The organism is Dyella sp. A6, assembly GCF_036320485.1.
GTDB lineage: Bacteria > Pseudomonadota > Gammaproteobacteria > Xanthomonadales > Rhodanobacteraceae > Rhodanobacter_A > Rhodanobacter_A aluminiiresistens.
Window position 1 is genome coordinate 3261531 of record NZ_CP132911.1, and the last position, 57671, is coordinate 3319201.

41 protein-coding genes (1 of these 41 only partly in view) are annotated in these 57671 nt (G+C 60.2%); 15 read left to right on the plus strand and 26 right to left on the minus strand.

Translation table 11 applies throughout. The features are described 5' to 3' along the window. The 4 genes from RA164_RS14605 to RA164_RS14620 form a co-directional block, all read right to left on the minus strand. Positions 1–470: the 5' portion of an alpha-ketoglutarate-dependent dioxygenase AlkB family protein gene (locus RA164_RS14605; protein ID WP_329741565.1), read on the minus strand. Its footprint begins 154 nt before the window's first position; 470 of the gene's 624 nt are visible here — the first part of the coding sequence; its start codon is at positions 468–470; its stop codon lies off the left edge, out of view. Between the two features lie 183 nt (positions 471–653). Then, a complete protein-coding gene (gene cysN, locus RA164_RS14610; RefSeq protein ID WP_329741566.1) occupies positions 654–2543 on the minus strand; it encodes a sulfate adenylyltransferase subunit CysN in 1890 nt (629 codons plus the stop codon). Then, on the minus strand, positions 2543–3460 hold the full coding sequence (gene cysD / locus RA164_RS14615; RefSeq protein WP_329741567.1) for a sulfate adenylyltransferase subunit CysD: 918 nt from the start codon (positions 3458–3460) through the stop codon (positions 2543–2545). The genes cysN and cysD overlap by 1 nt, the downstream gene beginning before the upstream one ends. A 163-nt stretch (positions 3461–3623) precedes the next feature. Then, entirely contained in the window at positions 3624–5021 is a 1398-nt protein-coding gene (locus RA164_RS14620) for an amidase (protein WP_329741568.1), read from the minus strand. Between the two features lie 173 nt (positions 5022–5194). Between RA164_RS14620 and RA164_RS14625 the strand changes: the two genes are divergently transcribed. From RA164_RS14625 to RA164_RS14650, 6 genes are all read left to right on the plus strand, one after another. Further along, positions 5195–6796: an electron transfer flavoprotein-ubiquinone oxidoreductase gene (locus RA164_RS14625; RefSeq protein ID WP_329741569.1), complete on the plus strand. Its 1602-nt coding sequence runs from the start codon at positions 5195–5197 to the stop codon at positions 6794–6796. Positions 6797–6961: 165 nt separating this feature from the next. Beyond that, complete coding sequence (locus tag RA164_RS14630; RefSeq protein ID WP_329741570.1) at positions 6962–8086, plus strand: glycosyltransferase; 1125 nt, start codon at positions 6962–6964, stop codon at positions 8084–8086. Positions 8087–8306: 220 nt separating this feature from the next. Continuing rightward, positions 8307–11330 (plus strand): glycosyltransferase family 4 protein, encoded by a 3024-nt coding sequence (locus RA164_RS14635; RefSeq protein ID WP_329741571.1) that lies wholly within the window; start codon positions 8307–8309, stop codon positions 11328–11330. A gap of 74 nt (positions 11331–11404) precedes the next feature. After that, positions 11405–12151: an electron transfer flavoprotein subunit beta/FixA family protein gene (locus RA164_RS14640; RefSeq protein ID WP_329741572.1), complete on the plus strand. Its 747-nt coding sequence runs from the start codon at positions 11405–11407 to the stop codon at positions 12149–12151. 106 nt (positions 12152–12257) lie between these two features. After that, on the plus strand, positions 12258–13199 hold the full coding sequence (locus RA164_RS14645; RefSeq protein ID WP_329741573.1) for an electron transfer flavoprotein subunit alpha/FixB family protein: 942 nt from the start codon (positions 12258–12260) through the stop codon (positions 13197–13199). A gap of 128 nt (positions 13200–13327) precedes the next feature. Then, positions 13328–14436 (plus strand): IS3 family transposase gene (locus tag RA164_RS14650; RefSeq protein WP_329740557.1). Its coding sequence is split into 2 segments (ribosomal slippage): positions 13328–13589 and positions 13589–14436, totalling 1110 coding nucleotides; the frame shifts between segments, so codons are not numbered across the junction. Between the two features lie 99 nt (positions 14437–14535). Here the strand turns inward: RA164_RS14650 and RA164_RS14655 are convergent. From RA164_RS14655 to RA164_RS14715, 13 genes are all read right to left on the minus strand, one after another. After that, a complete protein-coding gene (locus tag RA164_RS14655; protein ID WP_329741574.1) occupies positions 14536–17085 on the minus strand; it encodes a hypothetical protein in 2550 nt (849 codons plus the stop codon). Between the two features lie 188 nt (positions 17086–17273). Further along, a complete protein-coding gene (locus RA164_RS14660) occupies positions 17274–17672 on the minus strand; it encodes a GtrA family protein (protein WP_329741575.1) in 399 nt (132 codons plus the stop codon). After that, the gene (locus RA164_RS14665; RefSeq protein WP_329741576.1) at positions 17669–18358 is read right to left on the minus strand and encodes a glycosyltransferase family 2 protein; all 690 of its coding nucleotides are present in this window, start codon (positions 18356–18358) and stop codon (positions 17669–17671) included. Before RA164_RS14665 ends, RA164_RS14660 begins: the two co-directional genes overlap by 4 nt. Then, a complete protein-coding gene (locus tag RA164_RS14670) occupies positions 18355–19308 on the minus strand; it encodes a UDP-glucuronic acid decarboxylase family protein (RefSeq protein WP_329741577.1) in 954 nt (317 codons plus the stop codon). Before RA164_RS14670 ends, RA164_RS14665 begins: the two co-directional genes overlap by 4 nt. An 18-nt stretch (positions 19309–19326) precedes the next feature. Further along, positions 19327–20649, minus strand: coding sequence for a UDP-glucose dehydrogenase family protein (locus tag RA164_RS14675; protein ID WP_329741578.1), 1323 nt, complete (start codon positions 20647–20649; stop codon positions 19327–19329). A gap of 58 nt (positions 20650–20707) precedes the next feature. After that, a complete protein-coding gene (locus tag RA164_RS14680; RefSeq protein ID WP_329741579.1) occupies positions 20708–22063 on the minus strand; it encodes a phosphohexomutase domain-containing protein in 1356 nt (451 codons plus the stop codon). Between the two features lie 34 nt (positions 22064–22097). After that, the gene (locus RA164_RS14685) at positions 22098–22997 is read right to left on the minus strand and encodes an NAD-dependent epimerase/dehydratase family protein (RefSeq protein WP_329741580.1); all 900 of its coding nucleotides are present in this window, start codon (positions 22995–22997) and stop codon (positions 22098–22100) included. 1 nt (position 22998) lies between these two features. Continuing rightward, positions 22999–24033 (minus strand): GDP-mannose 4,6-dehydratase, encoded by a 1035-nt coding sequence (gene gmd, locus RA164_RS14690; protein ID WP_329741581.1) that lies wholly within the window; start codon positions 24031–24033, stop codon positions 22999–23001. A gap of 110 nt (positions 24034–24143) precedes the next feature. Beyond that, positions 24144–27896 (minus strand): glycosyltransferase family 4 protein, encoded by a 3753-nt coding sequence (locus RA164_RS14695; RefSeq protein WP_329741582.1) that lies wholly within the window; start codon positions 27894–27896, stop codon positions 24144–24146. Continuing rightward, positions 27896–29509 (minus strand): FkbM family methyltransferase, encoded by a 1614-nt coding sequence (locus RA164_RS14700; RefSeq protein WP_329741583.1) that lies wholly within the window; start codon positions 29507–29509, stop codon positions 27896–27898. Before RA164_RS14700 ends, RA164_RS14695 begins: the two co-directional genes overlap by 1 nt. After that, positions 29506–30735, minus strand: a complete 1230-nt coding sequence (locus tag RA164_RS14705) for an ABC transporter ATP-binding protein (RefSeq protein WP_329741584.1) — start codon at positions 30733–30735, stop codon at positions 29506–29508. The genes RA164_RS14700 and RA164_RS14705 overlap by 4 nt, the downstream gene beginning before the upstream one ends. Next, a complete protein-coding gene (locus RA164_RS14710; RefSeq protein ID WP_329741585.1) occupies positions 30735–31529 on the minus strand; it encodes an ABC transporter permease in 795 nt (264 codons plus the stop codon). Before RA164_RS14710 ends, RA164_RS14705 begins: the two co-directional genes overlap by 1 nt. Positions 31530–31726: 197 nt before the next feature. Continuing rightward, on the minus strand, positions 31727–32896 hold the full coding sequence (locus RA164_RS14715) for a trans-sulfuration enzyme family protein (protein WP_329741586.1): 1170 nt from the start codon (positions 32894–32896) through the stop codon (positions 31727–31729). 178 nt (positions 32897–33074) lie between these two features. On the opposite strand from RA164_RS14715, the gene rfbB reads away from it, so the two are divergent. Genes rfbB through RA164_RS14740 form a run of 5 tightly spaced genes read left to right on the plus strand, consistent with a single transcriptional unit; the run spans position 33075 to position 37914 of the window. Then, the gene (gene rfbB / locus RA164_RS14720; RefSeq protein WP_329741587.1) at positions 33075–34124 is read left to right on the plus strand and encodes a dTDP-glucose 4,6-dehydratase; all 1050 of its coding nucleotides are present in this window, start codon (positions 33075–33077) and stop codon (positions 34122–34124) included. Continuing rightward, the gene (gene rfbA / locus RA164_RS14725; protein ID WP_329741588.1) at positions 34121–35011 is read left to right on the plus strand and encodes a glucose-1-phosphate thymidylyltransferase RfbA; all 891 of its coding nucleotides are present in this window, start codon (positions 34121–34123) and stop codon (positions 35009–35011) included. Before rfbB ends, rfbA begins: the two co-directional genes overlap by 4 nt. After that, positions 35008–35565: a dTDP-4-dehydrorhamnose 3,5-epimerase gene (rfbC, locus tag RA164_RS14730; RefSeq protein ID WP_329741589.1), complete on the plus strand. Its 558-nt coding sequence runs from the start codon at positions 35008–35010 to the stop codon at positions 35563–35565. The genes rfbA and rfbC overlap by 4 nt, the downstream gene beginning before the upstream one ends. Beyond that, complete coding sequence (gene rfbD, locus RA164_RS14735; protein ID WP_329741590.1) at positions 35562–36497, plus strand: dTDP-4-dehydrorhamnose reductase; 936 nt, start codon at positions 35562–35564, stop codon at positions 36495–36497. Before rfbC ends, rfbD begins: the two co-directional genes overlap by 4 nt. Positions 36498–36501: 4 nt before the next feature. Next, the gene (locus RA164_RS14740; RefSeq protein WP_329741591.1) at positions 36502–37914 is read left to right on the plus strand and encodes a mannose-1-phosphate guanylyltransferase/mannose-6-phosphate isomerase; all 1413 of its coding nucleotides are present in this window, start codon (positions 36502–36504) and stop codon (positions 37912–37914) included. A 24-nt stretch (positions 37915–37938) separates the two neighbouring features. Here RA164_RS14740 and RA164_RS14745 read toward each other — a convergent pair whose 3' ends face one another. The 5 genes from RA164_RS14745 to RA164_RS14765 form a co-directional block, all read right to left on the minus strand. Beyond that, complete coding sequence (locus tag RA164_RS14745) at positions 37939–38730, minus strand: SURF1 family protein (RefSeq protein ID WP_329741592.1); 792 nt, start codon at positions 38728–38730, stop codon at positions 37939–37941. A gap of 51 nt (positions 38731–38781) precedes the next feature. Beyond that, positions 38782–39957 carry a dTDP-4-amino-4,6-dideoxygalactose transaminase gene (rffA, locus tag RA164_RS14750; protein WP_329741593.1) on the minus strand — a complete coding sequence of 392 codons (1176 nt, stop codon included), beginning with the start codon at positions 39955–39957 and terminating at the stop codon, positions 38782–38784. A gap of 240 nt (positions 39958–40197) precedes the next feature. Further along, positions 40198–40986, minus strand: a complete 789-nt coding sequence (locus RA164_RS14755) for a GNAT family N-acetyltransferase (RefSeq protein ID WP_329741594.1) — start codon at positions 40984–40986, stop codon at positions 40198–40200. A 153-nt stretch (positions 40987–41139) separates the two neighbouring features. Continuing rightward, the gene (locus tag RA164_RS14760) at positions 41140–42387 is read right to left on the minus strand and encodes an MFS transporter (protein WP_329741595.1); all 1248 of its coding nucleotides are present in this window, start codon (positions 42385–42387) and stop codon (positions 41140–41142) included. Between the two features lie 99 nt (positions 42388–42486). Beyond that, complete coding sequence (locus RA164_RS14765) at positions 42487–43500, minus strand: LacI family DNA-binding transcriptional regulator (RefSeq protein WP_329741596.1); 1014 nt, start codon at positions 43498–43500, stop codon at positions 42487–42489. A gap of 484 nt (positions 43501–43984) precedes the next feature. Between RA164_RS14765 and RA164_RS14770 the strand changes: the two genes are divergently transcribed. The 3 genes from RA164_RS14770 to RA164_RS14780 all read left to right on the plus strand — a co-directional run bounded on the left by RA164_RS14770 (position 43985) and on the right by RA164_RS14780 (position 51093). Beyond that, a complete protein-coding gene (locus RA164_RS14770) occupies positions 43985–47206 on the plus strand; it encodes a TonB-dependent receptor (RefSeq protein ID WP_329741597.1) in 3222 nt (1073 codons plus the stop codon). Between the two features lie 237 nt (positions 47207–47443). Then, positions 47444–48652: a hypothetical protein gene (locus RA164_RS14775; protein ID WP_329741598.1), complete on the plus strand. Its 1209-nt coding sequence runs from the start codon at positions 47444–47446 to the stop codon at positions 48650–48652. Positions 48653–48831: 179 nt separating this feature from the next. Further along, a complete protein-coding gene (locus RA164_RS14780; RefSeq protein ID WP_329741599.1) occupies positions 48832–51093 on the plus strand; it encodes a beta-glucosidase family protein in 2262 nt (753 codons plus the stop codon). A 1-nt stretch (position 51094) separates the two neighbouring features. Here the strand turns inward: RA164_RS14780 and RA164_RS14785 are convergent. Both RA164_RS14785 and RA164_RS14790 read right to left on the minus strand, forming a co-directional pair. Continuing rightward, a protein-coding gene (locus tag RA164_RS14785; protein WP_329741600.1) for an IS3 family transposase occupies positions 51095–52203 on the minus strand; the annotation gives its coding sequence in 2 pieces (ribosomal slippage) (positions 51095–51942 and positions 51942–52203; 1110 coding nt in all). A gap of 291 nt (positions 52204–52494) precedes the next feature. Next, positions 52495–53046: a tetratricopeptide repeat protein gene (locus RA164_RS14790; protein ID WP_329741601.1), complete on the minus strand. Its 552-nt coding sequence runs from the start codon at positions 53044–53046 to the stop codon at positions 52495–52497. Positions 53047–53173: 127 nt separating this feature from the next. Here RA164_RS14790 and RA164_RS14795 point away from each other — a divergent pair, with 127 nt between their 5' ends. Continuing rightward, positions 53174–54238: an IS30 family transposase gene (locus RA164_RS14795; protein WP_329741524.1), complete on the plus strand. Its 1065-nt coding sequence runs from the start codon at positions 53174–53176 to the stop codon at positions 54236–54238. 49 nt (positions 54239–54287) lie between these two features. On the opposite strand, the gene glmS is transcribed toward RA164_RS14795, so the two are convergent. Then, positions 54288–56117, minus strand: coding sequence for a glutamine--fructose-6-phosphate transaminase (isomerizing) (gene glmS, locus RA164_RS14800; protein WP_329741602.1), 1830 nt, complete (start codon positions 56115–56117; stop codon positions 54288–54290). A 137-nt stretch (positions 56118–56254) separates the two neighbouring features. Further along, positions 56255–57625 (minus strand): pyridoxal-phosphate dependent enzyme, encoded by a 1371-nt coding sequence (locus RA164_RS14805; protein WP_329741603.1) that lies wholly within the window; start codon positions 57623–57625, stop codon positions 56255–56257. Positions 57626–57671: the final 46 nt, after the last annotated feature.

A 57671-nucleotide genomic window follows, 5' to 3' on the forward strand; every position in this document is an offset into this window, starting at 1 on the left:
TGCGATGCCTCGCCGCGTGCCCGACGCCGCCGGAACCGGAAGCGCCGTTCGGCCCCCAGGCTCAACGAGGCGATCAGCGGCTGCGGCCCCAGTTCCGGCTCGTCGTCGCTATGCCAGCCCATCGAGTCATGTCCGTCGCGATACAGGTTCGCCAGCACGCTGTTGAAGCGTGCCCCGCAGGCCTGTTCTATGCGCTGCCGCAGGGCCAGCAGCGACGCCGGCCACGCTCGCGGCTCGAAACGCCGTCCCGAGTAGGTATAGCTGGCACCGGCATCGCCGATCCAGCAGCTGAGACGCGGCGATGCCACTTCACGGCCGAACATTCGCAGGCGATGCGTTTCCCATGGAATATCCGCGCGCAGCTGCTTGAACAGGGCATCGGCCTCGGGCGCAGGCAACCAGTCTGCCGCGAGTGTGACGTCGGCACCGGGAAGGTCGAGCCTGATCCATGAAACGGTGAACTCAAACATGCGACACCGCCATATGCGTCCTCGGCCGACCACTTCGTCGGCATGCCGGGATCACGGAATGGGACGCTACCGGATAAGTGCGCATGCTGACGACGTCACAAGCAAAAGCACGCATCACCATGTGCGCACCCGGAACATGCTGGCGTGGCTTCCGGCGCAGCTTCTGCGCCGGAAGCCCGGGCATCAGCCCTTCGACGCCGGCTCCAGCAGATAGGCCGACAGCTGCTCGACCAGCTGCTCGGTCCGCTGTCCGGACGTATGCAGGTGAACTTCGGGCGTCTCGGGCTGCTCGTACGGCGAGTCGATGCCGGTGAAATTGCTGATCTCGCCCGCCCGCGCCTTGCGGTACAGACCCTTCGGGTCGCGTCGCTCGCACTCTTCCAACGGCGTGTCGACGAAAACCTCGACGAACTCGCCCTTGTCGAACAGCTCGCGGGCGAAGCGACGTTCGCTGCGGAATGGCGAGATGACGCACACCAGCACGATCAGGCCGGCATCGGCCATCAGGTGAGCCACTTCGGCTACGCGCCGCACATTCTCCACGCGCGCCTCGGCGGTGAACCCCAGGTCACGGTTCAGGCCATGGCGCAGGTTGTCGCCGTCCAGCAGGTAGGTGTGGTAGCCGAGCGCATGCAGGCGCCGTTCCAGCAGATTGGCAATAGTGGATTTGCCGGCACCGGACAGGCCGGTGAACCACAGGCAGCGGGGCTGCTGGCCCTTGCTCAGGCCACGCGTCTGCTTGTCGATATCGGTGTGCTGCCAGTGCACGTTGGCCGCACGGTGCAGGGCGAAGTCGAGCATGCCGCAGGCCACGGTGGCATGGGTCTGGCGATCGATCAGGATGAAACCGCCGAGCACGGTGTTGTCGGCGTAGGACTCGAAAGCGATCGCATGGTCCACATCGAGGTTGCAATAGCCGACCTCGTTCAGCTCCAGCCGATGGGCCGCCAGTTCCGCCTGTGTGTTGACGTCCACCTTGTGCTTGATCGCGGTGACCCGGGCATTGACCGTGCGCGTGCCGATCTTCAACCAGTAGCTGCGGTTCGGCAGCAGCGCCGCATCGCCCATCCACAGCACGTGCGCCGCGAACTGATCGGCCTCCGGCGCGGGGTGCGCGGCCGTGGCGATGACATCGCCGCGACTGGCATCGAGCTCGCGATCGAGCGTCAGCGTGACCGCCTGGCCGGCATGCGCCTCGGGCAGGTCGCCGTCGGCAGTCACCACGCGCTCGATCCGTGCGCGCCGGTTGCCCGGCTGCACCACCACTTCGTCACCGGGTGCCACGCGGCCACCGCAGATCGTGCCCGCATAGCCGCGGAACGACTGGTCCGGCCGGCTTACCCATTGCACGGGCAGACGGAAATGGGCCGAGGTGGCCACTTCGGTGTCCGCGGTTTCCAGCGCCTCGAGCAGGGTCGGCCCGTCATACCAGGGCATCTGCGCGGAGCGGCGCCCCACGTTGTCACCAAGCAGGGCCGACACCGGCATGGCGACGACCGACTGGATGCCCAGACTGCTGGCCAGCCCGCGGTACTCGTCCACGATGGCCGAGAAGACCGACGGGTCGTAACCCATCAGGTCCATCTTGTTGACCGCCAGCACCACCTGGCGGATACCGAGCAGCGCACATATATATGTGTGTCGACGGGTCTGGGTCAGCACCCCCTTGCGTGCGTCGATCAGCACCACGGCCAGCTCGGCCGTGGATGCGCCGGTCGCCATGTTGCGGGTGTACTGCTCGTGGCCGGGGCAGTCGGCCACGATGAAGCTGCGCCGCGCCGTATGGAAGTAGCGGTAGGCCACGTCGATGGTGATGCCCTGCTGGCGTTCGGCATCGAGACCGTCGGTCAGCAGGGAGAAATCCAGCAAACCGGTATCGCCGTGATTGCGCTTGCTGTCGCGCTCCAGCGCTGCCAGCTGATCGTCCGGCAGCATGCCGGCGTCGTACAGCAAGCGGCCAAGCAGCGTGCTCTTGCCGTCGTCCACGCTACCGCAGGTGATGAAACGCAGCAGGCCGCGCTCCTGGTTGTCGGCAGCGGCGTTCACCCCGGCCTGATCCGTCTGCGCCGTCATCAGAAATAACCCTCCTGCTTCTTGCGCTCCATCGAGGCGCTAGGATCCTGGTCGATCACCCGCCCCTGCCGCTCGGAACTGCGCGTGTCGGCCATTTCCTCGATGACCTTGTCCAGCGTGTCGGCCTCCGACTCCACCGCCCCGGTCAGCGGGTAGCAGCCCAGCGTGCGGAACCGCACCATGCGCGTGTGCACCTGCTCGCCCTCGCGCAGCACGAAACGCTCGTCGTCCACCATGATCAGGGCGCCATCGCGCTCGACTACGGGGCGCGGCCGGGCGAAATACAAGGGCACCACCGGAATCGACTCGCGGCGGATGTACTGCCAGATATCCATCTCGGTCCAGTTGGACAACGGGAATGCGCGCACGCTTTCGCCCTTGTGGATATGCGTGTTGTACAGGTGCCACAGCTCCGGACGCTGCTGCTTCGGGTCCCAGCGATGCTGGGCGTTGCGAAAGGAAAACACGCGCTCCTTGGCACGCGACTTCTCCTCGTCACGGCGTGCGCCACCGATGGCCGCATCGAAGCGGTACTTGTCCAGCGCCTGCTTCAGCGACTGGGTCTTCATGATGTCGGTGTGCACGGTGGCGCCATGGGTCAGCGGCGAAATGCCCTGCCGCACCCCTTCCTGGTTGATGTGCACCAGCATCTGTACGTCGCCGGTTGCCGCGACCTCATTGCGCATCGCGATCATCTCGCGGAATTTCCAGGTGGTGTCCACATGCAGCAGCGGCATCGGCGGCTTGGCCGGAAAGAACGCCTTGCGCAGCAGGTGCAGCAGTACCGAGGAATCCTTGCCGATCGAATACAGCATCACCGGCACCTGGAAGCATGCAGCCACCTCGCGGAAGATCTGGATGCTTTCGGCTTCCAGCTCGTCGAGATGAGAGCGGGAGGGTATGAGGCTTGCGGTCATCGAAAATCGCTCCTGCTGAAACATGCGCGATGGGGCCGCACCAGGTCAGTGCTCCATGGTAACGGCGCCAGCATCGGCCCTGAAACAACCAGCCGCCATCGTAAGATGAAGACAAGGCATATCCAACGTTTGCCGCGACGATGGGATGACGCCCGAAGCCAAATCAGGCGATCGCAGGGTATCTGGGCTCGGCGTCCAGCGTGGCCGCACAGACGGACGCCAGCTCCAGCAGACGCAGGTCCGAACCGCGCGCACCCACCAGTTGCAGGCCCACCGGAAGACCGTTCGGCAAGGTGCCCATCGGGATGCTCACCGCCGGACAACCCGCAAGACTGGCGAAACTGGTCAGGTCGGCCTGCGACTCCGGCACCGGGCCGTCGAGCGGGAAGGCACCCTGCGGCGTGGTGGGCAACACCAGCACATCGACCTGGGCGAACAGCCGGCGCATCTTCAGGGTGGCAGCATCGAGCACGCGATCGGCCACCGCGTAATCGGCGGCACTCTTGCGCGCGGCGTAATCGAGCATCGTGCGGAAACGCTCCGAGACCGGGTGCGCGTCGTCGGCCAGATCACCGGCGAAGGTACCGAGCATTTCCGCTTCCATCAGCAGCAGGCCGGCACGGCGCGTGCGCGCAAACGGCCAGTCGTCGAAATCCACCGTGCGCCGCTCGCCCAGCTCGCGCGGCAGCTTCGCCAGCGCAGCCTCGAAGACATCCACCACCTCCGGCTGCACGCCGATCGCGGCCAGGTCCGGCAACAGACCGCAGCGCAGGCGGCCCGGCTCCCAGTCCGGCGGTGCCAGCGCCACCCGGCGTCGGCGCGAACGCGCGTCGTCGGCATCGTAACCGGCCAGCACCTGCAGCAGCACGGTCAGGTCGGCCACGCTGCGTGCCAGCAGGCCCACGGCATCCAGGCGCCGGGCGGCAGGCACCATGCCGCGCGCGGAAATTTCGCCGTGGGTGGGCTTGAGCGCATAGATGCCGCAGTAACTGGCCGGAATACGTACCGAGCCCAGGCTGTCCGAACCCACCGCCGCCGCCGCCAGGCCAGCCGCCACCGCCGCCGCCGCGCCGCCCGACGAACCGCCGGCGCTGAAGCCGTGCTTCCACGGATTGTGCGTGGCACCGAAGTGCGGATTGTCGGTGGCCGCACCCAAGGCGCCTTCGTCCATGTTGGTCTTGCCGACCAGCACCGCACCGGACGCACGCAGGCGCGCCACCACATGGGCATCGTTCTGCACCGGCTGCGCGCGCCCCGGCAGGCCGGCGCGCGTGGACCAGCCAGCGATATCGAAGTTGTCCTTCAGGGCAACGGGAATGCCGTCCAGGCGACCGATCACCCCCTCGCGACGGCGATGCTCGGCCGTGCGCGCCTGCTCTTCCAGCATGCCGGCACTCAGGCCCACGTAGGCATTGAGGGAAGGATTGATGCGATCGATCGCCGACTGATAGACCTCGGCAAGCACGCGCGGCTGCACCCTCCCGATGGCCAGCCAGTGCAGCAGCTGGCATACGGTGGCTCGACGCAGGTCGAGGTCGGCGATCGGCGGCAATGCGTTCATGAAATCTCCCTGGGCACGGGTCCGATTATCGCCATGTCCCGTGAAGCGATTGCAAGTGTTGACGCAACACGCGTTGCCGCCCGGGGCGCGAACCCGGACAATGGAGCGTCTGAAATCCATACTTCGACGCACGGTTGTGTCCGTGCCTGTCCATATCGCATCGGGAGTCCGCCATGAGCGAACGCGAAACCATGGAATACGACGTTGTCGTCGTCGGCGCCGGCCCATCGGGGCTGTCGTTTGCCATCCGTCTGAAGCAGCTCCAGCCGGAAACCACGGTCTGCGTGATCGAGAAGGCCTCGACCATCGGTGCGCAGATTCTTTCCGGCGCGGTGATCGAACCGCAGCCGCTGGACGCCCTGCTGCCCGGCTGGCGCGACAACCCGCCGCCGATCTGCGTGCCCGCGGGCGAGGACGAGTTCTGGCTGCTCGACAAGACCGGCGGCCGCAAGCTGCCGGTTCCGCCGGGCATGCGCAACCACGGCAACTTCATCGTCTCGCTGGGCGCAATGTGCGCATGGCTGGCGCCGCAGGCCGAGGCGCTGGGCGTGGACGTGTTTCCGGGCTTCGCCGCGGCCGACATCGTGTATGCCGAGAACGGCGCGGTCGCGGGCGTGCGCATCGGCGACATGGGCGTGGCGAAGGACGGCTCGCACAAGCCGGGCTACACCCAGGGCATCGACATCCTGGCCAAGGTCACGGTGCTGGCCGAAGGCGCGCGCGGCAGCCTCACCAAGCAGCTGATCAAGCACTTCAAGCTGGACGCCGACAGCGACCCGCAGAGTTATTCCATCGGCATCAAGGAACTCTGGCAGCTGCCGGCCGGGCGCGTCACGCCCGGCAAGATCGTGCACAGCTTCGGCTGGCCGGCCGACAACCACACCTACGGCGGCAGCTTCCTGTACCACCTGGACAAAGACCGGGTGGCGCTGGGCTACGTCAGCGGCCTGGACTACACCGATCCGAATTACCAGCCCTGGGAAGCCTTCCAGCAATGGAAGAACCACCCGCATGTGAAGGACCTGCTGGAAGGTGGCAACATCCTCTCCGCCGGCGCACGCGCCATCGTCACCGGCGGCTGGCAGTCGTTGCCCAAATGCGAGATGCCCGGCGCGCTGCTGATCGGCGATACCGCCGGCCTGCTCAACGTGCCCAAGGTGAAGGGTACCCACCAGGCGATCCGCAGCGGCATGCTGGCTGCCGAACACCTGGCTGGCAGCGGCCTGGATGCCACCGGCTTCGATGCGAAGCTGCGCGGCTCGGAGGCCATGACCGAGCTGAAAAAGGTGCGCAACATCAAGCCCGCCTTCAAGAAGGGCCTGTGGTTCGGCATGTTGAATGCCGCGTGGGAAACCGCCATCGGCGGGCGCTCGCCGTGGACGCTGAAGAACAAGGCCGACTCCACATCGCTGCACAAGCTGGGCCAGTGCGAGGAACCGAAGCGCGACTACGTGCAGCGCGAACTGCCGCCGCGCGATCGCCTGGCCGGCGTCTACTTCGCCGCCACCGAGCACGACGAAGACCAGCCGGTGCACCTGCAGGTGGCCGACACCTCGGTCTGCGTGACCCAGTGCGCCGAGGAATACGGCAACCCCTGCACCCGCTTCTGCCCCGCCAACGTCTACGAAATGGTGCAGGACGAAGCGGGCAAGCGACTGCAGATCAACGCCGCCAACTGCGTGCACTGCAAGACCTGCGACATCAAAGACCCGTACCAGATCATCAACTGGGTCACGCCCGAGGGCGGTTCCGGGCCCAATTACCAGAACATGTGATTCATACCCACCGTGCGAATGAATCGCCTTCTTTACCTCGTGAACAGGGCCAGGGGCAGCATTGCCCAGCGTGGGTGGCGCGGTGCTTTCAAACGCTTCCTGGCACAGCACCGGACCGCATCTCCTTCGCCTGTCCCATCTGATACCGATCTGTCATCGACACACGTGGATGACAGCGGCTGTACGCGCCGCCTGCTTGTCATTGACAGCGCCGCACCCGATCCGATGCGCGATTCCGGTTCCATGCGACTTGCCCACGTGCTCAGCCTGCTGCACGCAGCAGGCTGGCGGATCGACTTTATAGCCGCGGATGGCTTCGTCAGGCCCGATGATGTCAAGCGTCTCGCCCGCATGGGGGCACATTGCCAGACCGGTAGTCCGGCCGAGTGGTTGGCCCGGAGGGGCGACACGGTGGACGCCGTCATGCTCAACCGCCTGCCCGTTGCATCTCAGTTCATCGATGCAACGCGTCGGCATGCACCGAAGGCCATGGTCGTGTTCGATACCGTGGACCTGCACTACGTCCGTGAAGAGCGGGCAGCCGCATTGACCGACAACCCGCGTCTGCGGCGCCATGCGATGCGATCGCGGAGAAAAGAGCTGGGCATCATCGCGCGATGCGACACCACGCTCGTCGTCAGCCAGGAAGAAATGACAGTTCTTGCGAACGAGTTGCCCAAAGCCCGGATCGAGCTGCTCAGCAACATCCATGACGTACACGGTCGTCTGCAGGGTTTCGTACCCAGGCGTGACCTGCTCTTCATCGGCGGATTCGGCCACCCCCCCAACGCAGATGCCGTACGCTGGTTCGCCGAATCGATACTGCCACTGCTGCGTACCGAAGAACCAGCCATGATCCTGCATGTGGTTGGCGACATCGACAAGGCATCGCGCAATGCACTGAAGCACGACGGGCTGCAGATCCATGGCCGCGTCCATGATCTGGAGCCATTGATGCGATCCTGTCGCGTATCCATCGCCCCCCTACGCTTCGGCGCCGGGGTCAAAGGCAAAATCAACCTTGCCATGAGCTACGGAATTCCCGTTGTAGCGACGACGGTGGCAGCCGAAGGCATGCATCTCGAAAGCGGAACCAGCGCGATGATCGCCGATGAACCACGCGCGTTCGCACAAGCCGTGCTGGAACTGTATCGCAACGAAGCGCTCTGGCTACGCATATCGGATGCGGCCATCGAGAATGTTCGCGACCATTTCTCGGTCGAACATGCGCGTATGGCACTTCAGCGCATATTCCCCACTCAGACGCCCACGCATCGGCCAGCTGCATGAAGCCGCTTCTGCTCTTGTTTAGGCAATGGCTGACTGCTCAGCCAAGACTCCGCCGCCTGATCACCCGTACTGTCTACCGGTTCCCGGCGCTGGACATGCACATACGCAAATTGCTGCATGCCGGTGCACATCAACGCTCGTCCCAGGGGCCCTGCAGCTCGCACCTGAGCGAACCGGTCCGGGCTGTCCTTGACCGCCTCCAAGCCAGGCTTCCTAAATCATGAAAATCCTGCTGGAAATGCAGGGCGTCCAGTGCCAGAGCCGTCATCGTGGCATCGGCCGCTACACCCTCGAGCTGTCCCGAGCCTTCGCGACACTGGCCTCACCGCAGCATGATGTGCATTTTGCTTTCAACAGCGTGTTCGGCAATGTCACCGACCCGGTCATTTCGACCCTGCTGCCGCATGCGGATCGCGATCACCGGATGGTCTTCACATCGTTGCATGACGTGGCCGCACAGAACATCGGCGACCGCCGGCGCCGACTGGCCGCCGAACAGGTCGTACGCCACGCCCTGGCCCAGGCATCTGCCGATGTGGTCTGGTACAGCAGCATGATCGAGGGCTATGTCGACGATGCGGTGATCCCGAAGCCACCCATTCCCGGAGCGCTGTCTGTTGCCACGCTCTACGACCTTATTCCGCTGCACGACCCTGATGCTTACCTGGGTCACCCCCGTGTCCGGTCGTGGTACGACACCCAGATCGAGGCACTGGCCCAATGCGATCTGTTTCTGGCGATATCCGACTGGGTTCGCGACGACGCCATCGCCAGATTGGGCCTTTCGCCCGAGCGGGTGGTGAACATCGGCGCAGGTGTCGACCCGCGTTTTGTTCCAGCGACCGACGACCCGGCGACATCCGTCCGACTGCGCAGCGAACTGGGCATCAAGCGGCCGTATGTGCTGTACAACGGTGGCTTTGATCCACGCAAGAACGTAAAGAGCCTTATTCACGCATATGCGGCTCTGCCTGCGGAAATCCGCAATCGTCACCAGCTTGTGATCGTCGGACGAACGGCCGCCGAACAGCTGGCACAACTGAAGGCTGCAGCACGCAAGGCGCGACTTGGCGACTCCGAGGTTGTCTTCACCGACTTTGTCACGGATGAAGTGCTGATCCGCCTGTATTCGGAGTGTGCGCTCTTCGTCTTTCCATCCGTGATGGAAGGATTCGGGTTGCCACCGCTCGAGGCCATGGCCTGTGGCGCTCCTGTCATAGCGAGCAATGCCAGCAGCCTGGCGGAAATCGTTGGCGATCCGGACGCCATGTTCGACCCACGTTCCCGCGAGGCGATTACTCGCCGGATGCGTGAGGTACTCGAACAGCCTGCGCTGGCAGATACTCTGCGCCAGAACGGCAAACGCCAAGCCACGAAATATTCATGGAGTGCCGTGGCGCAACGTGCACTGCATGCCATCGAGCAACTACCCCGCAAACAGCACGCCAACCCCACGGCGCAATCCTTGTCCCGGCTCTGCTGTGTTCATGCATGCATGCCGCCCGCATGGCTAGACGGACTTTCGGCACACTACGAAGTCGATCGGGTTGATCTGGCCCCATACATCGGACACGCCCCGCGGGACCTGGCCGACCGCCTGGGCAAGGCTGATCGCATCTTGTACATCGGTGGGCAGGATCAGCTGGAATCACTCGCCCAATGGATGCATATCTGGCCCGGTGTGCTTCTGGGCATGGGCTCCTGGAACGCATGCCATCCGGCACCAAGTACTCCCGCAGATGCTCACGCAACCTACCTTTCGCAGGGCTACGCTGGATTGCTTGGGGAAACACTTTGCGTGTTGGCATGTGCCGCCGTCGACGGCTGTCTGGGGCTGCTGCTTTCCGAAGCCATGCCACCCAACGTCACGGGTCCGGATGAGACTCGCAAAGTTGCGGTGCTGCGATCCTCGAACGAAGCCGCCAACTGCCGACACCATCTCGAAGACTGGTATGCCACGTCGCAGTTGCCTGTCGAGGCGCGCCTGCTGGACATCCTCGCGCAGACTTTTGCTACCTCATCGAATGAAGACGTCCTGACCCAGGTCAGCGATTCCATCGTTGCCGCACGCCCAGCCGGCAAGATCCGCCAGTGGCTGGTCGATGTCACCCAGATCGCACAGGACGATATCGGGACCGGCGTACAACGTGTCGTACGCTCGATATTGACGCAGTGGCTGCGACGCCCCCCTGAGCACATCCGCATCGAACCGGTGGCGTTTGTGGATGGCAGCTACCGCTATGCCAGACGCTTTGCACTCGGACTTCTAGGGCTTCCGGGCAATCTCTTGTCCGACGGCTTCGTCGCCATGAATGCCGGCGACACCTATGTGGCGTTGGACTGGTGCCCGCATGCCCTGCCAGCCAGCGAACCGCTGCTGCGGGACTGGCATCGCCGCGGGGTCGAAATGCACTTCATCGTGCACGATCTATTACCGATCACCCTGCCTGCAAGCTTTCACCCCTTTGCACGTGATCTGTTCACGAACTGGTTGCGCCTGGCGTGCGGCGTGGCAGACCGGCTGCACTGCGTATCAGGTGCAACCGCCAGTGAGCTGGAGCGCTGGATGAAAAATTCCGGACCGGCCTATCAGTTCAACCGCCCCCCGTCGATCTACAACTTCACGCTGGGTGTCGACCCGGCACCGGTCAATAACATCCCGCGGGTGCTCCCGACCCCACTCGCCCAGGCTGTCGACCATCGCGCCACACTGCTGATGGTGGGCACGCTCGAACCGCGCAAGGCACATGCCTTCGCACTCGATGCCATCGAACGCCTATGGGCAACCGGGCACGACGTCAACCTGCTCATTGTCGGCCGTCATGGCTGGATGATGGAGCACTTTGTCAAGCGGCTTGAAGCACACCCGGAACGGAATCGCCGGCTGTTCTGGATCGACGACGCCGATGACTCCCTGCTCAATGCCAGCTACCGCGCAGCCACGGCGCTGCTGGCGACGTCGCTAGGCGAGGGCTTCGGCCTGCCGCTCATCGAGGCCGCCCGACACGGTTTGCCGGTGATCGCACGCAATCTGCCCGTTTTCCGCGAGATCATGGGCGAATACCCCTGTTATTTCGAATCCACTGACCCGCACGAGCTGGCGCAGGTGATCGCCGGCTGGCTTGGATCCCGCCCGCAGCCGGGTCCACACCGGCCATGGACCCGCTGGGCCGAGTCCGCTGCTGCTCTGGCAGCGGCCATTCAGGGAGAGATGAGCACCCACGGGGTTCAAACGACCGTTTGAACCCCGTTACAATGCATAATTGAGGCTTTCGGTCGCCTCCGCTCCCCGCGGAAACGCAACTCAAGGATACACACATGAAGATTCTGGTCGGCTACAAGCGCGTCGTGGACTACAACGTGCGCATCCAGGTGAAGCCCGACGGCACCGGCGTGGTGACCGACGGCGTGAAGCTTTCCGCCAATCCGTTCGACGACATCGCGCTGGAAGAAGCGCTGCGCCTGCGCGAGAAAGGCATCGCCGATGAAGTGGTGGTCGTGGGCATCGGCCCGGCCGACCTTACCGCGCACCTGCGCAACGGCCTGGCCATGGGCGCCAACCGCGCCATCCACGTGGTGACCCCGAATGCGATGCAGCCGCTCACCGCCGCCCGCGTGTTCCAGAAACTGGTGGAGAAGGAACAGCCGGGCCTGGTGATCCTGGGCAAGCAGGCCATCGACGACGACGCCAACCAGACCGGCCAGATGCTCGCTGCGCTGTGGGACCGCCCGCAGGCCACCTTCGCCAGCAAGGTCGAGATCGCGGACAACAAGGCCACGGTCACCCGTGAAGTGGATGCCGGCCTGGAGACCATCGAAGTCGACCTGCCCGCCGTGATCACTACCGACCTGCGCCTCAACGAGCCGCGCTTCATCAAGCTTCCCGACATCATGAAGGCCAAGTCCAAGCCGATCGATGCCATCGAACTGGCTTCGCTCGGCGTCGACAGCGGCGATCACCTGAAGACCACTCACTACGCCGCGCCGGCCAAGCGCAGCAAGGGCGTGATGGTGAAGGACGCGGCCGAGCTGGTCGCGGCGCTGAAGCAGAAGGGCCTGCTCTGATCGCTCGCCATCTCTGCGCAGGCAGGGACCCGACGACGCTTACCTACATCAAGCCAAAGACACTGGATTCCGGCCTTCGCCGGAATGACGGTACGAGGAATCGAACATGTCCAAAGTCCTAGTCATCGCCGAACACCTGGACGGCAAACTGAACTCTTCCACCGCGCGCGCCGTGAGCGCTGCGCAGGCCGTGAAGCCCGAGGCCATCGATGTGCTGGTGCTGGCCAACAGTGTCGCCGCACTGACCGCCGACGCTGCGAAAATCGACGGCGTGAGCCGCGTGCTCACTGTCGAGCGCGCCGAGAACGCCCACGCACTGGCCGCCGTGCTGGCGCCACAGATTGCCAAGGCCGCTGACGGCTACAGCCACGTGTTCTTGCCCTCCACCACCTTCGGCAAGGACCTGGCACCGCGCGTCGCCGCCCTGCTCGGCGTGGCACAGGTCAGCGACGTGATGAGCGTGGAAGGCGCGCACAGCTTCAAGCGTCCGATCTACGCCGGCAACGCCATCATCACCGTCGAAGCCGAGCCATCCCACGTGGTCGTCGCCACCATCCGCACCGCCTCGTGGCCGGTCGCCGGCAACGGCAACAGCGCCCCGGTCGAAGCACTGACGCTGGACGTGGCACCGCCCGCGCACACCCGCTTCGTCCAGTTGCAACAGGGCGCCAGTGACCGACCCGACCTGCAGAGCGCCAGCAAGGTGGTCTCCGGCGGCCGCGGTGTGGGCTCGAAGGAAAACTTCGACATCGTCTTCAAGCTGGCCGACAAAATCGGCGCCGCCGTGGGCGCATCCCGCGCAGCGGTAGACGCCGGCTACGTGCCCAGCGACCTGCAAGTCGGCCAGACCGGCAAGATCATCGCCCCCGAGCTCTACATGGCCATCGGCATCTCCGGCGCCATCCAGCACCTCACCGGCATCAAGGATGCTGGCACCATCGTGGCGATCAACAAAGACGCTGAGGCACCGATCTTCGAGGTGGCCGATTTCGGCCTGGTGGGCGACCTGTTCAAGATCATTCCGGAGCTGGAGCAAGCCCTCAGCTAACAAGGCGCAGCCGCTTCAGTGCTCTGGTAATCTCCTCGGAGGGAGGGTAATCCCCTGTCGACTCCCCGTAATCTTGATCCAGGCATAACTGGAGGTCTCCGGGCAAACTAGCCCCAAGGAGACCGAAGATGCGCAAGAGCAAGTTCACCGAAAGTCAGATCGTCGCGACGCTGAAGCAGGTCGAAGGCGGTCGGCAGGTCAAAGATGTGTGCCGCGAGTTGGGCATATCGGACGCCACGTACTACGTGTGGAAGTCCAAGTATGGCGGGATGGAAGCGTCCGACATACAGCGGCTGCGCGACGTCGAGGCGGAGCACGCCAAGCTCAAGCGGATGTATGCCGAGCTGGCGATGGAGAACCACGCGCTGAAGGATCTGATTGCAAAAAAGTTGTAGACCCGGCGCACAAGCGCCCGCTGCTGACGTGGTTGATGAATCACTACGGCTGGAGCGAGCGCCGGGCTTGTTCGGCGATGGGCTTGTCGCGATCAACGGCGCGTTACCGCCGCCGACCGGATCGGGACGAGGAAGTGATTGCGCTGCTCGCTGAACTGGCGGAACGGTTTCCAGAGCGTGGCTTCGGCAAGCTGTTTCAGCTGATTCGACGCCGCGGTCTGGTGTGGAACCACAAGAGGGTGTGGCGCGTGTATTGCCGGATGCAACTCAATCGCCGCCGACGCGGCAAGAAGCGTGTACCGAACCGGCATCCGATGCCCTTGGCGGCTGGCGAGCAGATCAACGCTAGTTGGTCGATCGACTTCATGTCCGACGCCCTGTGGGATGGGCGGCGCTTCCGGACGTTCAACGTGATTGACGACTTCAGTCGCGAAGCACTGGCCATCGAGGTCGACCTCAACCTGCCCGCCACGCGTGTCATCCGCACGCTGGAGCGGATTGCGGCCTGGCGCGGCTATCCGGCCAAGCTTCGCCTGGACAACGGGCCGGAATTCATCGCACTGGCGCTGGCCGAATGGGCCGAGCGCAAAGGCATCACTCTGGACTTCATCGAGCCCGGCAGGCCCATGCAAAACGGCTTCATCGAGCGTTTCAACGGCAGCTTCCGCCGTGGCGTGCTCGACATGTACATCTTCCGCACGCTCACCGAAGTACGTGAGCACGCGGAACGGTGGCTGGCCGACTACAACAACGAGATTCCCCACGACAGCCTCGACGGGCTCACGCCCGTCGAATTCCGACTTCAGAACGACCCGGCAACCTCTAATTTAGCTTGGCACTGATTTACGGGGAGTCGACACGCGTCTCCGCGGAGTAGTTCGCTGACTTGCTCATCGCTCCATACTCTCAAAGTCTGGAGCCTCCGAGAAAGCCGGGGCGGTTCAATTCTTTTCAACGACCGCGATCGGGGCACTCCTGCTTACCTTAACAAGCCACGAACTTTCCCCTATTGGCATACCAAAGTCGTGAAACCAAAGAACACCCTCCTGCACCATGCTAGCCTCGACCTTATATAAGCCAGGCTTAGCCGGCGGCATCATTGAAATATCGGCAGAATAAACACCATTTGCAACAAGACCGCCATCCAGCTCCATTCGTGCGTCCCAGCCCGAGTCCGGAGAACCCTCTTTCCCAACCGGCACAAAACGCCAAGAAACACGAATTGGGTGCCCCTCATCCGAATGAAAACTTATGTAGTCTGAAGACTCATTCTTGATATTTAATGTTGCCAACAAACTACCACGAACCACACTCGGGTGGAGCAAATCTAACCGTACGTGTTTAATAACCCCCGGCGGGACTCGCCCACGAAAGGAACGAAGAACAATGTCATTCGACCTGCCCTTATTTACCTGAATCAGCGAATCACTCACACCAATAGGCATGCCAAAGTCCTGAAACCATAACACGCCCTCCTGGACCAAGCTGACTTCAACTCGATAAAGACCAGGCTTGCTTGGTGGAACCATTGAGATATTTGTGAAATAGTCTTTACCCACCATAATATCCCCATCCAGGTCCTTTCGGGGCTTCCAATCCGTGTCCGGAGGCGCCACAACACTTACTGGAACGAAGCGCCATGAAATCCGAATTGGATGACCATCATCGGAAATGGAGCTAAGATTTTTACTGGCGGCATTACTAATACCAATGGTCGCCAATATTCTGTCGTGAGAAGCGTGTAGCCCTATAACATCAATCCGCATTCTCTTGACGACATCCAATGGGACCTTGCCACTAAAATGAGTACGGTGATACATAACACTATTCGGCAAGCAACCACTGCCATGTCCAACAACCACAACCCGACGCACCAGATCAGCAAACTTCGCATACCCAAGACCCGCCTCATGTGCGTACGCTGAAAGTCTATTGTTAACTACATAGCACGGCGGATGCTTCACTAAATAGAACATATTTGGCGCATTACCTGAATAGCCATTAAGGACCGGTCTATTTAAGGCAATGGAAAGCCTCATGCCATCAATTTCATTCTCCATCGAGAATTCGTCATCACTACCAGGCGGCACATACACAATAGCACCACGCGAAAGTATCGACGGCGTTTTTGATAAAAGCCGATTCACTCTCTCATGAAGAGTCTTAAAAGGCACGTCATAGCTTCTAAAGGCCACTCCTTCAGCCACCATCAATAAAACCATGCCGACTGCAATTGCAGTCTTGAATCTGCTGTTCGAAGACACCAGTCTATCGAACCCTAAAGCCCCCAACACCGCCACTGGGAACACCATAATCAAATTGATTCGCGACACCGCACGAATGGCATTAATCAATGGGAGCGTATGTACAAATGAGTAAAGACTATGGCCGCGCACATCCAAAGTAAAGAGAACAAGTATGACTAGCGCAGCGAATGTAATATTGCGCAAAGCTCCCTTGACTTTCAGGATGCCGAAAATTGAAAGCATCGAGGCCGCAGCACCAAAAAACATCTGCTGCTCCCAGCGCATGGGCACGCCTTGAATTCGGCTACTCCACCGCCCCCAGATCATTGAGTTGTCTGCAAGCAAGTAGCTCTGCAAACGAGGCAGCATCATGCTCATCTCATGATAATGCCGACGAAACTTATAAATATGCGCATAATACGCATATGGATAAAACAAGCCCAACAATGCAATGAAGCATATTGCTAATATAGCGATTAGACGCCATATTTCGCGATCACTTGCGCTTTTGAATGATCGATTAATCGCTACGTACGGCGCGCCGTACACAGCATGATTTTGCACAACATTCTTCCCTACCAAGAAATAGGCCAGAACGTAAGCCAACAGTAACAGGGAAAGAAAGTAGCCGAGATAAATGGAACAATAAAATTGAACTGTCACCCAAAAAATAGCAAGAGCTAAGTCTTTAAATGCACATCCCGCAATAAAATCCTGCAACGCCAGTACGGCAAGCGGAACAGCAAATCTGTACGCAAGCTGCGCATGCCCATCTTGGACTGATACATCCATCGAAAATGTGAAAATAAAGGCACCAACTGCAGCAGCGCGAGACGTAATCCCAAGTCGTCGGAGAACATAGTAGCAACAGAAGAAATTCAAGGGAATGGAAAACGTATACCAACCCGTAAATGCAGCTTCAGGCGTCAGACCAGTAAGTCGCAGCAAAACATATGCAATGAAAGTACCAAAATGATTATCACTAAACGCCAAGACGCCAGGATATGGATAAAAGTATGGCGGCGACCATAAAAACTTGTCCTTCCCGGTAATCCAACGAAATAGATGCTCAAGGATTACGTTATTGAACCTCGCATCCCCCATGTCACCAGGCATAGCGTGAAAGTAGCTTGACTGGTGAAGTGTGATGAAGACAAAGCCAATAATGAACAGAACCAGCGGCCAAAGCATGCCCGATGGCGTGGAAGCTAAAGTGGAACTTGTTTCGTACTTGCCTTTCATCATGCGTCATCTCATCAAGAAGTTACCTACGCGGACACGCGATAGGCCGCCTCCAAAGTCTCAAGAGTTTAAGCCGCGCGTTACATGATTGAGACTGGAGCAACTATTTTCTTCTAATCTTGTGAAGACTGTAGGATACCGACATCGTCTCATTTCTTTGATAAGCAGGACACTGATTTGATTTCGCTCAATTAAACTTGATTATGGCTGTTTAATGAAGTCTTAAAAACAAAATGTTTTCTCGCCGCGTAGTTCCAGAAAAAGACCACTCCAGTACCAATCAATTTCGAAACCAGTGGATGTATAGAAGCGATGTCAATGCAGGCCCATAAAACAGCTTGATTAATCATCAAGCCAATTGAGCTGACCAAAAAAACTGCCGAAAGCTCATGATGCTTGCGCACGAAGCGCGCACCGCTCTTGAAAACGAAACGAATTGAAAGTACGTAGTTGAAGAGGGTCGCAGCGGTAAAGCTGGCTATAGCACTCCAAAACCATGAGAGATGCACCACTCCGGTGAGCGCTGCGAATATCAAAAAATCCAAGGCTGCCGCAGCGCCGCCAACAAAGAAGTAGCGAACTATTTTCATCGGAAAAGATTATATTTTACGATGCAGTAAACGGCACGAACACCGTCCCTCCAGCCGATTTTTTTCCCTTCTTCATATGTTCTTCCGTAATATGAAATGCCGACTTCATATATGCGCGATTTTGTCTTCGCAATTTTTGCAGTGATCTCGGGCTCGAATCCGAAGCGGTTTTCTTCGATCACGATGCCTTGAATAATTTCTCGACGGAACACCTTGTAACAGGTTTCCATATCTGTCAGATCAAGGTTCGTGAACATATTAGAAAGGAGCGTGAGGAAACCGTTACCAAGACGATGCCAATAATAGAGAACTCGATGCGGCCGCCCGCCCATGAACCTAGAGCCGAAAACCACATCAGCCTTATCCTGTAAAATCGGCTCCACCAGCAACGAATACTCATTTGGATCGTATTCCAAATCAGCATCTTGAATAACGACTACATCGCCGGTTGCAGCCTGAATACCGGTTCGCAGCGCGGCACCCTTACCTTGGTTTACACCATGGTAAATGATCTTGTCGACCAATGACGATATTTCGCCCTCTAGAATTGCACGGGTATTATCTTTCGAGCAATCATCTACAATAATTATTTCTTTCGAATCGTAAGCCGAAGCGCGAACGGCATCCACTATGGTTCTAATGGTTTTTTCTTCGTTGTAGCAAGGAATCACAATCGAAAGCTTCATGTTTTTACAACTCCCCTAAAATAAGCAATCGTCTCCTTGAGCCCATCCTCTAGGGATATTTTGGGCTCCCACCCCATTACAGCCTTTGCCAAACTAATATCAGGTTTTCTTTGTCGAGGATCATCTTGCGGAAGTGGCTCATGTATTACCTTGGATTTGCCGCCAGTCAGACGAAGCACCATCTCTGCAAGCTCCAGCATCGTAAATTCACCTGGATTGCCGATATTCACTGGACCAGTGAATTCTGAAGGCGTATCCATCGTGCGCAGTATTACTTCGATCAAATCATCAACATAACAAAAACTGCGTGTTTGGCTACCATCACCATAGATCGTGATGTTTTCATTTTTAAGTGCTTGCACAATGAAATTACTTACTACCCGACCGTCATTCGGATGCATGCGAGGGCCGTACGTATTAAAAATACGCACCACCTTAATATCCAAATTGTGCTGCCGCTTGTAGTCAAAGAATAAAGTCTCTGCGCAGCGCTTCCCTTCGTCATAGCAGCTACGAATTCCCACGGGATTTACGCGTCCCCAGTAACCCTCAGGCTGGGGATGGACCTCAGGGTCACCATAGACTTCGCTTGTCGAAGCCTGAAGTATCTTGGCGCCGACTCTCTTTGCAAGCCCCAGCATGTTGATTGCGCCATGCACACTAGTTTTGGTGGTTTGCACGGGATCAAACTGGTAATGTATCGGCGACGCAGGGCAAGCTAAATTGAAGATTTTATCAACTTCAACATGGAGAGGGAGAGTTACATCGTGGCGCATGACCTCAAAGCGCTGATCACTCATCAAATGAGCTACATTACTTTTGCTTCCTGTGTAAAAGTTATCAACACAAAGTACATCGCTCCCAGCAGCGAGCAAACGCTCACACAGATGTGACCCTAGGAACCCTGCGCCGCCGGTAACAAGAATCTTAGAAGCTTGTTGATAATTCATGCGAAGTCATCCATTAGATTAGCGTCGACCGATTGAATGATATTCGAAGCCGCCAATTCTGACCAGATCGGGACTATAGATATTGCGTCCGTCGAATATTATTGCTCGCCGAAGACTCCTTTTCACTGCATCAAAATCAGGATTTCTAAACTCTTTCCACTCAGTAATTATTATAAGTGCGTCCGCGCCCATACAAGCCTCGAGCGGTGATGCCGCAAAGCGTATTCTTGAATCCTCTCCATAAATACGTGCAGCTTCGTCCATCGCCACCGGATCATAGGCAGTAACCGTCGCTCCGGACTCAAACAGGTCCTCAATGATCACACGACTTGCCGCTTCACGCATGTCGTCAGTATTCGGCTTGAAGGCCAGCCCCCAAATGGCGACATTAGCACCAGATAAAGCAGCTCCAAGTGAACCACGTACCTTGTCGACTAAAACATGCTTCTGTCGTTCGTTAACATCTTCTACAGCACTTAGAATATGTAAATGCTGCCCATGGTCTTTAGCAGTTTTCACCAAAGCCTTGACATCTTTCGGGAAACACGATCCTCCATAACCACATCCGGGGTAGAGAAAGGAATAGCCGATGCGGGAGTCAGAGCCGATACCAAGCCGTACAGACTCGATATCTGCGCCGGTTTCTTCAGCCAGTAAGGCGAGTTCGTTCATGAAACTTATTCGCGTCGCAAGCATTGAGTTTGCCGCGTATTTTGTCAGTTCGGCTGAACGTGCATTCATGACGATCATGCGGTCATGATTGCGAACATATGGAGCATAGAGTGCGCGCATTATCTCAATCGCCTTAGGATCCTCAGATCCAATAACAACTCTATCCGGACTCATGAAGTCATCGATCGCTGCTCCTTCTTTGAGGAACTCAGGGTTAGATACAACACTGAATGACGTATCCAAGCCCCTCCTCACCAATTCAGCGCAAATGGCGCTCTTGACCTTATCAGCAGTGCCAACCGGGACCGTTGACTTGTCCACCACAACTTTATATCCATCCATATATTTGCCGATGCTAGTAGCAGCAGCAAGAACATATTGAAGGTCCGCAGATCCATCTTCGTCAGGAGGTGTTCCAACAGCAATGAATTGAATGGCACCATGCTTGACGGCAATCTCCGCACTAGACGTAAAATGCAGCCGACCCGCCTTTACATTACGCTGAATCAATTCCTTTAACCCTGGCTCATGTATAGGAACAACTCCATTGTTCAGCATGTCAATCTTGTCTTGATTAACATCAAAGCACAATACATCATTTCCAGTTTCCGACAGGCAGGCACCGGAAACTAAGCCGACGTATCCCGATCCAATCACTGTTACCTTCATTACCCACCTCAACAATATTCAAAGAAAGACTGAAACACCGCTCGTAGTCATTCTTTAATTATGAACGATTGGAACGTATATAGCCACTTAACTCTACTGTCTTCGCCTTCATCAATTCCACATCAGCTACTGACTCGACATTCAGTCGAAGCAATGGCTCAGTATTTGACACTCTAACGTTAAACCGCCAATCACTGAACGCCAAACTAACTCCATCAGTCCGATTTAACGCACCACCTAGAGACTCGTATTTAGTCACAAGGTTATTCATTACCTGCGCCGCATCATCGACCGTGAAGTTAATTTCACCACTGCACGGAAATGCCGCGATTCGCTCGGCAAGCATTTTTTTAAGGGATATGCCTGTGTGACTGATACGCTCGGCAATCAATAACCACGGAATCATTCCAGAATCGCAATATGCGAAGTCACGAAAGTAATGATGCGCACTCATTTCACCGCCATAGATGGCATCCTCTGCCCGCATACGCTCCTTGATGAATGCATGACCTGTCTTGCTTTCTATCGGCACCCCACCGCTGGCATGCACCATATCAATGGTATTCCAGGTAAGCCTAGGATCGTGGATGATTTTCGACCCGGGATGCGTCTCAAGAAGCTGTGCAGCCAGCAGACCCACAAGGTAATAGCCTTCGATAAACTCTCCATCACTGTCGAAGAAAAAGCAACGATCAAAGTCTCCATCCCATGCAATACCAAAATCTGCCTTTGCGGCAATTACTGCATCGCTCGTCGCCTGACGATTCTCAGGCAATAGCGGATTCGGGATACCGTGAGGAAATGTGCCGTCCGGATCGTGGCAAATGCGAATAAACTCAAATGGGAGGTGTTTAGCAAGCTCATCCACCACCAACCCGGCACCGCCGTTCCCTGCATTGACGACAATGCGAAGCGGCTTAAGTTGACCCACATTCACATAACTTAGCAGATGCTCGATATAGGCGCTTTTGTCCGTATCCCGCAATAGACCACCTGGTGTGGCGCTATCGGAAAACCGTCCCGACTCAACAAGATCTTCGATCTCACGTAGCCCCGTGTCCCCGCTAATAGGCCGTGAATCCCGGCGGACAAGTTTCATTCCATTGAAATCGATTGGATTATGGCTGGCCGTCACCATAATGCCGCCATTGACGCTACGATGCGCCGTCTGAAAATACACTTCTTCGGTTCCACACAGCCCTATATCGATGACGTCGCAGCCAGCTTGACGCAGTCCATTTGTCAATGCTCGCGCCAGCCCAGGACTACTGAGCCTTACGTCGTAGCCTACAACCACTTCACCTTGGCCCACCACCTCGGCGTACGCTCGACCAACACGCTCAGCCATGGCTTCGTTCAACTCGTCGGGCAGTCGACCTCGAATGTCATAGGCCTTAAATGATTTCAATGGCATTTTTAAATATCCTCAGCAACGTCGGCATACGCCGTTACGCCGCATACATCCAGGACAGAGTCTGCTCCATCGGAACGACATCCAGCGGCCCGATAAGTTGTTCAAGCTTTTTGTTACATCCCGTGAGTCGTAGGACATCGTTTGCGCGTACAAATGCCGGATTGACCTGAATTTTTATTTGGTAGCCAGCAATCTTTTCGAGTATGTGGACGATATCCATCAAGGAGTGTGCCACACCCGAGCAAATGTTCACGACGTTGCCATTGCCACAGCTACGGGCCCCAAGTAATTGGCGGTAGGTTCGAGCGACGAAGCGCACATCCTGGAAATCGCGTGCTATGTCTATGTTACCAAGTTCGATTACGCGCTCGCCACGCCGGAAATGATTCACGATTTTTGGCAGCAGGAACTTCTCGTTCTGCCCAACACCCGTGTAGTTAAATGGACGAGTCAGAGTTATCGGTAGCTTATCCATCCATAAGCTTGCCATGTATTCCATGGCTAATTTGCTCACTGCGTAATCATTGGCTGGCGCAGGAGGCGTGTCCTCCGTGATCGGCTCGACATCAGCGTTGCCATACACATTGGCGCTGCTTGCCAGCACAACCCGTTCCGGTCGCTTTTTTGCTGCGGCCAACGCCTCCAGCAGGTTGCGTGTACCGACCACATTGACGCGATACATTTCGTCGACGTCGCCATGCGCAACGAACGCGATCGCGGCCAGATGCAGCACGACGTCGGCATCGGCATCGGCGACCGCACGCTGGACCGCATCCCGGTCCAGCAGGTCCGCCTCGATCGTCTGGCCTGGAGCGTCGTCACTTGCCTGACTGGCGATGCCGATCACCTGGTAGCCCGCCTGTTCCAGTTCACGAGCCACATAGCGGCCCGTGAACCCCGTATGCCCGGTCAGAAGTGCGCGTGGCCTGACCATGTCAGAACGAGGCACCGCGCTCGTTCCGAGCGAGGTCGGCCTCGACCATCATCCGGCAGAGCTCCTCGAGCGACGTCTTCGGTTCCCAGCCCAGCTTCTCGCGCGCCTTGGAGGCTTCGCCGATCAACAGATCAACCTCCGCCGGCCGGTAGTAACGCGGATTGACGCCGACCAGTTCGCGACTGGTGGCTGCGTCGAAACCTCGCTCGTCCTCACCGCTGCCTCGCCACTCGATATCGATCCCGGCCGCCTTGAATGCCATGGTGACGAAATCGCGCACAGTTTCCGTGCGGTTGGTGGCGAGCACATAGGTATCCGGCTCGTCAGCCTGGAGCATGCGCCACATGCCTTCGACATATTCCCTGGCATAACCCCAGTCACGCTTCGCGTCGAGGTTGCCTAGCTCGAGGCGATCCACCAGCCCCAGCTTGATCTTGGCCACGGTGTCCGTGATCTTACGCGTCACAAATTCACGTCCGCGCAACGGCGATTCGTGATTGAACAGAATGCCACTGCATCCGAAGATGCCATAGGACTCCCGGTAGTTGACCGTGATCCAGTGCGCGTAGAGCTTCGCCACACCATAAGGGCTGCGCGGGTGGAACGGGGTGTCTTCCTTTTGCGGCACGGCCTGCACCTTGCCAAACATTTCCGATGTCGAGGCCTGGTAGAAGCGGATTTCCGGATTAACGATGCGAATCGCCTCGAGCAGGTTGAGCGCGCCGATACCGGTGATCTCGGCCGTGGTCACCGGCTGCTCGAAGGATACGCCGACATAGCTCTGCGCTGCCAGGTTGTACACCTCGGTAGCACCGCTGGTCTGAAGCAGACGGATCGCCGCGGAAAGATCGGTGAGATCAAATTCCACCAAGTGTAGATTCGGATGTTTGTCGACCCCGAGCTCCGCCATGCGCCAGAAGTTCACCGAGCTGGTACGCCGATAAGTGCCGTACACCTGATAGCCCTTATCCAGCAGCAACTGGGCTAGATAGGCACCGTCCTGGCCGGTGATACCCGTGATGACCACCCTTTTCATGGTTACTCCTCAAAAACTCTTTTTGTTCGATTTCAGTGGTACGCCATCATGTCAACGGCCATGACTATCCGTAGTCCGGCGTCCCATAAACACGATGCTGCGTTCGATATTTACTTACTGACCGCCGATGGCTCCACATTCACCCATTCGATGGCCTCTCCGGCAGTCTCGCCCTTTTCCCCCAACCACGCTACCTGCGCGCTTGGCGGCACTCCGTTGCCCAGCAGCAACGCCAGCAGGTTTTGAGCACTCTCGGCCCAGGTCAGACGCTGCATCCCTTCCGAGCGAACGTGATGCCCTTGCCGGTAGGCCTCAAGCCAAACCTCAATGGACCTTGCAAGGGTCTCGCTGTCGGCATGCTCAGGAAAGTATGTAGCATGGTTCTGTGCCACCTCACGGAATACCGGGATATCGCGAGCCAGTATCGGCAGGCCATGCTGTGCGGCTTCGATCAATGGCAGGCCAAAGCCTTCCCCTTCCGAAGCGGCGACCAGACATGCGCTTGAGGCATAGACCTGCTCCAGGTACTCGTCGCTTATGCCTTCAAGCCAATGCAGCCTTCTGCCGAACTCCGGGTGCTTGCGCAAGCGCGCAGCCAGCTCATCGCTCTTCCAGCCCTGCTTGCCGACAATGACCAGATTGAAAGCCTCGCCACGCCGCCACAGTGCATCGCAGGCATCGAGCACTGCAGAATGCCCCTTGCGTGGCTCAATGGTGCCGACCATGAGTAGGCTCGGGCGTTCACGTAGGAGAGTCAGAATTTCAATGGCTCTCACGGGCATGCCACGACTCGGCGATGAGCTCTGGATATCAGCTCCATTATGAGACCAGCCGATGCGGGGATGTTGAGTCCGGTGCCGTTCGTCAAGCCAGTCGCTAAAGTCACGCGCCACTGCTTTGGAAACGGCGATAACCGTATTTGCGCCGGCAATTGTTTCAAGCCAATCCGCAAAACCGGCTTCTGCCCCTGCCGGAAAATGCTCCGGCATTCTTACACTAAGCAGATCGTGGATCAGGAATCCTACCGTTACACCCTGAGCCATCATCTCTTCAAAGTACTTCCGATGTGCGGACACCACAAGCGGCTGAAGGTCCAAGCCAAAAAAAACATCACCAGAGCCAAACTCAACTGGCGCATCTTCAATATGCGCCCCGCCATGCCCGAAGAACTTCTCTGTAAACTTCCGCGCATAGCGATAACCTTGCGCATCAACTGACGCATATACAGGCTCCACTCGGTAATTCTGCGGCGGATTATTGAACCACTCTCCAAGAATGCTGCGCACAACACGCTGTATACCTGTTCCAACATCTCTTTTGATTAGTTCTGAGACGTCGACGAGAAACTGTTGTGAGCACACACCCTCGACCAATATGTCCTTGAGATGCTCCGCACTCTCGCTCCAGCTTAGCCAGTGCAAATTCTTGCTACGTGGATGCTTTCCTGCAAGGTACAAGGCCAACCAATCAGTCAATGCGACTGCCAACTCCCGAGCATCAGCTCCACGAAAATAGTAAGCGTGGTCCCCAGCTACTTCGTGGAAAACCGGAATATCGCGCGCCACGATCGCAAGACCATGCTTAGCCGCCTCGACCAGCGAGAGGCCAAAGCCCTCGTTCAGACTGGCTGCGATCAGGCACGTACTGTACGCATAGATCTGCTCAAGATACTCGTCACTGATACCCCGCAGCCAGAACAGCCGATGTCCATTCTCGGGATGAGTTTCAATGCGTTTGGCCAACGCCTCCGTCTTCCATCCGGACTGGCCGACCAACACCAAGTTGACGTCTTCACCATCAGCCCAAAGCGCCTCGACAGCATCGAGGATCTGTTGCTGGCACTTGCGGGGTTCCAGGGTTGAAACGCAGAGGAAACTCGGTCGCGCACGCAATTTATCGAAAACCGAGTCAGCATCGTCTGGCAATCCCCTAGACGGAAGCGAGCCAGCGAGATCTCCACCTATGTGATTCCATTGCAAAGCAAACGCAGAATCTGTTGGCACATTCTCTTTCTTCAACCAATCAGCATAGGCCGAAGCGGTAGCCTCAGATATACATATCGCGCCATCTGTACCGGCAATCATGGCAAGCAGGCGAACATGATATGCGCTTAGGTCGCCTAACGAAAATAGTTCCGGAAACTGAATCGGCAACAGGTCATAGACAAGAAACTTGACCGTTACACCATCGGCTCGCAGTTGTCGATAGAAGTCCGCGTGTTTGAGCTGGACATGGTGCTGCAGGTCCAAACCGAAAAATATATCGCCACGCTGCCAGTCAATGATGCAGTCGTCTTCTTCCGCCGGCGCCTCGCCCAGAAGCTTCGCGGTAAAACGTCGCGCATAGCGATACCCCTGCTCCAGGGTCGCATAGACCGGCTCAACCGTATAACCGGCCGGTGGATTGGACAGCAGCGCAGCCAGGTAGCTGCGTACCACACGCTGCACCCCGGTGGCAGCGTCGTGCTGACATAGCTCGGAAACATCCACCAGCAACTGACGCCTGATACCGTTCGTCTCGTTCTGGGCAAGTTTCCAGGCCAGGTCGAGCAGCGCCGAATCCGTCCAGCCACCTAACTCGCCGCCCAATGCATCGATCAGGGCGCCCCTGCCCCGGCCACGCCTGTGTGTAGGCCGCTGAGAACCCGCTATACAACGCTCCCAGGCCTCGAGTGCCCGTCGCGCGGTGATGTCCCAGGAGAACAACTTTGCCTGTTCCAGTCCATGCTTGCGCAAAGCCTGACGAAATGTCGGCGACGTGAGCACCTCACTCATTTTTCCGGTCATTGCCGCCTGATCGTTCGGATCGAACAGCGCAGCATCCCAACCAACCACCTCGGGCAGCGAGCTGGTATTCGCGGCGATCACCGGAGTGCCGCATGCCATCGCCTCCAGTGCCGGAAGCCCGAAGCCTTCGTGCAGCGATGGAAACACGAACATTACGGCATCGTTGTAGAGCCACAACAGCTCTTCATCACTAACGTAGCCCGTAAAGATCAGCTCGTCTTTACTTAACCCAGCTTTCTGCGCTTCTACTCGCAACTGCTCGACATTGCCGTCCGGCATTTTTCCCGCCAAGACCAGTTGATGCTTCGCACGCAACTCGTCAGATAAAGCAGCGTAGGCGCGGATCAAGCGAGGAAGATTCTTCCTTGGATCGCAGCCACCGGCATAAAGCACAAACTGACGCCAAATACAGAATTTGCTCTTCAGCGACGCACACGCAGCATTATCTAATTTGAGTAATCGGAACTGCCCCTCTACCGCCGACCGCATATTGGTCACATGCGATGAACTTAGTGTGAGTGCATTGATCGCCTCTTGGCGAGAGAAATCGGAAATAGCCAAATAGCACGATGCGCGCCTCAGATAATCAATCCTTCTACGGTAATAATCAGCATAGCGGGGATTTGAATCTAGGTAGGCGGATGGATTTAGGAGCGGAATCAGATCATGCAACACCACACTTACTGGTGTCGAGTCATCAAATGTTCCAACACTAACAACAGCATCGTCTCCAAAACCTTCGAACAAGCTGATAATGTGCACAAGATCCGGCCCAAGGCTTTCGATGAAAGCCTCTCGCATCCGCTCGGCAACTTTGATACGCGCTTCATTTTCTGCATGGATCGCGCACAGCGGCATGGCGGCATTCCAGACCCGAATAGCACCAACAGGCAACAAATCACGGAATGCATCACTAATTATGCGAACACTTTCAGGGAACGCGCCACTAAGCACCAGAATCAGTTCATGCTCCCCTCGATTTTTCGCCAGCGCCTGTACGAACGACATCGTATGGCGTCCAATACCCCGGAAGCGACTCTCCCCCTGAGCACCCTGCATGTCGATGACAATACGCATCAATCCCGCCCTCCTGCGGATCGCTGTACCTGCTGCAAGTGCGCGTATATCTTTCTTACGCGCAAGGGGGTCGCATCCAAGTTCAATCCGCCACCATTGGGTGACTGATGTTCCTCGGCATGGGATGAGGGTGTCGTCATTGGATCCGTCTCATCAACCAGCTTGGCATTCAGTGCTATCACGCGTAAGCGGCGATGCATGAGTGGCCAGCGATTCGTTTGCCGGACAAACCAGGCTCTCAACACCGGGCGCGCAAGCACTGTGCCCATCAAGGCTAGCAGGAGGGGACGCAGCAGGTGCTTGAGTTGTCTGAGCGTGGCACGAAACGAGCGCCGCCCAAGCGCATATTCACCGCGCAACAGACGGTGCACACCGCGCACCGGTCGCGTGACACGCCAGGAACGACTTCTGAGGATGGCCCCGAATCGTGCTTCGCTGTCTTCGGCCACAACCCGCCAACGGTCACGTTCGGCATATGCCTCGGACTGTTCGGCACGCAACCGAGCCTCGTTGGCCGATGCCTGTTCGACCTGACGGGCACACTCCTCCCGCAACTTGGCCTCATTAGCCAACGCCTGTTCCGCCTGCCGGGCGCATTCGGCACGCACCCACGCTTCGTTGGCCGATGCCTGCGCGACCTGCCGGGCACACTCCCCCCGCAACTTGGCCTCATTCGCTGACGCCTGTTCCGTCAATCTGGCGTACTCGGAACGAAGCCTGACACTCTCAGCAACCTCAAGGTCGATCTGCTGCCGAAGCTCACCCAATGCATGTCTGTGGTCAATCAGCGCAAGCTCTCGACGCTCGTTCTCGGAATCAAGAAAACGGGCCCTGGCGTCGATCTCCCGTGCCTGATTCTCAAGTTCAGCTGCCCTCACTGTCAGATGATGACATGGGCCCTGCGTACCCACTAATTTGAAATCGTCGAAGACGCAAGGCGGGTACTGGAAAGCTTCGAGCAATTCCGCGTGCTCCTCGGCCACATAAAACCGATTAAGCCCATCGAAATAGGCGAACAGATACCCCTTACTAGTCAGCAAGGACTCCCACTCCGAATGATTCTCCCGCGGCTTTATTCGTTGATCCCTCTCCATGGGATTCATTGGCAGAGTGCTTTCTACTACTACAACCCAAGGACGCACTGACGCCTTCTGCCATCCCTCAAGGACTAGTTTTTCGGCACCTTCGACATCAATTTTCAGCCAATGCAACGGTTCGTCGTGAAAGCGCGCCAGCACTTCATCGAGTGTAAGCATCGGCACCAGACGAGATACCACCCCAAGACCGGCCAACTTATGCCGGTCAGCGATCTGCGGCTGCAACGTCGAAAGCCCGGTACCCTCGATATCGAAAAACTCGATGACGCCACTTTTCTTACCAAGCGCCACCTCGAGCACAGCATCCCCCGGGCGTGCCTGCCGCAGCTTTTCTGCATAGTCGAGATTGGGCTCAACATGAATGCCACGCCAGCCGCGTTCGTAGAACGCCATACTGACTGAGAATTCGACTGGATCCTGAGCGCCGATGTCAAGATAGTGTCCATCCTGTACATCCCCCAGTGCCCGCCAGAGCATAAGGTCCTCGAAATTCTGGGCGTAGGAAGTAAAGCTCATAGAGTGCTGATCGTGATTTCAGGGTCAATCCACGCCATGCCCGTAAAATGCGGCTTTCGTATATTGATGACATTGAATACCAGCGCGAGATCGCGCCATTCATAATTGTTTACTGTGTGTACATCCCGGTCCGTCAGTGCAGTCTGCACCGAATAAGTCCCCGGCCCCAGGTTGGCAGGAAAAGCAAATTCGAAACGAATCCTGCTTCCCGCCCGGACATTCGTCAGCACACAATTCTTCAGGTGGGTGTTGGTGCCGTACACCACCTGACCAAGGCGGTCCTTGATGCCATAACCCAGCACCAGCTTTTCCAGGTCTTCACGACACTCGACCTCGACCATCAGTTTGACGCGCTGCCCCACATCCACCACCTCGAGGCGTCGCCCATCGGTATCGAGCATGGCGATATCGGTGACCGTCGCATCTCCGGTACCGGAGATGGTCTGGACCTTGCCACTCTCGTGCTCGACCTGGCGAACCGTCTGCCCCTCGTTCGCATTCTCGGCAAGCATGGCGTTGTAGTAATCCATGACGGCTTCGGGCGAGCCCTCCATGGCCAGTTTACCGGCCATCAGCAGGATCGCCCTGTCGCACACGGCCTGGATGGCGTCCTTGCTGTGCGACACAATCAGCAGCGTGGTGCCCAATTCGCGGTATTCACGAATCCGCGCAAAGCTCTTGTGCTGGAAATAGGTATCGCCGACCGACAACGCCTCATCAACAATCAGGATATCCGGCCGGATCGCAGTGGCCACACTGAACGCAAGACGCATCTGCATGCCACTGGAATACACGCGTACCGGTTGGTCGATGTAATCGCCAATCTCGGCAAAGGCCTCGATCTCCGGCATCAGCCGAACGAGCTCCTCCGGCGTATAGCCCAGAAGCTGCCCCGCCATGATCGCGTTCTGGCGCCCGGTAAAATCCGGATGGAAGCCCATCCCAAGTTCGAGCAGCGCCGCCACCCGGCCCTGCAGGTGCACTGAGCCGGTGGTCGGCTGCACGGTCCCGGTGATGATCTTGAGCAGCGTACTCTTGCCGGCACCATTCAGGCCAACGATGCCGATGGCGTCGCCAGGCTGGACTGTGAAACTAATATCCTCCAGCACCCATTTTTTTATGTGATGCGCCTTTTGGGTCAGCGATACCCATTCCATGAAGCGCGCCCAGAGCGACGGGTACTGCCGGTACGCCTTACCCACTTTGCTGACGGAAATAGTACTCATCAGAGTTCATCCACCATTTCGCCGACATGACGCCGGAACAGATAAAGACCCAGCGCACAAAGTGCCAACGAAAATGCAGCTATTGGCCACAAGTGCGCCCAGCTCGGCCAAACAGAACGAAGAAATACCTGCTGATAACCTTCAATCAGAACGGCCATTGGGTTCAGTAGTTCAAAGCGTTTCATCGAAGCCGGAAGAATATTGCTGACATATACAATCGGCGTCAACCAGAACCAAAATTGTAGAACGATTCCATAGAACTGACCAACATCCCTGAAAAAGACATTGAGAACACCAATAACAACACCGAGGCCAATCGAAAAAAGCAACTCAATAGCAAGCAGAGGAAACATTCCAAAGAATGCAAACCCCGGAAAGTGACCCGACACTAGAAGAAAGGCAAGAAAAAGACCAAATATAATTGCAAAATTTATTAGTGAACTCAATGTCACAATAATTGGAAGACAAAGCCTTGGAAAGCTTAACTTCTTAATTAGATTTGCATTATCTATAAATACATTCTGCATGCGCCCGGACAACTCAGTAAACAATCCCCACGGCAGAACACCAGCGCAAAGATATACGCTATAGGCAAAACGACCAGTAGCCCCAGACAACCTAGCGTGCATGATCCCAGCAAGTACCAGGGTATAAACCAAGATCATCGCCAGCGGATTCAACACGACCCAGGCCGCACCGAGCATGGAATTTCTATACTTGTTTTGAAACTCGCGCTTGACACTACCCATCACAAACGCTCGATAACGCCATAGAGTGCCGAACATTGCTTTCATAGATTTATTCCACCGCAGCCATATTTAAACTCCGTCCGACCGCAGTCGAGATCATGCCTCGGCCGCATCAGAGAGACCACTCCCGCGCCCACACTAGATGCAGATTAGCAAATACACTAATTTAACTGCGCCATTTAAAGATTCCATGCTTTGATGTTTCCCTAATCAGTTTAGGTCGCGGCTTCTCGACTAGGCATTTAGTTCCCTAGAGCAACTTCCAGCTCACACTTCAGATCCGCAACATCTTCTACACCCACCGAAAGCCGCACCAACCCGTCACTAATGCCCAGCCGCTTGCGCATAGCCGTCGGCACCGACGCGTGCGTCATGATCGCAGGATGCTCGATCAGGCTTTCGACACCGCCCAACGATTCGGCCAGCGAAAACAGATGGCAGCCTTCCAGCATACGGCAGGCTCGCTTAAGGCCACCTTTCACCTCGATGCTGATGATGCCGCCGAAGCCGTCCATCTGGCGGCGTGCCAGGGCATGCTGCGGGTGCGACTTAAGCCCGGGGTAGATCACGCGCTCCACCGCTTCGTGCTTTTCCAGCCACTTGGCCAATTCCAGTGCGCTGGCGCAGTGCTCGCGCATGCGCAGGTGCAGTGTCTTCAGGCCACGCATGGCCAGGAAGGCATCGAAAGGACCGGCGATGGCACCGACCGAGTTCTGCAGGAAGGCCATCTGTTCGGCCAGTTCCTTGTTGCCCGCTACCACGATGCCACCCACCATGTCCGAGTGACCGTTGAGGTACTTGGTGGCCGAATGCAGCACCAGGTCGGCACCGAATTCCAGCGGGCGCTGCACCATCGGCGAACAGAAGGTGTTGTCGACGACCAGGATCAGGCCATGCTTTTTCGCAAATGCGGCAACCTTGGCCAGGTCGACCAGCTTCAGCATGGGGTTGGTCGGGGTCTCGGCCCAGATCATCCGGGTAGTGGGCTTCAGCGCCGCCTTCAGGGCCTTGTTGTCGTTGAGGTCGACAAAGCTGAAATCCAGGCCGGCCGAGCGGCGACGCACCCGTTCGAACAGGCGGTAGGTACCGCCGTACAGGTCGTCCATGGCGATCACGTGACTGCCCGAATCGAGCAGGTCCAGCACCGTGGCTGCCGCAGCCAGGCCGGAGCCGAACGCGAAACCGGCCACGCCACCTTCCAAGTCGGCCACGCAACGCTCGTAGGCCATGCGCGTCGGGTTCTGCGTGCGCGAGTATTCGTAGCCCTTGTGCTTGCCAGGGCTTTCCTGCACGTACGTGGAGGTGGCGTAAATCGGCGTCATGATGGCGCCGGTGCTGGGGTCGGGTTGCTGGCCAGCATGGATGGCACGGGTACCGAGCCCAAAGTTCGCAACAGCGGATTTCTTGGTCATGACAGGGATCATATGGCCGCAGGGAGACTGGAGCGGACACAGAGTCGTCCAGTCGATCCGCCATTCTAGCCGGGAAATCCACACGCGGCCTTAACCCACGCCGGGAACTGGCTTGGGCGCGTCATCGGGCCATGCCACAATGCCGACCTGCTTTTGTGTGGCGGCTGAAATTGTGCTTATGAAAACACTTTTCGTCACCGGCGGCGCCGGCTTCATCGGCGCCAATTTCGTGCTGCAGGCTGTCGCCGACGGATTGCGCGTCATCAACCTCGACAAGCTGACCTACGCGGGCAACCTCGACACGCTGACGCAACTGGATGGTGACGAACGTCACATATTCGTGCAGGGCGACATCGGTGACCGCGCACTGGTCGCCCGGTTGCTGAACGAGCACCGCCCCGACGCCATCGTCAATTTCGCCGCTGAATCACATGTCGATCGCTCGATCGACGGCCCCGCCGAATTCGTGCAGACCAATGTGGTCGGCACGCTGGGCCTGCTCGAGTGCGCACGTGACTACTGGCGCGGTCTGGAAGACGACACCCGCGACGACTTCCGCGTCCTGCATGTGTCCACCGACGAGGTGTATGGCTCACTGGGTGCGGACGGCAAGTTCACCGAAACCACGCCGTACGCGCCCAACTCACCGTATTCGGCCTCCAAGGCCGCTTCGGACCACCTTGTGCGCGCCTTCCACCACACCTACGGCCTGCCCACGCTCACCACCAACTGCTCGAACAACTACGGCCCCTACCAGTTTCCCGAGAAGCTGATTCCGCTGGTCATCCAGAAGGCGCTGGCAGGCGAACCGCTGCCCGTCTACGGCGACGGCATGAATATCCGCGACTGGTTGTTCGTGGGCGATCACTGCAGCGCCATCCGCCGCGTGCTCGAGGCCGGCGAAGTGGGCGAAACCTACAATGTGGGCGGCAATGCCGAACGCGAGAACATCACCGTGGTGAAGGCCATCTGCGCACTGCTGGACCAGCGCAAGCCGCTGGCCGATGGCCGTGCCCGCGAGTCGCTGATCACCTTCGTGAAGGACCGCCCGGGCCACGACCGCCGCTACGCTATCGATTCGTCGAAGCTGCAGCGCGAACTGGGCTGGCGGCCCTCGCAGACCTTCGAGAGCGGCATCGCGCAGACGGTGGACTGGTATCTCGATCACCAGCCGTGGATCCAGCGCGTGCTCGACGGCAGCTACCGGATGGAGCGACTGGGCCAATGACCACGACACGCAAAGGCATCATTCTTGCCGGCGGATCCGGCACACGGCTGTATCCGATCACCCAGGCGGTGAGCAAGCAGCTGCTGCCGGTGTACGACAAGCCGATGATCTACTACCCGCTGGCCACGCTGATGCTGGCCGGCATCCGCGACGTGCTGATCATCAACACGCCACACGAGCAGGCCCTGTTCCAGCGCCTGCTGGGCGACGGCTCGCAGTGGGGCCTGAACATCCGCTATGCGGTACAGCCTTCGCCGGACGGCCTGGCGCAGGCCTTCCTGATCGGTCGCGAATTCGTGGCCGGCCAGCCGAGCTGTCTGGTGCTGGGCGACAACATTTTCTACGGCCACGGCCTCACCGAGCGGCTGAAGCGCGCCGCCTCGCGGGAGCACGGCGCTACCGTGTTCGGCTACTGGGTGCGCGATCCGGAGCGCTACGGCGTGGCCGAGTTCGACGCCACCGGCAAGGTGGTCGGACTGGAAGAAAAGCCCGCCAAACCGAAGTCCCACTATGCGGTCACCGGGCTGTATTTCTACGACGCCCGGGTGTGCGACTACGCCGCCGCACTGAAGCCTTCGCCGCGTGGTGAGCTGGAGATCACCGACCTCAACCGCTGCTACCTCGACGACGACTCGCTGCATCTGGAGCAGCTCGGGCGTGGTTTTGCCTGGCTGGATACCGGCACCCACGAGTCGCTGATGGAAGCGGGCAACTACATCGAAACCATCGAAAACCGCCAGGGCCTGAAGGTCTGCTGCCCGGAGGAGATCGCCTACCTCAACGGCTGGATCGACGCCGAGCAGGTGCTTCGCCTGGCTGCTCCGCTGGTGAAGACCAGCTACGGCCAGTACCTGCAGCGACTTGCCGGTCAAGGTGTCGTGCGATGAAAGTCATTCCAACCGACCTGCCTGACGTCCTGGTCATCGAACCGCAGGTGTTCGGCGATGATCGCGGTTTTTTCTATGAAAGCCATAACGCGGCCAGATTCCGCGATGCCGGCCTCGATGTCCGTTTCGTCCAGACCAATGTGTCGCGCTCTGCACGTGGCGTATTGCGCGGGCTGCACTACCAGTGGCCCAACCCGCAGGGCAAGCTGGTCAGCGTGCTGGAGGGCGAGGTGTTCGACGTGGCAGTGGACATCCGCCACGGCTCGCCGACCTTCGGCAAGTCGGTCGGCGTCATGCTCACCGCCGACAACCACCGCCACCTGTGGATACCGGAAGGTTTCGCGCATGGCTTCTGCGTGGTTTCCGAGTTCGCCACCTTCAGCTATCAGTGCACGGCACTGTACGACCCGAAGGCCGATGCCGGCGTCCGCTGGAACGATGCCGCCCTGGCCATCAACTGGCCGGTGACCGACCCACTGCTCTCGGACAAGGACACCAAGACACCGTTGCTTGCCGAGGTACCTGCCGAACGGCTGCCGACCTACGCGCCATGACAATTCTTCTGCTTGGCGCCAATGGCCAGCTCGGTCGAAGCTTTATCGAGGATGGCGGCCTGGCCTCGCGCGACAATCTGGTCGCGGCCTGTCGCGACGGCCGCCGCTTCGACGATGGCCCGGCCGAGACCGTCGACATGGCTTCGCCGGAGTCGCTGCGCAGCCTGCTCGACCGGGTCCAGCCACGGATGATCGTCAACGCCGCCGCCTATACCGCCGTGGACAAGGCCGAGCAGGAAGAGACGCTAGCCACCCGGGTCAACGGCGCGGCCGTGGCTGAACTGGGCCGCTGGGCCGCCGCGCATGGCGCCCTGGTGGTGCATTACTCCACCGACTACGTGTTCGACGGCAGCGCCAGCTCGCCGTATCCGGTCAATGCCCCCACCGCGCCGCTGGGCGCGTACGGGCGCAGCAAACTGGCAGGCGAGCAGGCCTTGACGGCCAGTGGTGCCGCGCACCTTACCTTCCGCACGGCCTGGGTGTATGCACCGCACGGACACAACTTCCTGCGCACCATGCTCCGCGTCGGTGCCGAACGCGACGAACTTCGTGTGGTTGCCGACCAGATCGGCGCACCTACGCCTACGTCGGTGATCGTGGCGGGCACGCTGGCGGCACTCGGCACCTGGAACGCAGCCGATGCGGCACGCCGTATCACGCTCACCGGCATCCACCACCTGGTTGCCAGCGGGCACACCAGCTGGCACGGATTCGCCGAAGCTATCTTCGATGCCAGCCTGACCCACGGCCTGCTGCCGCGGGCACCGACGGTCACTGCCATCACCAGTACGGAATACCCCACGCCGGCCCGGCGGCCAGCATGGTCCGTACTGGACAACACCGGCTTCGAACCCATGTTCGGCTATGCTTTGCCCGATTGGCATACCGCATTGGACGACGTTATCCCAGTACTTTTCTCGAAGGACCCTTGAAACAATGCTCATCCCTCTGATTCTCAGTGGCGGCAGCGGCACCCGCCTGTGGCCGGTATCGCGCAAGAACCTGCCCAAGCAGTTCCTGTCGCTCGCCGGCAACGGCACGTTGTTCCAGCAGACCATCGCGCGTACCCGTGAGCTCCCCGACGTGGGCGCGCCGATCGTGGTTGCCAGCGAAGATCACCGCTTCCTCGCCGCCGAGCAACTGCGCGAGACCGGTGTCGAGAAGAGCACCATCGTGCTGGAACCGCTGGCGCGCAACACCGCGCCGGCGATCGCGCTTGGTGCACTGGAAGCGCTGAAGCGTGATCCGGACGCGCTTCTTCTGGTACTGCCGGCCGACCATCTGATCGGCGACACGGGCACCTTCGTTGCCGCCGTGTGCGATGCGATACCGGTGGCGTCGCAGGGCTGGCTGGTGACCTTCGGCATCCGCCCCGACCGGGCCGAGACCGGCTTCGGCTACATCCGTCGGGGCAAGGCGCTCGACGCTGGTGCGTTCCAGGTCGAGCGCTTCGTCGAAAAGCCCGATCTGGCCACCGCCGAGGGCTACCTCAAGGACGGCGATTACGACTGGAACTCGGGCATGTTCCTGTTCAAGGCCGCCCGCTATCTCGAAGAACTGGGCCAGCACGCACCCGACATGCTGGCAGCGGTCCGCGAAGCGCACGCTGCAGCGCAGTCCGACCTCGACTTCGTGCGCATCGGCAAGGACGACTTCGCCAGGGTGCCGGAAGACTCCATCGACTACGCGGTGATGGAAAAAACCGCGCACGCCGCGGTGATCCCGGTCAGCTGCGGCTGGAGCGACATCGGCTCATGGTCGGCCCTGTGGCTGGCTGGCGAACACGACGCCGACGGCAACCTACGCGAAGGCGACACGCTGACGGTGAACACACAGCGCTCGCTGCTGCGCTCGCATGACCGCCACCTGATCGCCACCGTGGGCGTGGATGACCTGGTGGTGGTCACCACGCCGGACGCCACCCTGGTCGCACACCGCGATGCCGCCCAGGACGTGAAGAAGATCGTCGACCAGCTGAAGGCCGGCGGCCGCAGCGAACACTCGTTCCACCGCGTGGTGCACCGCCCCTGGGGCAGCTACGACTCGCTGGAAGCCGGCGAACGCTTCCAGGTGAAACGCATCGTGGTGAAGCCCGGCGCCAGCCTCAGCCTGCAGATGCACCACCATCGCGCCGAACACTGGATCGTGGTTTCCGGCACCGCCGAAGTCACCTGCGGCGACAAGGTATTCCTGCTGGGCGAGAACCAGAGCACCTATATCCCGCTGGGCAGTACCCACCGCCTGCGCAATCCCGGCAAAGTGCCGGTGGAGCTGATCGAAGTGCAGTCCGGCAGCTACCTGGGCGAAGACGACATCGTCCGCTACGACGACGTCTACGGCCGGGCCTGAAGCCGGTAGAACCCCGTCGCCAGGCTAGCGCGCAGCTGCCTGGCGACGCCGACGGCGCAGCCGGTATTCGTCCCGCGCCACGTAGACCGCAGCGCCCAGCACCATCAGTGCCAGCAGGTACCAGGTGATCAGGTAGTTCAGGTGGTGGTTCGGGAAATGGATCACCGTCATCCCGCCCACCGGCCAGGCCGGCGGCCCGCTCGCGGCCGGTGCGGCATCCTCGTCCACGAAGTAGGGCGCCACATCGTGCAGCCCGCGTGCACGTGCGATCGCCGGCACGTCGCGCGTGTACCAGGTGTCGTGCTTTGGATCGTTGTGACGGAACAGGCCGGACGGCTCGCTCATGCGCACCAGCCCGGTGATGGTCACCCGCCCGACCGGCGCCGGCGGACAGCGGCCGTCCAGCGTGCACCAGTCCTGCGGCGCGAAGCCCCGGTTGACCAGTACGATCGCGCCGTCGTCCATTTTCAGCGGCGTGACGATCCAGTTGCCGCTGCCCATGTCGGTAGCCGTCCATACCCGCACCTGGCGGTTGCTCATGTAGACGCCGGAAAGCCGCACGTGCAGGTATTCATCGGCCGCGACGGTCACCTTGGGCCACTGGTCCGGTCCCGGTGCGGCAACGGGCGGCGCGTGCACGCGCGAGTCGACACGCGCGATCAGCGCCCGCTTCCACGCCAGCCGGTGCACCTGCCAGGTACCCAGCGCAATGAAGCCGCCGAACAGCACCAGACCCAGCAACGCCATGCACACCAGCGCCAAAGGTCCATGCGGGGCACGCTCGGCTTCGTCGGAGGGTTGACGCGCTTCAGGCATCACGGAATTCCCAGTTGCTGATCATGGTTGACGGTCGAAAACCGGAAGACGTCATACGCCACCGGAGATCCTTACCCTCTGGCGTGCAGTACCCGCGGCGGCCGTGAGCACCTCGACTACACGCTCCTGCTGCCCGGCCGTCATGTCCACCCACAGCGGCAAGCGGATCAGCTGCTCCGAATGTCGCTCCGTCACGTCCAGCGAACCGTGCACGCGGCCATGCCGCATACCGGCCGGCGAAGTGTGCAACGGCACATAATGGAACACTGCCTGGATGTCGTTCTCACGGAGCCTGTCCAGTACAGGTTGCCGATCGATACCTGGCGCAAGCAGCACGTAATACAAATGGCCGTTGTGCTGGCAGTCGTCCGGCACGATGGGACGCCGCAGCACGCCCGTAGCCTCCAGTGGCTCCAGCATCCGGTGATAGCGATCCCAGAGCGCCAGGCGGGCGCGCGTGATCCTATCCGCCTCCTCGAGCTGCGCCCAAAGGAACGCCGCCGTGAGTTCGCCCGGCAGGAACGAGGAACCCATGGACTGCCAAGTGTACTTGTCGACTTCACCGCGGAAGAACCGGCTGCGGTCGGTACCTTTCTCACGGATGATCTCGGCATTCAACGCCTGCGTAGGGTCGGCGACGAGTAGTGCGCCACCCTCGCCGGAGATCACGTTCTTGGTCTCATGGAAGCTGTAGGCACCGAAATCGCCGATCCCGCCCAGCGCACGCCCCTTGTAGGTCGCCATCAGACCCTGCGCAGCGTCTTCCACCACCTTCAGGTGATGACGCCGGGCAACTTCCATGATGCTGTCCATCTCGCAGGCCACCCCGGCGTAATGCACCGGAACGATCGCCCGCGTGCGCGGCGTGATAGCCGCCTCGATCAGCCGCTCGTCCAGGTTCAGCGTGTCCTCGCGGATGTCGACGAACACCGGCACGCCCCCGCGCAAGACGAAGGCATTCGCGGTCGACACGAAGGTGTACGACGGCATGATGATCTCGTCACCTGGCTGGATCTGAAGCAGCAAGGCTGCCATCTCAAGCGCCGCGGTGCACGAGTGCGTGAGCAGCGCCCTGGCCGAACCGCTACGCGCTTCCAGCCAGCCATGGCAGCGTCGGGTGAACGGTCCATCGCCAGCCAACCGGCCACCGGCATGTGCCTCGGCGATGTAGTGCAGCTCCTTTCCCGTCATGTGTGGCCGGTTGAAGGGAATGTGCGTGTCATTCATCGTGCCCGTGCTCCACCGTCTGGACTTTTCACGCGCCTGCCGCGACGCCCTGTGCTCATACCGCACCGGCAACCGCCGAAAGCAGGTTCCGTCCGGCATCGCGGGCAGGAAGGCCACGGATAGAGGCAGGCCGCGGTGGCAGCCATGATAGCCACGATGGCTGCCGTAACGGATATGCCGTGTTCGCTTGTCATGCAACGGGTTGACCTAATTGCTGCCGCAGCGGCTGGCGAACCCGCCTCAGTCAGACGTCATCTCGCATGCCTTCCTGACGGCATCCATGCGCTCGGGGTCACGCAGAAACATCGCATTGATATGGTAGGTATCGAATGCATGCGCGAGCACGAAACCCGTGCGCACCATCACATGCTGCGATGTCAGGTTCGAAACCTGGGTAGACATCCGCAGTGTCTTGAATCCACGTTCGCAAAAGTAGCGCTGGTTGTAGCGGATGAGCTCGGTATAGATGCCGGCCCCGCTGAAGTCCGGATGCACGCCGGCCAGAACGTAATCACAGGTTCCCCGTGACTGATCGTATGCACTGCAGGATATGCCGGCGACACGACCGTCCTGCACAGCGATCCATACGACCTTGTCCGGATCCGACAAATGCCCGAGCGCCCATTCCTCATACCCGGCCAGGATGCTTTCAGGGCTCAGTACCGGGTTCGAATGATAGTGGTTGGCATAATTGTCGAAGGCATGGCGTATCAGCTCGGATATGCCGTCTACATCGCTTCGCTCCGCCAACCGGATTTGACTCCTCCCTTCCCGCGTGGGTCCCGATGCGCATGCAGCAAGGTCACAGTGATAGGTGACCAGCGTGTCGGCATGAATAGGATGCAGGCCCAGTGGATACAGACCGTGAATCTCATGCGAGTGCCTGGCCGGAAGCCGGATGATCGCAAGATCGGCACGGTGTTCGATCAAGGCTCCGGCCAGCGCCTTGCAATCCAGCGCACCTTCGATGGTTCCCCGCAAGGTTTTCAGGCCGAAACGATTCGATTCGAGTGGTGCGTAAGACAACATGCCATTTCCTTGCCGAAGCGTGTAACGGACGCCGTATCAGTCGCACCCATGGCCGTCGATACTTCCCGCCTCGACGCATGGTACGGCCGTAGCGGCCCTCGCGTCCGGTATCGGCAAACACGAGGCTTTATTGAAGCCTACGCATCCGGTGCATCAACGCACCCCGCGTACCGGAAGGATCGCCCAGGCGCCCAGTACGGCGAGTACCGCAGCCACGGCGAACAGGCTCGCATAGCTGCCGCCACTGACCGACAGGATGCCCGGTGCGACCACAGGCATCAGCAGCTGCGGCAGCACACTGGCGATATTGAAGATACCCAGGTTCCTCGCCGCGTGGGTCTCACGTTCCGGCAGCACGTCGTTGACCAGCGCCAGATCGGCCGCCAGATACGCCCCCTGCGCCATACCGGTAACCGCCATGCCGACAAAAAACCAGGGCAAGCCGTCGGCACCGGCGATCAGCAACAGCGCCAACGCATACAGAAGCGCCGTGGCGAACACGAAAATCTTGCGCCGACCCAGCAGATCGGAAAGGCGGCCGACCAGCGCACTGAATACCGCCACCATGCCCGACTGCACCAGGGTGGAAAGAAAGATCCAGTGCGGCACGTCGTCGGGTGCGCAGCCAAGCTGATGGATCAGGTAGAACTCCTGATAGGTCATCAGCACCGCAACGCCTGCGTAGAGCAGGAAGCGACTGCTCCAGGTCCAGGTGAAATCAGGGAAGCGCAGCGGGTGGATCCAGAAGCTGCCGAAGAATTCGCGCCAGCCGTAGCGCGCCCGCTGCGACGAAACCAGATGGTGATCGGGCAGCACCCAGGCCAGTACGAGTGCGCAGAGCAGTGCAATGCCGGCCGACACCAGGAAGGTTGCCAGCACCGAGCCTGCCAGTGCCTGCATCAGGAACGTCCCGGCGACCATGCCCAGCGGCAGGCTCAAATTCACGACGCCGGACACGGTGCCACGCTGCGAGGCGGGAACCTGATCGGAAAGAATCGCCGCCAGCGCAGCCAGTTGCGCGTTGTAGGTCAATTGCGTCAGACACCAACCCAGCACCAGCCCGGCCACCGAACTGGCCCGTGCCACCACGAACAGGCCCGCCACGCCACCCAGCGCACCGGCGATCAGCCAGGGTCGACGCATGCCGTATCGGGACGTCGTTCGATCTGACAGGCGCCCGAAAAAGGGATTCCCGACCAGCGCCAGCAATGCACCGGCTGCCACCACCAGCGAGAGGCTGTCTGCCGCGTGCCCCGGCACCATCGCCCGCACCCGCGTCGCCAGCCCCTCGATGATCGGCGGCAGCAGGGCCATCCACAGACCCATGTAGGCCAGACCATAGATCGCGACAAAGCGCCAGCCGACCTGCCCGGTGACATCCTCTTGCACGGACTTGCGCATCAACCGCCCGTCCCCATCGTTGCCCGCCATCCCCTGCACCCCATAGCGTCATTCCAGCCGCCTGGCTCCAGCGAGAGCCATCCTGGCATAGGGTGCATCCTAAGGCTTTCGGGGGGCTCCTGTGGATGCACGCAGATGTACCTGGTACGGCACCCGTGCCTGCTTGCGCATGGCAGGCTCGCGGATCGACTGCAACACACTTTCGACCGCCAGGCAGCCGATCTCGCGGCAGGGCTGTCGCACCGTCGTCAGCCCGGGTGAAATCAGCTGCGACACCGGGGTGTCGTCGAAACCGCAGACCGACAGGTCACCCGGCACGGCAAGACCGCGCTCGTAGACTTCACGCATCACCCCGCAGGCCATGTCATCGTTGGCCGCGAAAATCGCCGTAGGCGGATCCGGTCGATCCAGCAATACCCGCGCGGCAGCGACGCCCGACGCGAAGGTGAAATCTCCATCCACCACCAGCGTGTCGTCGTAGGCCAGACCTTCCCGGCGCAACGCGTCGCGGTATCCACCCAACCGCCAGGTGCGCGCGCCGTGACCCTTCAGCCCGGCGACATGGCCGATGCGCCGATGCCCCAACGACGTAAGGTCGCTGACGATTTCCGCCGCAGCCTTGCGCTCGTCGAAGCCAATGTCGATACGCGATTCGCGCAACTTGGAGGAAATCGTCGAGTAACGGATGTCGAGCTCGTCCAGGCGTTGCAGCAGCTTGGCATTGTTCGCGTGCGGCGGCACCAGCACTAGGGCGTCGGGACGATGCTGTGCCACGAAGCCATCAATGCGCGCGGCCAGGTCCTCCGCGGCATCGAAAGGATGCAGCACGGCGTTGTACGGGGTTCCCTTGCATGCCTGCAGCACGCCGACGATCAGTTCCATGATGTAGCTGGAGCCCGCCGACGGGTTGTCGTACAGAAGCGCGACCAGATACGAACGATTTCCCGCCAGGCTACGTGCGGATGCGTTGGGCACATAGTTGAGTTCGCGGATCGACGCCTCGATGCGGGTCCGCAACTTGACCCGCACACTGGCATGTCCGTTGAGCACCCTGGACACCGTCTTGACCGATACGCCGGCATGCGCGGCCACATCTTCGATTCTCGCTGGCATGTATCGGCCGCCCCACCCTGATCCACTTCCAATCGCCTCATGTTACCCCAAGCGAAGTCGCGCCATCCAACGATGATACCGGGCAATTCACACAAAAATACCAGCGCTGGTATTTTCATTTGACAGCGCTGGTATGTTTGGCTAGCGTGCACCGTGCACAAGGGTCAAGACGCTCCGATGTGCAAGGCAAGGGGAAAAAATGTCGACCAATGGAGCGAACCCGATGCGGGTGACGGCGCAGTCCATGCATTGGTTCCGCACGTACGCGGAACAGACCGCGCATCCTCTGCAGCGCATGACGGGCACGCCCGCAATACGGACCGAGATACATAAAGAGATCCACCGATGATCCGGAGCTGTTCGGTGGATGTGCATCCTGAACAAGTCAAGCCGCACCAAGCTAGAACCACGTACAGCGCTGTCGACATCAGAACAAGACTGAACCAGTCAAAAAGCCAGAATTAAGCAGGAGGGGAGAGCAGACATGAACAAGCATTCCATGCAGACGCACGCGCGTGGCATCCATAAGCCACTGCGACTGTCCTTTGCGATCGCGGCAACGCTGTTCGCCGCCGGCCAGCTGCATGCGCAGAGCACGCAGCCCGCCTCGCAGGCCAGCGACCACACCGAACAGGCCGCCAACAAGGACAACAGCAAAACCACGAAGCCAAGCAAGAAGAAGGTGGTAACGCTGACCTCGATGACGGTCAACGGCTACGCCGCGAGCCTGAGTCGAGCACAGGAGATCAAGAAATACGCCAACACCGTGGTGGATGCCATCTCCGCACAGGACGCGACCTCACTACCGGATACCTCCGTCACGGAGGCGCTGAAGCGTCTGCCTGGCGTGACGGTCAGCTCGTTCGGCGTCCAGGCAGACCCTGACCACTTCTCGATCCAGGGAACCGACATCAGCCTGGAAGGCTTGCCCTATACAAGCACGCTGATCAACGGCGGCTCGGTGTTCTCCGCGGGTGGTGGCGAAGGCCTGAATTTCTCGACCGTGGCTCCCGAGCTGATCGGCACAGTCGTGGTGAGCAAGAACCAGACTGCAAGCATGATCGATGGCGGCATCTCCGGCACCATCAACATGAACACGCGCAAGCCGTTCGACAGTGACAAGCCAACGACGGCGGCGGCGAGCATAGGTATTGACTGGGGCACCCTGGCCAAGAAGAGCACGCCGCACATGTCGGCGTTGTTCAGCCACAACTTCAATACCGACTGGGGTCGCTTCGGCATTCTCGGCGCAGCAGCGTACGGCCGGATCGCGCAGCAGGACAACGCGATTTCGGTGGTCGACTACCAACAGCGCTGCAATGGCTGCACGCTTCCGAACGGCGTGGTCGACAGCTTTCCGGGGCTTGCGGCAGGACAGACTGCCTACGTTCCGGTAGGTGGTGACCTGCGCCTTCAGAACCAGACATCGGAGCGCTTCGGGCACGACATCGCCGCGCAATGGGAAAGCCCGGACAAGAAACTCCGCGCCACACTTCAGTGGACCGGCGTCTCGGACAACGAAACGACGTTCGAGCATACGCTGCAGGCGTCGACCGACGCATGTGCTTTCGGCGGCTATACCACCTGCGCCATCCCCTTGTCGGGAACCGTGCCTACGTACGATTCCAACGGCGTGTTGACCTCGGGCATCATCACCACGGCCCCATCCGCCACCAGCTTCACACCGAGCAGCTACGGCGGCATGCAGACCCAGCTGGATACCACCGGCTATCGGACGCGCTACACCACCAACGATATCAACCTCAAGTTGGGCTGGGATGTCACCGACAGGCTGCACCTGAGTGGCGATGCGCAGTACACGAAGTCGCGCTACGACTACCGCTACTACTACATCCGCCAGCTGACCAATGCCAACTGGGCCATTACCACCCATGGCAACAACGTGCCCAGCGTCAGCTTGCTGTCGCCGAACCCAGCCCAGACCACGGCGCAGTATTTCGCCGATCCCGCAAACTTCTACTACGCGGCCGCACAGGATGCCTACCGAAATTCCTGGGGTAACCAGCGCGCCCTCCGGCTCGACGGCACCTTCGATGTCAATGCCGACTTGATCGACAGCGTCCAGTTCGGCGTCCGCTACGCCAAGCAAAGCGAGACACTGCAGAATTCGATCTTCAACTATCAGAACATCAGCTCGCCCTACGTCTGGGGAGGCTGGTCGCCTGTCATCACTGGCGCCCAGACGCCGGGCGTGACTGCGCCGGTCAGCATCGACCTGCCCGGGTTCAACACCAACTATGGCGTGACCGCCCCCTACGTCAATGTGAATCCGGCACTGCAGTTCGACAAGGCCGTGGCGATCATGCGCGCCATCAATGCCCAGTGGCTGGCTTCCGCGCCGCCGGGGTCGCTGGGCAACCCGTACTACACCAACGACCAGCGGGTCGGCCTGGTTCCGGGCACGGGATACATGCCACAGGAGATCTCCTCCAACTCCACAGCGACACGTGCCGCGTACGTGCAGCTGAATTTCGGTAACGACAGCAGCAACTTCCTGAGCAATCTGCAGATCAGCGGCAACGTAGGCGTCCGCATCGTTCACACGCAGAACAACGCCACCGGTTACCTGATCGTCCCGAATCAGTCACTGGCGCAGAACGGCATGTCCGTAGCGGCGTACTGCGCACTTCAGACCTCCGGCGGATCCGCTGCCGCCGGTACGTTCTGCGCACTGAGTCCGGCTCAGCAACAGCAGTACACCCGGTTCGCGAATGGCGCCTACACGCCGATCACCGCGCCGAACTCGTACAACAACATCCTCCCGAGCTTCAACCTGGCGATCGGCTGGACGAACAATCTCATCTCGCGCTTCGCCTACTCGAAAGCGATCTACCGCCCCAGCCTGCAGTCCCTCGCGGCGGGTCAAGGCGTGTCCGGCCTGCTTCCTTACACGCCATCCAACGGGCTGACGACACCGACCGTCGGGAACGCCCAGACCGGCACGAACCCCTATCTCAAGCCCATCACCTCGCAGAACTTCGACCTCACGACCGAGTGGTATTTCGCGAATGTCGGCCAGCTGTCCGCAACGCTGTTCTGGAAGAAGCTGAACAACCTTATCGAGTACGACACCAGCGTGGCCAATGTAGCGGTCACTAATAACGGCGTGACCTATCCGGAGATCTACACGGCCGGCCTCGTTAACCTCAACCACAAGGCCAACGTGCATGGCGTCGAACTGGCCTACCAGCAGACGTTCTCATTCCTTCCGGGCTGGCTGTCTGGCCTGGGTGCCAACGCCAATTACACCTACATCAAGTCCGGCGGCATGCACTTCGGCTCGGTGCATTACTGTGCTTATGGCTATGCGGCTGCAACGCAGTGCGTCAACCAGACCAACCTGCCGCCGCAGGAGCTGTCCCGCGACAGCCTCAACCTGGGCGTCTACTACGGCAAGGGTCCGTTGAATGCCAAGGTGGTCTGGAACTGGCGCTCCGCCTTCCTTATCACGGCCTCGGAAGCGGACTACCCGTTCCTTCCGGTCATGGCCAGGGGTCAAGGGCAGGTCGATGCCTCCGTGAGCTATGCGCTCAACAAGCACATGAAGCTCTCGCTGCAGGCGGCGAACATTCTCAACTCGACGTTCAAGACCCGCGAAATCGTCAATACCGAAGGCTTGCAGGTTCCCAAGGGATTCTTCCGGTTCGACACGCGTTACGACCTCACCTTCACGATGAGTCTCTGAGCACGTCCCGCCCCTTGCCGCGATCAATCCGGTCCGCGGCAAGGGGCCCATTCCGAGGGCGTGGCAACCTCCAGATCGTCTGTGCTTCGTGAACGGAGGCACGCCCTGCGGCCAATCGGCTCATTACGCCGGCATCCATTCGCAATGGCTTGAGGCCCTCTGATGACTATCGGCCTGATGACTATCAGCGCGCTTCGAGCCAATCGCTGGAGGCCATTAAGGCTTTGCGGAGCGAACATGTACATGGTGCTTGCCACCGCAGTGGCAAGGCCAAGGCCGAGCGAACACCTTTCTCCCACCGCACAAATCCATGCCATCGCACGCGCCGGCTGCAATGCCATCGCCATGCGTGTCGACGCCGTACCGGGAGATACACCAGTACTGCTGCGCAGCTACGACAACCGGCGCGGAAGTGGCGCGCCCGCGCTGGCCCCTCTGCGATCCGCCGCCTTCACGTACGACAACGCACTCGCCGTGATCGCGCTGCTCGCCTGCCACCGACGCACCGAAGCCCGTCGCATCGGCGAGGCATTGCGGCTGGCGGCCATGCACGACACACGCCTGCGCGACGCTTACCGTGCTGGCCCCGTCGAAGGCAACAAACCGCTGCCCAATGGCTGGTGGAATGCACAGCACACGAAGTGGACCGATGCTGCACACGTCTACGCCGGTGCGTACCAGAACGGCACATCCTGCGGCAATGTCGCCTGGACCGCGCTGGCCCTGCTGGCGTTGCAGCACGCCAGCGGCGAAGTACGCTGGCGTGATGCTGCCGTGCACCTCGCCAACTGGGTGGTCCGCCACGCCTCGGACAATCGCGGCGCCGGTGGATTCGATGGTGGCATCGAGTCGTACCTGCTGACACCGAGGAAGGCGACATGGAAATCGACCGAACACAATATCGACCTGACTGCGCTGTTCGCATGGTTGAATCGCATCTCGGCGCCCGGCGGTGACTGGCGCGCACAGGCCCGACACGCACGCAGCTTCGTCGCGGCGCAATGGGATGCAGCGAGCGGCCACTTCTGGATGGGCACCCGGGCCGACGGCGTGACTCCGCTGCGTTCGATGTCCGCGCTCGACGTACAGTTGTGGGCGCAACTGCTGCCCGATGCACCAGCGACCTGGCGGCGCGCACTGGCCTGGGTCCGGCATACAAATGCTGTCGACAGCGGCTTCGACTTTACCGGGGTACGCGACGGCATGTGGACGGAAGGTACCGCGCAGGCGGCGCTGGTCTATCGCTGGATCGGCGACGACTCACGCGCCACGCCGCTGTTCGCCGCTATCGCCAGACAGGCATCGCCGGGGGGATTTCTCTACGCCACACCGCAACCACGCATTACCACCATCTACGCCTACTACTATCACCAGCCCTGCCTGGCCGCGACGGCCTGGGCCGTGCTCGCAGCATCGAACCACAACCCGTACCAGCCAGGCGCATGAACGGCTATCACCAGACTCTCGGCTGGCATGACCGGTTGGCAAGCCGTCACCCACCTCCGGCGCATCTCATCTGCGCATGGCTGGATCGACTCAGATCGGGCCGACGCAAGCGATCCCAGTGATTCCATACCTGTCGCAAACATGTTTGTATTCGGTCTTAAGATAAATAAGAGGGTGTCATGACGCTTCACACCGTTCGCGCAGCTTCCTTCATCGGCATGGCGCTGATGGCGAGCTTCGGAACCTGCGCCGCAGGCTCCACCGGCAATGCCACACATCCATGGATGAACCCCCATCTCTCGCCCAACCAGCGCGCCACTCTAGTGCTGAAGGCGATGAACGAAGATCAGAAATTCCAGCTGATCAGTACCCAATTCGGCGACACCGAGAACGGCCACGTGATGGCGCCCGGCGCCCTCGGATCAGCCGGCTACGATCCGGCAATCCGCTCGTTGGGCCTGCCCGCCTTGCAGGAGAGCGACGCCGGCCTTGGCGTCGCCAAGCCACTCAAGCTGGGCGCCACCGCCCTACCCTCCGGCTTGTCCACCGCAGCCAGCTTCGACCCCGCACTGGCCTATGCCGGCGGCGCGATGATCGGCAGCGAGGCCCACCACCGCGGTTTCAACGTGATGCTCGCCGGAGGCGCGGACCTGGTCCGCGACCCGCGCAATGGCCGCAACTTCGAGTACGCCGGCGAAGACCCGCTGCTCACCGGCTTGATCGTCGGCAACGCCATCGCCGGCATCCAGAGCCAGCACGTCGTTTCGACCATCAAGCACTTCGCGCTCAACGACCTGGAAACGGCGCGCACCGAACTGAGTTCCGACATTGCGCCGGCCGCTGCTCGCGAGTCCGACCTGCTGGCGTTCGAGATCGCCATCGAGACCGGCCACCCCGGTGCGGTGATGTGCTCCTACAACCGTATCAACAGCGTCTACGCCTGCGAGAACGACTGGCTGCTCAACACGGTGCTGAAGCACGACTGGCACTACCCCGGCTATGTGATGTCAGACTGGGGTGCGGTCCACAGCGCGGCCAAGGCAGCCCTGGCCGGATTGGACCAGGAGTCGGCCGGCGAAACCTTCGACAAGAAGGTCTACTTCGACAAGCCGCTTCGCGCAGCAGTGGCCGCCGGCAAGGTCCCCCAGTCGCGCATTGACGACATGGCCCGGCGCATACTGCACAGCCTGTTCGCCGCTGGCGCGATCGATCATCCGGCGGTGCAGGCACCGATCGACTTCGCCGCCGACCGCAAGGTGGCGCAGCACGTCGAGGAAGCCGGTGCGGTGCTGCTGCGCAACCAGGGCAACATTCTGCCGCTGTCTGCCGCGCAGTCGATCGCGGTGATCGGCGGACATGCCGACAAGGGCGTGCTGACCGGCGGCGGTTCCTCTGCAGTGCAGTCGCCCGAGGGCAATGCCGTACCCGGTCTGGCACCGACCGGATGGCCCGGCCCGCGCATCTATCAGCCGTCGGCACCACTGGCCGCGATCCGCCAACGCGCACACGGCGCCGTGCATTACCTCAGTGGCCAGGACATCGCCGCGGCCGCGCGCCTGGCCGCCAAGTCCAACGTGGCCGTGGTATTCGTCGAGCAGTGGGCCGCCGAAAGCTTCGACGCGCCGCACCTGACCCTGCCGGGCAACCAGGACGCCCTGGTCGAAGCCGTGGCCAAGGCCAACCCGCACACCATCGTGGTGCTGGAAAACAACGGCCCGGTCGCCATGCCCTGGCTGCACCAGGTCGATGGCGTGCTCGAAGCCTGGTATCCCGGCGCCGGCGGCGGTGAAGCGATTGCCCGGCTGCTCTATGGCGAAGTCGACCCCGCCGGCCGCCTGCCAGTGACCTGGCCGCGCAGCGAATCGCAGCTGCCGCGCCCCAGCATCCCCGGTGCCGGCCTCGCATCCATCGGCCTGGTGCCCCAAGGCAAGCCGGCCATGCATGTCGACTACAACATCGAAGGCGCCGATGTCGGCTACCGCTGGTACCAGCACAAGGGCTTCAAGCCGCTGTTCCCGTTCGGCTACGGCCTGACCTATACCCACTTCGCCTACAGCGGCTTCAAACCCGAGCGCGTGAACGGCCGCGTCATGGTCTCGTTCACCGTGACCAACCGCGGCAGGCGCAGCGGCGTGGACGTGCCGCAGCTCTATGTGACGCTACCCGGCAAGGGCCAGGTGCGACGTCTGGCCGGTTGGTGCCGGGTACAGCTGAAGCCTGGCCAGTCCGCCCACCTTCAGGTCGCGGCCGACCCCCGTCTGCTGGTGAATTTCGACAGCGCGCGGCAAGAGTGGCAGCGGCCTGCTGGCAGCTACCTGCTGCAACTCGGACACTCGGCCACGTCGTTCCAGGGTCAGGATCATGTCACCCTTGCTGCAGCCACCTGGCCGGCAACCGCCGCACCGAAGGGCCAGCCGCAACCCTGTGTCGACTCCCCGTAAATCAGTGCCAAGCTAAATTAGAGGTTGCCGGGTCGTTCTGAAGTCGGAATTCGACGGGCGTGAGCCCGTCGAGGCTGTCGTGGGGAGTCTCGTTGTTGTAGTCGGCCAGCCACCGTTCCGCGTGCTCACGTACTTCGGTGAGCGTGCGGAAGATGTACATGTCGAGCACGCCACGGCGGAAGCTGCCGTTGAAACGCTCGATGAAGCCGTTTTGCATGGGCCTGCCGGGCTCGATGAAGTCCAGAGTGATGCCTTTGCGCTCGGCCCATTCGGCCAGCGCCAGTGCGATGAATTCCGGCCCGTTGTCCAGGCGAAGCTTGGCCGGATAGCCGCGCCAGGCCGCAATCCGCTCCAGCGTGCGGATGACACGCGTGGCGGGCAGGTTGAGGTCGACCTCGATGGCCAGTGCTTCGCGACTGAAGTCGTCAATCACGTTGAACGTCCGGAAGCGCCGCCCATCCCACAGGGCGTCGGACATGAAGTCGATCGACCAACTAGCGTTGATCTGCTCGCCAGCCACCAAGGGCATCGGATGCCGGTTCGGTACACGCTTCTTGCCGCGTCGGCGGCGATTGAGTTGCATCCGGCAATACACGCGCCACACCCTCTTGTGGTTCCACACCAGACCGCGGCGTCGAATCAGCTGAAACAGCTTGCCGAAGCCACGCTCTGGAAACCGTTCCGCCAGTTCAGCGAGCAGCGCAATCACTTCCTCGTCCCGATCCGGTCGGCGGCGGTAACGCGCCGTTGATCGCGACAAGCCCATCGCCGAACAAGCCCGGCGCTCGCTCCAGCCGTAGTGATTCATCAACCACGTCAGCAGCGGGCGCTTGTGCGCCGGGTCTACAACTTTTTTGCAATCAGATCCTTCAGCGCGTGGTTCTCCATCGCCAGCTCGGCATACATCCGCTTGAGCTTGGCGTGCTCCGCCTCGACGTCGCGCAGCCGCTGTATGTCGGACGCTTCCATCCCGCCATACTTGGACTTCCACACGTAGTACGTGGCGTCCGATATGCCCAACTCGCGGCACACATCTTTGACCTGCCGACCGCCTTCGACCTGCTTCAGCGTCGCGACGATCTGACTTTCGGTGAACTTGCTCTTGCGCATCTTCGGTCTCCTTGGGGCTAGTTTGCCCGGAGACCTCCAGTTATGCCTGGATCAAGATTACGGGGAGTCGACAAATGGAGCTTATAACGGTTTGGCTTGACCGCTTACGATCACTGCCGCAGACGGCGCTAGATCAGATGGCGCTATTGGCATGAAACGTGGGGAAACCTTAGAACCGGACCCCGATCCGGGGCATACCTCCGCCCGGTATGTGTAGCTGTCCGCTCCCTGGCTGCTGGCCCGATTAATTCCATCTATCTCATTATCTCAGGCAGACCACCTTTGGTATCGTCAAGGGTGCGCCAGGAAACGCATCCTAATACTTAATTTCGTGTCACACACGCTGGCTCGAAATATCATTTCTGCAGTTCTTGGCTTTTTCAATGTCCCATCTCCCTTCTTTTGAAGGATTGCAAATAGAATCCTGCTTCTGCCATGCCCACGCAGAGCTGCACTACGTAGATATTTAGCAGCAAGCCGATGGTTCTTCGCAACACCAAGACCTTTATAATAAATAGTTGCGATATGGCTTGCGACAAATCCATCCACATCATCTTCTAATTTGAATTTTTTAAACCAAAATAGAGCCTCGCTATAATTATTTTGCACACCCTCCCCCCCTCGAAAGTAGATATAACCGAGTGCGATCAATGCCGATTGATCGCCTTTCGACGCACGCTCACGAAGTCCATCAACATAGGGCGCAAATTTGCCCTTCCTCATTGCGTCACTCAACAACTCGCGCTGCGAATGATTATCCGACATAGCTAAACTGCCCAAAGAGAATGACTGCTTCGCCATACGTTGTTGCGCTTGGACTTCAAGGAACCGGCCCGCTTCCACGGACACCTTCTTCCGCGTGTGTCGACGGGCCGGATACAACTTTATTGTCTGAGATACAACTTTATTGTTCAGGATAGAACTTGGCGGTTTCTATGATCAAGTGCACCACCCCACGACAAGGTGATGCATGGGTCAGCACTATGGACATCTGAGCGCCGAAGAACGGGGCGCGATCATGGTCGGCAAGGCTCGGGGGGAGAGTGCCCGGCAGCTCGCCCTGATGCTGGGTCGCTCACCCAGCACGATTTCGCGGGAGCTGGCTCGCAATGGTCACCAGGAACCGTCCGTCCTGCCTCGGATGGGTCGGCCAAGGTTGAGCTACGACGCCAGTCGAGCCGGCCAACGCGCCCGGCGCCTGGCACGTAAGCCGCGGCGCGAGCGCAAATTGCGGCGGGACGGTCAGCTGTGGTGCCTCGTGCGCCGCTTGCTGGGCAAGGGCTGGTCACCTCAACAGGTGAGTCGCACACTGCGGCGTCATCACCCGGATGAGCGAGCCAAGCACGTGTCGCACGAGACGATCTACACCGCGATCTATGCCGCGCCACGCGGCGAACTGCGGCGGGGCCTGGTCGCACTTCTGCGGCAGCACAAATGTGCGCGTCGGCCGCGTGGTCAGGGTGCGAACCGGCGCGGCCGGATGCACGACTTGCCGAGCATTCATGATCGTCCACTCGAAGCCAATGAACGGCTGTTGCCCGGCCACTGGGAAGGCGACTTCATCAAAGGCGCCCGTAACCGATCCTCGGTGGGCGTACTGGTGGATCGTCGGACACGTTTCCTGAAGCTGGTGAGGATGGAGGGGTGTTTGGCGGAGGATGCGCTGAAAGGCTTCAGCCGCGCATTCCGGCCGCTGCCACCGGAACTGCGCCAGACGCTGACTTACGATCAGGGCAAGGAAATGGCGCTCTACCGGACGCTATCGGAGCGCACTGGATTAGCGATCTACTTCGCCGACCCACGTAGCCCTTGGCAACGCGGCATCTGCGAGAACACCAATGGCCTGCTGCGCCAATACCTGCCTAAAGGTACGGACTTGTCGGTCTACAGCCAGAAGCAGCTCGACGCGATCGCCCGACGCATGAACCTCCGGCCACGTGCCACTCTCGATTACCACTGCCCTGCAGAAATGTTCATCCGTGCCATGGGCAGAGATGATCTGGCCGATGCCATCGATGGTGCACTTCTAGATTGACACCGCCCTTTATTGTCGGTAGACAAGCAGACAACGCCGGTGTACACGCTTATTCGACGGTCACCGATTTCGCCAGGTTGCGGGGCTGGTCGACGTCGGTTCCGCGCAGTACGGCCACGTGATAGGCGAGCAGTTGCAGGGGCACGGTGAATACGGCCGGGGCGATGAAGTCGCCGCCGCTGTCGATGCGCAGGATGGTGCCGCGTGAGGCATTGCCATCCATGCTGGCGGCGCCATCGGCGAATACCACCAGTTCGCCGCCGCGCGCGCGGACTTCCTGCAGGTTGGATTTGAGCTTGTCCAGCAATGGCCCGTTGGGGGCCACCGCCACCACCGGCATGTCTTCGTCCACCAGCGCCAGCGGACCGTGCTTGAGCTCGCCTGCCGGGTAGGCCTCGGCATGGATGTAGGAGATCTCCTTGAGCTTGAGCGAGCCTTCCAGTGCCACCGGGAACTGCGCGCCACGACCCAGGAACAGGGCGTGGTGACGGGGAATGAAGTGTTCGGCCAGCTCCTCGATCTGTGGCTCCAGCTTCAGGGCGCTCTCGATCGCGCGCGGCAGGTGCTGCAACTGGCTGCAGAGATCGAGATAGCGGGCGTTGTCGATGCCGCGCTGATGCGCCAGCTGCAGCGTGAGCAGGGCGAGTGCGGCGAGCTGGGTGGTGAACGCCTTGGTCGAGGCGACGCCGATTTCCGGACCTGCACGCGTCATCAGCTTGAGATCGGCTTCGCGTACCACCGATGATTCGGGTACGTTGCAGATCGCCAGTGTGCCGAGGTAGCCCCGGCGGCGCGATTCGCGCATCGCCGCCAGCGTATCGGCGGTTTCGCCGGACTGCGAAATGGCCACGAACAGCGTGCCGTCCGGCACCACGGCTTCGCGGTAGCGGTATTCGCTGGCCACTTCCACCGCCACCGGCAGGCGCGCGTATTCCTCGATCCAGTACTTGGCCACCATGCCGGCGTGATAGCTGGTGCCGCAGGCGATGATATGCAGGCCTCGCACCCTGGCCAGCAATTCGTCGCCACCGACACCGAAAATGTTCGGCAGCACGCCGTTCGGGCCGACCCGCGACTCCAGCGTATCGGCCACCGCGCGCGGCTGCTCGAAGATTTCTTTCTGCATGTAGTGGCGGTATTCGCCGCGCTCCACTGCATCGGCGGATAGTTCGCTTTCGTGCAGCTCACGCTGTACCGGCTGGCCGGTCAGATCGAACACCTGCACCTGCTCGCGGGTGATCTCGACGACGTCGTCCTCGTCGAGATAGATCATCCGGTTGGTCACCTGGATCAGCGCCTGCGCATCGGAGCCCAGATAGTTTTCGCCGATACCCACACCCACCAGCAGCGGTGCGCCACGGCGGGCGCCCACCACGCGTCCCGGTTCGTCGCGGCTGATCACCGCGATCGCGTAGGCACCCTCAAGCCCGCGCACCACGGCCAGCACCGCCTGGCGCAGGGTCATGCCGCTGGCGATGCGTTCCTCGATCAGCGCGGCCATCACCTCGGTGTCGGTTTCGGACGTGAACACATGGCCGCGTGCCTGCAGTTCCTCGCGCAGGGATGCATAGTTCTCGATGATGCCGTTGTGGACGATGGCCACGCGGCCGGCGATGTGCGGATGGGCGTTGGCCTCGTTCGGCACGCCATGCGTGGCCCAGCGGGTATGCGCGATGCCGGTGCCGCCGACCAGCGGATCGGCCAGATACAGGGCCTCCATCTCGCGCACCTTGCCCTTGGCCCGTACCCGCCGGATATCGCCGGCATCCAGCACGGCCAGGCCGGCCGAGTCGTAGCCGCGGTATTCCAGCGCCTTCAGCCCGGCGATAAGCAGGGGTGCAACATCACGCTGGGCGGTAGCGGCAACGATTCCACACATGGACGGTCGATCCTCGGGGTTGGGGCGGAACGGGAGATTCCATCACGCCCGGCAAAGTAGCGTGGCACCGTTTCGAGAGGCTTTCATGCCGCGCGGGTACCGCCGGTGCCGCCGCTGCCCGCGCGAAAGTCCTTCGCTCAATGCACCTTGCGGCGCAGCCAGTTGAGCAGATCGATACGTGTGATGAGACCCATGAAATGGTCGCCATCGACCACGATGGCCACATGGCCGCGCTCGAATACCGGCAGCAGCGACTCGATCGGCGAACAGACGTCAAGCATCTTCAGGTCGGTGATCATCGCCACCGAAACCGGGTCGCGGAAACGCGCCTCGTCGGCATGCACATGCATCAATACGTCGGACTCGTCGAGGATGCCAACCAGACGACTGCCGTCCATGACCGGAAGCTGCGAGACGTCGTACAGCTTCATGCGCGTGTAGGCGGTCATCAGCAGCTCGTTCGGCCCCACGATGATGGTGTCGCGTTGCGCGAACGGACGCAGCAGCAGGTCACGCAGGTCGCCGTGCCGCTCGCGTTCGATGAAGCCGTTGTCCAGCATCCAGTAGTCGTTGTACATCTTCGACAGGTATTTGTTGCCGGTGTCGCACACCAGCGATACCACTCGCTTCGACGTCTCCTGCTCGCGGCAGTAACGCAGCGCGGCCGCCAGCAGCGTGCCGGTGGACGAACCGCCCAGCACACCTTCCTTCGCCAGCAGCTCGCGGGCGGCAAGAAAGCTTTCCTTGTCGCTGACGGCATAGGCCTTCTTCACCCGCGAAAAGTCGCTGATGGTCGGCAGGAAGTCCTCGCCGATACCCTCCACCATCCAGCTTCCCGACTTGGTCGAGAGCGTGCCCTCGTTGATGTACTGCGCCAGGATCGAACCGACCGGATCGGCCAGCACGATTTCGGTGTGCGGCGAATGCTCGGCGAAGAACGCCGACAGCCCGGTCATGGTGCCGGACGAACCGCAGCCCACCACCACCGCGTCCACCCGACCGTCCATCTGCTCGAGGATTTCCGGTCCGGTGGTCTCGTAGTGCGCGCGCGGGTTGTCCGGGTTGCCGAACTGGTTGATGAAGTAGGCACCCGGGGTTTCGCGTGCGATGCGCTCGGCCATGTCCTGGTAGTACTCCGGATGGCCCTTGGCCACGTCGGAGCGCGTGAGCACCACCTCCGCCCCCATCGCCTTGAGGTTGAAGATCTTCTCGCGGCTCATCTTGTCGGGCACGACGAGGATGAGCTTGTAGCCCTTGGCCTGCGCCACCAGCGCCAGGCCAAGACCGGTGTTGCCGGCGGTACCCTCGACCAGGGTGGCGCCGGGCTGGATCCGGCCGGCCCTCTCGGCACCCTCGATCATCGCCAGGCCGATGCGGTCCTTGATCGAGCCGCCCGGGTTCGCGCTCTCCAGTTTCAGGAACAGGCTGCAGCGGCCCGCGTCGAGGCGCTGGGCACGAATCATGGGGGTGTTGCCGATCAGTTCGAGGACGCTGGTCTGGACCGTCATGAGGACTCCGTGGTCGAAAATGCGAGACGGCGTGCCGCTTCGCAGT

Coding starts and splice junctions, on each gene's coding strand:
- cysN (WP_329741566.1), bottom strand. CDS start 2,543: ATGACGGCGCAGACGGATCAGGCCGGGGTGAACGCCGCTGCCGACAAC.
- cysD (WP_329741567.1), bottom strand. CDS start 3,460: ATGACCGCAAGCCTCATACCCTCCCGCTCTCATCTCGACGAGCTGGAA.
- RA164_RS14620 (WP_329741568.1), bottom strand. CDS start 5,021: ATGAACGCATTGCCGCCGATCGCCGACCTCGACCTGCGTCGAGCCACC.
- RA164_RS14625 (WP_329741569.1), top strand. CDS start 5,195: ATGAGCGAACGCGAAACCATGGAATACGACGTTGTCGTCGTCGGCGCC.
- RA164_RS14635 (WP_329741571.1), top strand. CDS start 8,307: ATGAAAATCCTGCTGGAAATGCAGGGCGTCCAGTGCCAGAGCCGTCAT.
- RA164_RS14640 (WP_329741572.1), top strand. CDS start 11,405: ATGAAGATTCTGGTCGGCTACAAGCGCGTCGTGGACTACAACGTGCGC.
- RA164_RS14645 (WP_329741573.1), top strand. CDS start 12,258: ATGTCCAAAGTCCTAGTCATCGCCGAACACCTGGACGGCAAACTGAAC.
- RA164_RS14655 (WP_329741574.1), bottom strand. CDS start 17,085: ATGATGAAAGGCAAGTACGAAACAAGTTCCACTTTAGCTTCCACGCCA.
- RA164_RS14660 (WP_329741575.1), bottom strand. CDS start 17,672: ATGAAAATAGTTCGCTACTTCTTTGTTGGCGGCGCTGCGGCAGCCTTG.
- RA164_RS14665 (WP_329741576.1), bottom strand. CDS start 18,358: ATGAAGCTTTCGATTGTGATTCCTTGCTACAACGAAGAAAAAACCATT.
- RA164_RS14670 (WP_329741577.1), bottom strand. CDS start 19,308: ATGAATTATCAACAAGCTTCTAAGATTCTTGTTACCGGCGGCGCAGGG.
- RA164_RS14675 (WP_329741578.1), bottom strand. CDS start 20,649: ATGAAGGTAACAGTGATTGGATCGGGATACGTCGGCTTAGTTTCCGGT.
- RA164_RS14680 (WP_329741579.1), bottom strand. CDS start 22,063: ATGCCATTGAAATCATTTAAGGCCTATGACATTCGAGGTCGACTGCCC.
- RA164_RS14685 (WP_329741580.1), bottom strand. CDS start 22,997: ATGGTCAGGCCACGCGCACTTCTGACCGGGCATACGGGGTTCACGGGC.
- gmd (WP_329741581.1), bottom strand. CDS start 24,033: ATGAAAAGGGTGGTCATCACGGGTATCACCGGCCAGGACGGTGCCTAT.
- RA164_RS14695 (WP_329741582.1), bottom strand. CDS start 27,896: ATGCGTATTGTCATCGACATGCAGGGTGCTCAGGGGGAGAGTCGCTTC.
- RA164_RS14700 (WP_329741583.1), bottom strand. CDS start 29,509: ATGAGCTTTACTTCCTACGCCCAGAATTTCGAGGACCTTATGCTCTGG.
- RA164_RS14705 (WP_329741584.1), bottom strand. CDS start 30,735: ATGAGTACTATTTCCGTCAGCAAAGTGGGTAAGGCGTACCGGCAGTAC.
- RA164_RS14710 (WP_329741585.1), bottom strand. CDS start 31,529: ATGAAAGCAATGTTCGGCACTCTATGGCGTTATCGAGCGTTTGTGATG.
- RA164_RS14715 (WP_329741586.1), bottom strand. CDS start 32,896: ATGACCAAGAAATCCGCTGTTGCGAACTTTGGGCTCGGTACCCGTGCC.
- rfbB (WP_329741587.1), top strand. CDS start 33,075: ATGAAAACACTTTTCGTCACCGGCGGCGCCGGCTTCATCGGCGCCAAT.
- rfbA (WP_329741588.1), top strand. CDS start 34,121: ATGACCACGACACGCAAAGGCATCATTCTTGCCGGCGGATCCGGCACA.
- rfbC (WP_329741589.1), top strand. CDS start 35,008: ATGAAAGTCATTCCAACCGACCTGCCTGACGTCCTGGTCATCGAACCG.
- rfbD (WP_329741590.1), top strand. CDS start 35,562: ATGACAATTCTTCTGCTTGGCGCCAATGGCCAGCTCGGTCGAAGCTTT.
- RA164_RS14740 (WP_329741591.1), top strand. CDS start 36,502: ATGCTCATCCCTCTGATTCTCAGTGGCGGCAGCGGCACCCGCCTGTGG.
- RA164_RS14745 (WP_329741592.1), bottom strand. CDS start 38,730: ATGCCTGAAGCGCGTCAACCCTCCGACGAAGCCGAGCGTGCCCCGCAT.
- rffA (WP_329741593.1), bottom strand. CDS start 39,957: ATGAATGACACGCACATTCCCTTCAACCGGCCACACATGACGGGAAAG.
- RA164_RS14755 (WP_329741594.1), bottom strand. CDS start 40,986: ATGTTGTCTTACGCACCACTCGAATCGAATCGTTTCGGCCTGAAAACC.
- RA164_RS14760 (WP_329741595.1), bottom strand. CDS start 42,387: ATGCGCAAGTCCGTGCAAGAGGATGTCACCGGGCAGGTCGGCTGGCGC.
- RA164_RS14765 (WP_329741596.1), bottom strand. CDS start 43,500: ATGCCAGCGAGAATCGAAGATGTGGCCGCGCATGCCGGCGTATCGGTC.
- RA164_RS14770 (WP_329741597.1), top strand. CDS start 43,985: ATGAACAAGCATTCCATGCAGACGCACGCGCGTGGCATCCATAAGCCA.
- RA164_RS14775 (WP_329741598.1), top strand. CDS start 47,444: ATGTACATGGTGCTTGCCACCGCAGTGGCAAGGCCAAGGCCGAGCGAA.
- RA164_RS14780 (WP_329741599.1), top strand. CDS start 48,832: ATGACGCTTCACACCGTTCGCGCAGCTTCCTTCATCGGCATGGCGCTG.
- RA164_RS14795 (WP_329741524.1), top strand. CDS start 53,174: ATGGGTCAGCACTATGGACATCTGAGCGCCGAAGAACGGGGCGCGATC.
- glmS (WP_329741602.1), bottom strand. CDS start 56,117: ATGTGTGGAATCGTTGCCGCTACCGCCCAGCGTGATGTTGCACCCCTG.
- RA164_RS14805 (WP_329741603.1), bottom strand. CDS start 57,625: ATGACGGTCCAGACCAGCGTCCTCGAACTGATCGGCAACACCCCCATG.